49 protein-coding genes (1 of these 49 cut by a window edge) are annotated in these 57671 nt (G+C 64.7%); 24 read left to right on the top strand and 25 right to left on the bottom strand.

All coding sequences use genetic code 11. The annotated features are described in order from the left end of the window. The 4 genes from pyrR to WT53_RS07040 form a co-directional block, all read left to right on the top strand. Positions 1 to 293 carry the 3' portion of a bifunctional pyr operon transcriptional regulator/uracil phosphoribosyltransferase PyrR gene (pyrR, locus tag WT53_RS07055; RefSeq protein ID WP_060259004.1) on the top strand. 220 nt of this gene lie to the left of the window's left edge, so the window shows 293 of its 513 coding nt (coding positions 221–513); the start codon falls outside the window, past its left edge; the stop codon is at positions 291 to 293. A 73-nt stretch (positions 294 to 366) separates the two neighbouring features. Continuing rightward, a complete protein-coding gene (locus WT53_RS07050; protein ID WP_006476735.1) occupies positions 367 to 1398 on the top strand; it encodes an aspartate carbamoyltransferase catalytic subunit in 1032 nt (343 codons plus the stop codon). Positions 1399 to 1459: 61 nt separating this feature from the next. Beyond that, on the top strand, positions 1460 to 2746 hold the full coding sequence (locus WT53_RS07045; RefSeq protein ID WP_034206573.1) for a dihydroorotase: 1287 nt from the start codon (positions 1460 to 1462) through the stop codon (positions 2744 to 2746). 19 nt (positions 2747 to 2765) lie between these two features. Further along, the gene (locus WT53_RS07040) at positions 2766 to 3623 is read left to right on the top strand and encodes a 1-acyl-sn-glycerol-3-phosphate acyltransferase (RefSeq protein WP_034206574.1); all 858 of its coding nucleotides are present in this window, start codon (positions 2766 to 2768) and stop codon (positions 3621 to 3623) included. Positions 3624 to 3655: 32 nt separating this feature from the next. Here the strand turns inward: WT53_RS07040 and WT53_RS07035 are convergent, their stop codons facing one another. Then, on the bottom strand, positions 3656 to 4495 hold the full coding sequence (locus tag WT53_RS07035) for a symmetrical bis(5'-nucleosyl)-tetraphosphatase (RefSeq protein WP_034206575.1): 840 nt from the start codon (positions 4493 to 4495) through the stop codon (positions 3656 to 3658). Positions 4496 to 4838: 343 nt separating this feature from the next. Between WT53_RS07035 and rfbB the strand changes: the two genes are divergently transcribed. The 10 genes from rfbB to gmd (WT53_RS06985) all read left to right on the top strand — a co-directional run bounded on the left by rfbB (position 4839) and on the right by gmd (WT53_RS06985) (position 15319). Further along, positions 4839 to 5900: a dTDP-glucose 4,6-dehydratase gene (rfbB, locus tag WT53_RS07030; protein WP_059824377.1), complete on the top strand. Its 1062-nt coding sequence runs from the start codon at positions 4839 to 4841 to the stop codon at positions 5898 to 5900. 11 nt (positions 5901 to 5911) lie between these two features. Further along, on the top strand, positions 5912 to 6805 hold the full coding sequence (rfbA, locus tag WT53_RS07025) for a glucose-1-phosphate thymidylyltransferase RfbA (RefSeq protein WP_034206577.1): 894 nt from the start codon (positions 5912 to 5914) through the stop codon (positions 6803 to 6805). Further along, on the top strand, positions 6790 to 7341 hold the full coding sequence (gene rfbC / locus WT53_RS07020; protein ID WP_034206578.1) for a dTDP-4-dehydrorhamnose 3,5-epimerase: 552 nt from the start codon (positions 6790 to 6792) through the stop codon (positions 7339 to 7341). The genes rfbA and rfbC overlap by 16 nt, the downstream gene beginning before the upstream one ends. Continuing rightward, positions 7334 to 8233 (top strand): dTDP-4-dehydrorhamnose reductase, encoded by a 900-nt coding sequence (gene rfbD / locus WT53_RS07015; protein WP_060259000.1) that lies wholly within the window; start codon positions 7334 to 7336, stop codon positions 8231 to 8233. The genes rfbC and rfbD overlap by 8 nt, the downstream gene beginning before the upstream one ends. 40 nt (positions 8234 to 8273) lie before the next feature. Next, on the top strand, positions 8274 to 9134 hold the full coding sequence (locus WT53_RS07010; protein WP_034207845.1) for a glycosyltransferase family 2 protein: 861 nt from the start codon (positions 8274 to 8276) through the stop codon (positions 9132 to 9134). Between the two features lie 47 nt (positions 9135 to 9181). Continuing rightward, positions 9182 to 9964, top strand: coding sequence for an ABC transporter permease (locus WT53_RS07005; RefSeq protein ID WP_060258997.1), 783 nt, complete (start codon positions 9182 to 9184; stop codon positions 9962 to 9964). Between the two features lie 10 nt (positions 9965 to 9974). Next, a complete protein-coding gene (locus tag WT53_RS07000) occupies positions 9975 to 10727 on the top strand; it encodes an ABC transporter ATP-binding protein (protein WP_006476725.1) in 753 nt (250 codons plus the stop codon). A gap of 70 nt (positions 10728 to 10797) precedes the next feature. Then, positions 10798 to 12633: a glycosyltransferase gene (locus WT53_RS06995; RefSeq protein ID WP_230624900.1), complete on the top strand. Its 1836-nt coding sequence runs from the start codon at positions 10798 to 10800 to the stop codon at positions 12631 to 12633. A 97-nt stretch (positions 12634 to 12730) separates the two neighbouring features. After that, complete coding sequence (locus WT53_RS06990; RefSeq protein WP_034206582.1) at positions 12731 to 14173, top strand: mannose-1-phosphate guanylyltransferase/mannose-6-phosphate isomerase; 1443 nt, start codon at positions 12731 to 12733, stop codon at positions 14171 to 14173. A gap of 111 nt (positions 14174 to 14284) precedes the next feature. After that, complete coding sequence (gmd, locus tag WT53_RS06985; protein WP_034206583.1) at positions 14285 to 15319, top strand: GDP-mannose 4,6-dehydratase; 1035 nt, start codon at positions 14285 to 14287, stop codon at positions 15317 to 15319. A 154-nt stretch (positions 15320 to 15473) separates the two neighbouring features. On the opposite strand, the gene WT53_RS06980 is transcribed toward gmd (WT53_RS06985), so the two are convergent. From WT53_RS06980 to WT53_RS06950, 7 genes are all read right to left on the bottom strand, one after another. Further along, positions 15474 to 18680, bottom strand: a complete 3207-nt coding sequence (locus tag WT53_RS06980) for a glycosyltransferase family 1 protein (protein ID WP_052100249.1) — start codon at positions 18678 to 18680, stop codon at positions 15474 to 15476. 48 nt (positions 18681 to 18728) lie between these two features. After that, positions 18729 to 20150, bottom strand: coding sequence for an FkbM family methyltransferase (locus WT53_RS06975; RefSeq protein ID WP_060258993.1), 1422 nt, complete (start codon positions 20148 to 20150; stop codon positions 18729 to 18731). Positions 20151 to 20198: 48 nt separating this feature from the next. Continuing rightward, positions 20199 to 21050: a GDP-mannose 4,6-dehydratase gene (locus WT53_RS06970; RefSeq protein WP_034206586.1), complete on the bottom strand. Its 852-nt coding sequence runs from the start codon at positions 21048 to 21050 to the stop codon at positions 20199 to 20201. After that, positions 21047 to 22102, bottom strand: coding sequence for a GDP-mannose 4,6-dehydratase (gene gmd / locus WT53_RS06965; protein ID WP_034206587.1), 1056 nt, complete (start codon positions 22100 to 22102; stop codon positions 21047 to 21049). Before gmd (WT53_RS06965) ends, WT53_RS06970 begins: the two co-directional genes overlap by 4 nt. A 44-nt stretch (positions 22103 to 22146) precedes the next feature. Continuing rightward, complete coding sequence (locus tag WT53_RS06960) at positions 22147 to 23571, bottom strand: glycosyltransferase family 2 protein (protein ID WP_080747737.1); 1425 nt, start codon at positions 23569 to 23571, stop codon at positions 22147 to 22149. A gap of 4 nt (positions 23572 to 23575) precedes the next feature. Next, complete coding sequence (locus tag WT53_RS06955) at positions 23576 to 26872, bottom strand: FkbM family methyltransferase (RefSeq protein ID WP_052100253.1); 3297 nt, start codon at positions 26870 to 26872, stop codon at positions 23576 to 23578. Positions 26873 to 26934: 62 nt separating this feature from the next. Next, a complete protein-coding gene (locus WT53_RS06950) occupies positions 26935 to 28359 on the bottom strand; it encodes a mannose-1-phosphate guanylyltransferase/mannose-6-phosphate isomerase (RefSeq protein WP_034206588.1) in 1425 nt (474 codons plus the stop codon). 728 nt (positions 28360 to 29087) lie between these two features. Here WT53_RS06950 and WT53_RS33380 point away from each other — a divergent pair. The 6 genes from WT53_RS33380 to WT53_RS06925 all read left to right on the top strand — a co-directional run bounded on the left by WT53_RS33380 (position 29088) and on the right by WT53_RS06925 (position 35231). Next, the gene (locus WT53_RS33380; RefSeq protein ID WP_155294421.1) at positions 29088 to 29327 is read left to right on the top strand and encodes a hypothetical protein; all 240 of its coding nucleotides are present in this window, start codon (positions 29088 to 29090) and stop codon (positions 29325 to 29327) included. A 99-nt stretch (positions 29328 to 29426) separates the two neighbouring features. After that, positions 29427 to 30251, top strand: coding sequence for a hypothetical protein (locus WT53_RS06945; RefSeq protein ID WP_155294422.1), 825 nt, complete (start codon positions 29427 to 29429; stop codon positions 30249 to 30251). A gap of 141 nt (positions 30252 to 30392) precedes the next feature. Beyond that, positions 30393 to 31349, top strand: coding sequence for a glycosyltransferase family 2 protein (locus WT53_RS06940; protein ID WP_230624901.1), 957 nt, complete (start codon positions 30393 to 30395; stop codon positions 31347 to 31349). Further along, positions 31346 to 32311, top strand: coding sequence for an SDR family oxidoreductase (locus tag WT53_RS06935; RefSeq protein WP_034206592.1), 966 nt, complete (start codon positions 31346 to 31348; stop codon positions 32309 to 32311). The genes WT53_RS06940 and WT53_RS06935 overlap by 4 nt, the downstream gene beginning before the upstream one ends. Positions 32312 to 32318: 7 nt before the next feature. Then, a complete protein-coding gene (locus tag WT53_RS06930) occupies positions 32319 to 33335 on the top strand; it encodes a glycosyltransferase family 4 protein (RefSeq protein ID WP_034206593.1) in 1017 nt (338 codons plus the stop codon). A 12-nt stretch (positions 33336 to 33347) separates the two neighbouring features. After that, a complete protein-coding gene (locus tag WT53_RS06925) occupies positions 33348 to 35231 on the top strand; it encodes a nucleoside-diphosphate sugar epimerase/dehydratase (RefSeq protein ID WP_034206594.1) in 1884 nt (627 codons plus the stop codon). A gap of 85 nt (positions 35232 to 35316) precedes the next feature. On the opposite strand, the gene WT53_RS06920 is transcribed toward WT53_RS06925, so the two are convergent. Genes WT53_RS06920 through WT53_RS06900 form a run of 5 tightly spaced genes read right to left on the bottom strand, consistent with a single transcriptional unit; the run spans position 35317 to position 40754 of the window. Beyond that, entirely contained in the window at positions 35317 to 36423 is a 1107-nt protein-coding gene (locus WT53_RS06920; RefSeq protein ID WP_034206595.1) for a glycosyltransferase, read from the bottom strand. Positions 36424 to 36450: 27 nt separating this feature from the next. Next, positions 36451 to 37473 (bottom strand): UDP-glucose 4-epimerase GalE, encoded by a 1023-nt coding sequence (gene galE / locus WT53_RS06915; protein WP_034206596.1) that lies wholly within the window; start codon positions 37471 to 37473, stop codon positions 36451 to 36453. Between the two features lie 15 nt (positions 37474 to 37488). Beyond that, positions 37489 to 38625 (bottom strand): glycosyltransferase family 4 protein, encoded by a 1137-nt coding sequence (locus WT53_RS06910; RefSeq protein ID WP_060258985.1) that lies wholly within the window; start codon positions 38623 to 38625, stop codon positions 37489 to 37491. Between the two features lie 51 nt (positions 38626 to 38676). Further along, complete coding sequence (locus WT53_RS06905; protein ID WP_060258982.1) at positions 38677 to 39501, bottom strand: glycosyltransferase; 825 nt, start codon at positions 39499 to 39501, stop codon at positions 38677 to 38679. Beyond that, positions 39498 to 40754 (bottom strand): lipopolysaccharide biosynthesis protein, encoded by a 1257-nt coding sequence (locus tag WT53_RS06900; RefSeq protein ID WP_034206599.1) that lies wholly within the window; start codon positions 40752 to 40754, stop codon positions 39498 to 39500. The genes WT53_RS06905 and WT53_RS06900 overlap by 4 nt, the downstream gene beginning before the upstream one ends. A gap of 244 nt (positions 40755 to 40998) precedes the next feature. Between WT53_RS06900 and WT53_RS06895 the strand changes: the two genes are divergently transcribed. The 4 genes from WT53_RS06895 to waaA all read left to right on the top strand — a co-directional run bounded on the left by WT53_RS06895 (position 40999) and on the right by waaA (position 45858). Beyond that, on the top strand, positions 40999 to 42393 hold the full coding sequence (locus tag WT53_RS06895; RefSeq protein ID WP_034206600.1) for a phosphomannomutase/phosphoglucomutase: 1395 nt from the start codon (positions 40999 to 41001) through the stop codon (positions 42391 to 42393). A gap of 171 nt (positions 42394 to 42564) precedes the next feature. Further along, positions 42565 to 43560 (top strand): lipopolysaccharide heptosyltransferase I, encoded by a 996-nt coding sequence (gene waaC, locus WT53_RS06890; protein WP_059824342.1) that lies wholly within the window; start codon positions 42565 to 42567, stop codon positions 43558 to 43560. 23 nt (positions 43561 to 43583) lie between these two features. Beyond that, positions 43584 to 44468, top strand: coding sequence for a Kdo hydroxylase family protein (locus WT53_RS06885; protein ID WP_034206601.1), 885 nt, complete (start codon positions 43584 to 43586; stop codon positions 44466 to 44468). Between the two features lie 37 nt (positions 44469 to 44505). Then, positions 44506 to 45858 carry a lipid IV(A) 3-deoxy-D-manno-octulosonic acid transferase gene (gene waaA, locus WT53_RS06880; RefSeq protein WP_059824341.1) on the top strand — a complete coding sequence of 451 codons (1353 nt, stop codon included), beginning with the start codon at positions 44506 to 44508 and terminating at the stop codon, positions 45856 to 45858. Between the two features lie 65 nt (positions 45859 to 45923). Here the strand turns inward: waaA and ureG are convergent, their stop codons facing one another. From ureG to urtA, 12 genes are all read right to left on the bottom strand, one after another. Then, positions 45924 to 46571, bottom strand: a complete 648-nt coding sequence (gene ureG, locus WT53_RS06875) for an urease accessory protein UreG (RefSeq protein ID WP_034206603.1) — start codon at positions 46569 to 46571, stop codon at positions 45924 to 45926. Positions 46572 to 46587: 16 nt separating this feature from the next. After that, positions 46588 to 47268: an urease accessory protein UreF gene (locus WT53_RS06870; RefSeq protein WP_060258979.1), complete on the bottom strand. Its 681-nt coding sequence runs from the start codon at positions 47266 to 47268 to the stop codon at positions 46588 to 46590. Next, positions 47255 to 47881: an urease accessory protein UreE gene (gene ureE, locus WT53_RS06865; RefSeq protein ID WP_060258975.1), complete on the bottom strand. Its 627-nt coding sequence runs from the start codon at positions 47879 to 47881 to the stop codon at positions 47255 to 47257. Before ureE ends, WT53_RS06870 begins: the two co-directional genes overlap by 14 nt. Positions 47882 to 47899: 18 nt before the next feature. Continuing rightward, complete coding sequence (gene ureC / locus WT53_RS06860; RefSeq protein WP_059836924.1) at positions 47900 to 49606, bottom strand: urease subunit alpha; 1707 nt, start codon at positions 49604 to 49606, stop codon at positions 47900 to 47902. Between the two features lie 28 nt (positions 49607 to 49634). Further along, positions 49635 to 49940, bottom strand: a complete 306-nt coding sequence (locus WT53_RS06855) for an urease subunit beta (protein WP_034206607.1) — start codon at positions 49938 to 49940, stop codon at positions 49635 to 49637. A gap of 8 nt (positions 49941 to 49948) precedes the next feature. Then, positions 49949 to 50251 carry an urease subunit gamma gene (gene ureA / locus WT53_RS06850; RefSeq protein WP_006406310.1) on the bottom strand — a complete coding sequence of 101 codons (303 nt, stop codon included), beginning with the start codon at positions 50249 to 50251 and terminating at the stop codon, positions 49949 to 49951. Positions 50252 to 50488: 237 nt separating this feature from the next. Beyond that, positions 50489 to 51364 carry an urease accessory protein UreD gene (locus WT53_RS06845; protein WP_034206608.1) on the bottom strand — a complete coding sequence of 292 codons (876 nt, stop codon included), beginning with the start codon at positions 51362 to 51364 and terminating at the stop codon, positions 50489 to 50491. 190 nt (positions 51365 to 51554) lie between these two features. Further along, positions 51555 to 52247 carry an urea ABC transporter ATP-binding subunit UrtE gene (gene urtE / locus WT53_RS06840; RefSeq protein WP_034206609.1) on the bottom strand — a complete coding sequence of 231 codons (693 nt, stop codon included), beginning with the start codon at positions 52245 to 52247 and terminating at the stop codon, positions 51555 to 51557. 4 nt (positions 52248 to 52251) lie between these two features. After that, complete coding sequence (urtD, locus tag WT53_RS06835; RefSeq protein WP_034206610.1) at positions 52252 to 53109, bottom strand: urea ABC transporter ATP-binding protein UrtD; 858 nt, start codon at positions 53107 to 53109, stop codon at positions 52252 to 52254. Further along, positions 53106 to 54293, bottom strand: a complete 1188-nt coding sequence (urtC, locus tag WT53_RS06830; protein ID WP_060258970.1) for an urea ABC transporter permease subunit UrtC — start codon at positions 54291 to 54293, stop codon at positions 53106 to 53108. The genes urtD and urtC overlap by 4 nt, the downstream gene beginning before the upstream one ends. Before the next feature lies 1 nt (position 54294). After that, positions 54295 to 55914: an urea ABC transporter permease subunit UrtB gene (gene urtB / locus WT53_RS06825; RefSeq protein WP_060258966.1), complete on the bottom strand. Its 1620-nt coding sequence runs from the start codon at positions 55912 to 55914 to the stop codon at positions 54295 to 54297. A gap of 177 nt (positions 55915 to 56091) precedes the next feature. Continuing rightward, complete coding sequence (gene urtA, locus WT53_RS06820; protein ID WP_034206613.1) at positions 56092 to 57399, bottom strand: urea ABC transporter substrate-binding protein; 1308 nt, start codon at positions 57397 to 57399, stop codon at positions 56092 to 56094. Positions 57400 to 57671 lie beyond the last annotated feature (272 nt).

Here is a 57671-nt window from a genome sequence, read left to right as displayed (position 1 = left end):
ACAGCCAGGCCAGCCCGACGTCGCTGCCGTTCGACGTCGACGGCGCGTGCATCGTGCTCGTCGACGACGTGCTGTACACCGGCCGCACCGTGCGCGCCGCGCTCAACGAGCTGTTCGACTACGGCCGTCCGGCCGCGGTCGAGCTCGCGGTGCTCGCCGATCGCGGCGGCCGCGAGCTGCCGGTCGCCGCGCGTTTCGCGGGCGGCACGCTCGACGTGCCGGCCGACGCGACGCTCGTGCTCGCGCGCGACGATACGCGGTTCACGCTGCACGCCGAGTCGCACGGCACCTGAACGACACGCGAACCGTATCCCGGGCCGCTGGTTTGCACCGCGGCCCGTTTGCATAGTTGGAATCACGCACACCATGACCACCGACACCACTGGCCGCACCGGCAATCCCGCGGCGGCCGCGAGCCCCGACCGGTTTCGCTACGGGTTCCTGAAGGGCAACCCGCAGCTCACGAAAAACGGCGAGCTGAAGCACCTGCTGTCGATCGAGGGCCTGCCGCGCTCGATCGTCAATCACATCCTCGATACGGCCGAGCAGTTCGTCAGCGTGACGGACCGCGAGGTGAAGAAGGTGCCGCTGCTGCGCGGCAAGTCCGTGTTCAACCTGTTCTTCGAGAACTCGACGCGCACGCGCACGACCTTCGAGATCGCCGCGACGCGCCTGTCGGCCGACGTGCTGAACCTGAACATCAATGCGTCGTCGACCAGCAAGGGCGAGTCGCTGCTCGACACGATCAACAACCTGTCGGCGATGCATGCCGACCTGTTCGTCGTGCGCCACGCGTCGAGCGGCGCGCCGTACCTGATCGCCGAGCATTGCGCGCCGCACGTGCACGTGATCAACGCCGGCGACGGCCGCCACGCGCACCCGACGCAGGGCCTGCTCGACATGTACACGATCCGTCACTACAAGCGCGACTTCACGAAGCTGCGCGTGGCGATCGTCGGCGACATCCTGCATTCGCGCGTCGCGCGCTCCGACATCCACGCGCTCACCACGCTCGGCGTGCCGGAAGTGCGTGCGATCGGCCCGCGCACGCTGCTGCCGGGCGGGCTCGAGCAGATGGGCGTGAAGGTGTTCCACAACCTCGACGAGGGGCTGAAGGGCGTCGACGTGATCATCATGCTGCGCCTGCAGAACGAACGGATGAGCGGCGCGCTGCTGCCGTCCGCGCAGGAGTACTTCAAGACGTGGGGCCTGACGCCCGAGCGCCTCGCGCTCGCCGCGCCCGACGCGATCGTGATGCATCCGGGCCCGATGAACCGCGGCGTCGAGATCGATTCGCAGGTCGCCGACGGTCCGCAGTCGGTGATCCTCAACCAGGTCACGTTCGGCATCGCCGTGCGGATGGCGGTGATGGGCATCGTCGCCGGCAACAGCGACTGAGCCCGCTTTCGCGCATCCCGATCCAGGCATTCAACGCAATCAACGCATTCACAGACAGCGCATGAAGATTCATATCAAAGGCGGCACGCTGATCGACCCGGTCGCCGGCACCGAAGGGCAGGCCGACGTATTCGTCGCGGACGGCAAGATCGCCGCGCTCGCCGCGGCCGGTTCGGCGCCGGCCGGTTTCAACGCGGACAGGACGATCGACGCGTCGGGCCTGATCGTCGCGCCCGGCCTCGTCGACCTGTGCGCGCGGCTGCGCGAGCCCGGCTACGAGCACAAGGCGACGCTCGCGTCCGAGATGGCCGCGGCCGTCGCGGGCGGCGTCACGACGCTCGTGTGCCCGCCGGATACCGACCCCGTGCTCGACGAGCCGGGCCTCGTCGAAATGCTCAAGTTCCGCGCGCGCAACCTGCGGCAGGCGAACGTGCATCCGCTCGGCGCGCTGACGGTCGGCCTCAAGGGCGAGGTGATCACCGAGATGGTCGCGCTGACCGAATCCGGCTGCGTCGGCTTCACGCACGCCAACGTGCCGGTGCGCGACACGCAGGTGCTGCTGCGCGCGCTGCAATACGCGAGCACCTACGGCTACACGACGTGGCTGCGTCCGCTCGACGCGTTCATCGGCCGCGGCGGTGTGGCCGCGAGCGGCGCGCTCGCGTCGCGGCTCGGGCTCTCCGGCGTGCCGGTCGCGGCCGAGACGATCGCACTGCACACCATTTTCGAACTAATGCGCGTGACGGGCGCGCGCGTGCACCTCGCGCGGCTGTCGTCGGCGGCCGGCCTCGCGCTCGTGCGTGCGGCGAAGGCGGAAGGGCTGCCCGTGACCTGCGACGTCGGCGCGAACCACGTTCACCTGATCGACGTCGACATCGGTTACTTCGATTCGCAGTTCCGGCTCGACCCGCCGCTGCGCGGCGAGCGCGACCGCGAAGCGATCCGCGTGGCGCTCGCCGACGGCACGATCGACGCGATCTGCTCGGATCACACGCCGGTCGACGACGACGAGAAGCTGCTGCCGTTCGGCGAAGCGACGCCGGGCGCGACGGGGCTCGAGCTGCTGCTGTCGCTGACGCTGAAGTGGGCGGACGAGACCCGCACGCCGCTCGCGCAGGCGCTGCGCCGCATCACCTCCGCGCCGGCCGACGTGCTGCAACTGCCGGCGGGTCGCCTCGCCGAAGGCGGCGCGGCCGACTTGTGCGTGTTCGATCCGCGCGCGCACTGGCGCGTCGAGCCGCGTGCGCTGAAGAGCCAGGGCCACAACTCGCCGTTCCTCGGCTACGAACTGCCGGCCACCGTGCGCACGACGCTCGTCGCCGGGCAGATCGCGTTCGAGCGCCACTGAACCCCGTCGGACCTTCGCCATGACCGCCATTCGCAAGCTGCGTCTCGTCTTTCACCTGTTGCGCGGCATGGCGATCGTCGCGCTGCGCTTTTCGCACGTCACGCCCGCGCACCGCGCCGAGCTGATACGCCGCTGGTCGCTCAAGATGCTGCGGATCTGCGGGATGCGCCTCGTCGTCCACAACGACGGCGCGCGGCTCGACGCGAGCGCGCTCGTCGTGGGCAATCACGTCTCGTGGCTGGACATCTATGCGGTCAACGCGTGGCGGCCGACGCCGTTCGTGTCGAAGGCCGAGGTGCGGCAGTGGCCGATCGTCGGCTGGCTCGCCGAGAAGCTCGACACCGTGTTCCTGCAGCGCGAGAAGCGTACCGAGGCGATGCGGATCATGCACGAGATGGCCGAGCGCCTGCGCAACGGCGGCGTGATGTGCGTGTTTCCGGAAGGGACGACGTCCGACGGCCAGGATCTGCTGCCGTTCCATGCGAACCTGTTCCAGGCCGCGGTATCGGCCGGCTGCGCGGTGCAGCCGATTTGCCTGATGTACGAGGACGCGCACGGGCGGCAGTCGGTCGCGCCGGCGTACACGGGCGACCTGTCGCTCGGCAAGTCGCTCGACATGGTGCTGCGCGGCGGCCCGCTCGTCGCGCATCTGTACGTGTGCGAACCGATCGCGCCGGGCGGCGACCGCCGCGCGACGTCCGCGGCGGCGCGCGACGCGATCGCCGCCGCACTGGCGACACTGCAGGAGAAGGTCGGCAAGCCGACGGCGGAGTCGCTTGCCGAGCTGCAGAAGCATGCGTATCCGGCGACCGAGCTCGGCGCCGATGCTGCGGGCGACGCGACGCCCGACGCGCCCGTGCCGGGGCGCGAGGGCTGACGCGCGACCGCGGCGCGTGAATCAGCGTGCCGTCACTCGCCGCCCGGCGAGCGGCACGCTTCGCACTGCACCTGCGTGACCGTGCGCTGCGCCGGATCGGCCGCGAGTCGCACGGCCGACAACTGGTTTCCCCATACGCAACCCGAATCGAGCGCGACGACGTTGTCGCGCAGCATCAGGCCGAGCGCGGCCCAGTGCCCGAACACGACCGTCACGTCCTCGGTGCGGCGCCCCGGCGCGTCGAACCACGGCAGGTAGCCGGGCGGCGCGCTGTCGGGGCCGCCGTTCGCCTTGAACTCCATCGCGCCGTCGGGCGTGCAGAAGCGCAGGCGCGTGAACGCATTGAATGCGACGCGCATCCGGTCGCGTTTCTTCAGGTTCGGACTCCACTGGTTCGGCTCGTTGCCGTACAGCCCTTGCAACGTGTCGCGCCAGTCGGGGGCACGCAGCGCGTGCTGCAGTTCGTCGGCGAGTTCGAGGGTAAGCGTGGTGTCCCATTGCGGCAGCACGCCGGCGTGCACGAGCAGTTTTCCGTCGTCGACATGCACGAACGGACGGTGGCGGACCCAGTCGAGCAGCGCGTCGGCGTCGGGCGCGTCGAGGATTTCGCCGATGGTGTCGCCGGGGCGCTCGGTGCGAATGCCGGCCGAGACGGCGAGCAAATGAAGGTCGTGGTTGCCGAGAACGACGGTCGCGCGCGGGCCGAGATCGACGATGGCGCGCAAGGCGGCGAGCGAGCCCGGGCCGCGGTTGACGACGTCGCCGGCGATCCAGAGCGGCGTGTCGGCGGGGACTGAAAGCTTGGCCAGCAGCGACTGGAAAGCGGAATGACAGCCTTGGATGTCGCCGATGGCGATGGGAGGGAGGATCATGGGGCGGCGGACTTTGCGAGTATCGAGAACGCGGGAAAAATTATCCAGTCAATGCGGTGCAGTGCAATTTCTGTTCCGCAACAGCGCGGCAATCTGGCAATAAATTTCGCGCGTGGAAAGGGTTCGAAGCGCTGTATCAAGTTGTTAGCGGCATGGCTTTTGCAGGGGGCGGCTCCCTATAATTGTCGCTTTCCCCAACAAAATTAGCATTTCATGACTTTGGAGGCCATGTCGACCGGTTAAAATTCCCGGTCTGACGTGGCAATCACAAGCTACTGGCATTTGCGAATCCGATGTGGCCGGCGCCTGACGGCGCCTGTCACACACTATTTGAGGGAGCCTCATGATCCTGGTTACGGGCGGCGCGGGTTTTATCGGTGCCAATTTTGTACTCGACTGGCTGCGCGCATCCGACGAAGCCGTGCTCAACGTTGACAAGCTGACGTACGCAGGGAACCTGCGCACGCTGCAGTCGCTTGACGGGAACCCGAAGCACGTGTTTGCCCGCGTCGACATCTGCGACCGTGCTGCACTCGACGCACTCCTGGCCGAGCACAAGCCCCGCGCGGTGCTGCACTTCGCCGCGGAAAGCCACGTCGATCGTTCGATCCACGGCCCCGCGGACTTCGTGCAGACCAACGTCGTCGGCACGTTCACGCTGCTCGAGGCGACCCGCCAGTACTGGAACGGCCTGAACGACGCCGACAAGGCCGCGTTCCGCTTCCTGCACGTGTCGACCGACGAGGTGTTCGGTTCGTTGTCGGCCACCGACCCGCAATTCTCCGAGACGACGCCGTACGCGCCGAACAGCCCGTATTCGGCGACGAAGGCGGGTTCCGACCACTTGGTGCGCGCGTACCACCATACGTACGGTCTGCCGGTACTGACGACCAACTGTTCGAACAACTACGGCCCGTACCAGTTCCCGGAAAAGCTGATCCCGTTGATGATCGCGAATGCGCTCGCGGGCAAGCCGCTGCCGGTGTATGGCGACGGCCAGAACGTGCGCGACTGGCTGTATGTCGGCGATCACTGCAGCGCGATCCGCGAAGTGCTCGCGCGCGGCGTGCCGGGCGAGACGTACAACGTCGGCGGCTGGAACGAGAAGAAGAACCTCGAAGTCGTGCATACGCTGTGCGACCTGCTCGACAAGGCGCGCCCGAAGGCAGCCGGGTCGTACCGCGACCAGATCACCTATGTGACCGACCGCCCGGGCCATGATCGCCGCTACGCGATCGATGCACGCAAGCTCGAACGCGAGCTCGGCTGGAAGCCGGCGGAAACGTTCGAGACGGGCCTGGCGAAGACGGTCGACTGGTACCTCGACAACCAGGCTTGGGCCGACGAGGTCGCATCGGGCGAGTACCGCAAGTGGGTCGAGACGAACTACGCGAAACGCACCTGAGGAGAGAAGCGATGGCACGTAAAGGCATCATTCTCGCCGGCGGTTCCGGTACCCGGCTGTATCCGATCACGCACGTCGTATCGAAGCAGCTCCTGCCGGTGTACGACAAGCCGATGATCTACTACCCGCTGTCGACGCTGATGATCGCGGGTATTCGCGATGTGCTGATCATCTCGACGCCGCAGGACACGCCGCGCTTCGAGTCGATGCTCGGCGACGGCAGCCAGTGGGGGATGAACATCCAGTACGCGGTGCAGCCGTCGCCCGACGGCCTCGCGCAGGCGTTCATCATCGGCAAGGAGTTCGTCGGCAACGATCCGTCGGCGCTGATCCTCGGCGACAACATCTTCTACGGGCACGATCTCGCGAAGCAGCTCGAGCGTGCGCATGCGCAGGAAAGCGGCGCGACCGTGTTCGCGTATCACGTGCACGACCCGGAGCGATATGGTGTCGTCGAATTCGACAAGTCGTTCCGCGCGCTGTCGATCGAGGAAAAGCCGGCCAAGCCGCGTTCGAACTACGCGGTGACGGGCCTGTATTTCTACGACAACCGCGTATGCGACATCGCGGCCGACATCAAGCCGTCGCCCCGCGGCGAGCTGGAAATCACCGACGTCAACTCGCGCTACCTCGATAGCGGCGCGCTGAATGTCGAGATCATGGGGCGCGGCTACGCGTGGCTCGATACCGGTACGCACGATTCGCTGATCGAGGCGGCCAGTTTCATCGCGACGCTGCAGAAGCGACAGGGGCTCGTGGTCGCGTGTCCGGAAGAAATCGCGTATCGCCGCAACTGGATCGACGCGGAGCAAGTGTTGAAGCTGGCCCAGCCGCTCGCGAAGAACGCATACGGTCAGTACCTGAAGAACATTCTCACGGATCAAGTCGCATGGCCATCCAAGTAACGGCAACGGCGCTGCCCGAAGTCAAGATCATCGAGCCGAAGGTGTTCGGCGACGCGCGCGGATTCTTCTACGAGAGCTTCAACGGGAAGGAATTCGCCGAGCACGTCGCGCCCGGCGTCGAATTCGTGCAGGACAACCATTCGCGCTCGTCGAAGGGCGTGCTGCGCGGGCTGCACTATCAGATCCAGCACGCGCAGGGCAAGCTCGTTCGCGTGGTCGAAGGCGAAGTGTTCGACGTGGCCGTCGACATTCGCAAGGATTCGCCGAACTTCGGCAAGTGGGTGGGCGTGGTGCTGTCGAACGACAACCACCGGCAACTGTGGGTGCCGCCCGGTTTCGCGCACGGTTTCGTCGTGCTGTCGGAGGCCGCGCAGTTCCTCTACAAGACGACCGACTACTGGTTTCCGGAACACGAGCGCAGCATCGTGTGGAACGATCCGGAGATCGGGATCGAATGGCCGATCGATTTCGAGCCGCTGCTGGCGGCGAAGGATGCGGCCGGCAAGCGGTTGAGCGAAGCCGAAGTTTATGCGTGAGGTGGGTGTGACTCCTGAACCGACGATCCTCGTGACGGGTGTGAATGGCCAGGTCGGGTTCGAACTGCTGCGTTCGCTGCAAGGCCTCGGTCGTGTGGTGGCATGCGACCGTTCGATGCTCGACTTGTCCGATCTCGATCGGGTGCGCAGCGTCGTGCGCGAGTTGAAGCCGTCGATCATCGTGAATCCTGCTGCGTACACGGCCGTCGACAAGGCGGAGACGGACGTCGACGCCGCGCGCCGGCTGAATGCCGACGTGCCGCGTGCTTTTGCGGAGGAGGCTGCGCGCCTCGGCGCAGCGCTGGTTCATTACTCGACCGACTATGTGTTCGACGGGACCAAAGAGGGCGCCTATGTCGAAACGGACGCGACCAACCCGCAGAACGTGTACGGGCTGACCAAGCTCGAGGGCGAGCAGGCCATCGCGGCGACGGGATGCGCACACCTGGTCCTGCGAACGAGCTGGGTGTACGGCCGGCGCGGCAAGAACTTCCTGCTGACGATGTTGAAGCTCGGGAGCGAGCGTCCGGAGTTGCGTGTCGTCGCGGATCAGGTCGGTGCGCCGACGTGGTCGAAGACGATCGCCACCGCGACCGCGCACATCGTCGCGCAGGCGTTGGCGGCCGACGATGCAGACTGGTGGGCGCAGCGTTCCGGCGTCTATCACTTCACGTCGGCCGGCGCGACGTCGTGGCACGGGTTTGCCGAAGCAATCTTCACCCACGCGATGGGCGAGCGTGCGCCGAAAGTGCTGCCGATTCCGGCGAGCGACTACCCGGTTCCGGCCAAGCGCCCGTCCAATTCGCGACTGTCGCACGACAAGCTGACCGAAGCATTCGGGTTGCGGTTGCCGGACTGGGCCGATGCGCTGAAGCTGTGCCTGAGTGAGTAACTTGGATCAGAATTCCGCGGTTCAGGAGCGGGTCGGTGTCGTGATCGTGTTCTACCGACCGGATAGCGGTTGCGTGACTCGTGCAAACCGGCTCGCCAAAGTATGGCCGTGCGTGGTGGTGGATAACACGGAGACCGTGTCGACGCCAGAGGCGCTTGGCCTCGACCGGCGAGTCGGCTATGTCGCCAATGGTGCGAACCTCGGCATTGCGACGGCGCTCAACCAGGGGGTCGAGCGCCTGATCGCGGCCGGCTGTACGGCAGCGTTGTTGTTCGATCAGGATAGCGAGCCGTCGGACGAATTGCTGATCGAGCTGCCTCGGACGATGGCGGCCGAACGCATGCGCAATCGTCGCGTAGCGCTCATCGGCCCCGCGTACGAGGATGCACGATTGGGCGGCGTCGCGCCGTTCGTCCGCTTCGGGTACGTGAAGCTGCGCCGGATTCGGCCGGACGGTGTGCAGCCGGTCGAGGTCGACTTTCTGATCACGTCGGGGTCGTGCGTGAATCTCGCCGTATGGCGCGACATCGGCCCGATGGACGACTCGCTGTTCATCGACTTCGTCGATCTCGAATGGTGTGTCCGCGCGCGCTCGAAGGGGTACGCGGTGCTCGGCGCGCCGGCGCTGCGGTTGAAGCACGAACTGGGCGGCGAGCCGGTGAAGGTGTTCGGGCGGAGCTACCCGGGGCATAGTGCGGTTCGGCATTACTATCTGTTCCGCAATGCGATCGCGCTGATCCGGCGCGCCTATGTGCCGTGGAGCTGGAAATCGACGGAACTCGTCAAGATGCCGGTCCGGCTTGCGATCTATGCGTTGTTCATGCAGCCGCGAATGGCGCATCTGCGGTTGTCGATGCTCGGGATCTGGCACGGACTGACCGGTCGTACCGGCGCGCTGTGACGCGCCGGCCCCCCATTTTTTCAATCTCATTCAACGAGAAAGCTCGCATGCTGACTCTTTCACTTGCTGACCTCAAACAGAGCATTGCTTCGTGGCGGTTATGGACATTGCTCGGCTGGCTCGAAATCCGGCAGCGCTACGCTCGCTCGCGGGTCGGGCCGTTCTGGCTCACGATCAGCATGGGCGTGATGATTACTTCGCTCGGTGTAGTTTATGGCACGTTGTTCGGGCAGAAGATGACCGACTATCTGCCGTTCCTTGCGTCGAGCATTGTGCTGTGGACGCTTTTCTCGCAAATGATTCTGGAGGGAAGCACCGCCTATATCAATAGCGCTCCGTACATACGGCAGGTTCCGTCGCCGAAGCTGATCTTCATTCTGCAGGTCGTATGGCGGAATCTGATCGTTCTGGCACACAACTTCGTCATCGTCATCGGCCTTTTGGTTGTCTTCGGCGTCAAGAGCTGGGAATCACTGCCGATGTTTATCCCGGGACTGCTGGTGTACGTGTTGAACGCTATGTGGATTGCAATGCTGGCAGGCTTGTTGTCCGCACGCTTTCGCGACTTGCCGCAAATCATTGCGGCGCTGATTCAGATCGCATTCTATGTCACGCCCATTATTTTCCGCCCCGAGGCACTGAACCGCTTTTCGTTCATCGTCGAATGGAATCCGCTCGCCTATCTGATCGACGTCGTACGCGGACCGTTGATCGGGCAGATGCCCAGCGCCCTGACATGGGAAGTGACTGTCGGCATGGCAGTCATCGGTTGGCCCATTGCATTGCTGATGACGGGCCGTTATCTGAAACGTCTTCCGTACTGGATTTGAAGAGAGCGACATGGCGTACATTGAACTGAAGAACGTGACGTTGGATCTTCCGATCTACGACGTGCAGGGTCGCTCACTGAAGAAGCAAGTGCTCCGAATGGGGCGACGCAACCGTATTGCGGAGGGGAACGATGGCGTCATCGTCGTCCGCGCACTTGACGACCTGACGTTCCGCTTTGAGCGTGGGGATCGCGTGGGGCTCATCGGGCACAATGGCGCGGGGAAGTCGACGTTGCTCCGCGCTATGGCCGGTATCTATCCTCCGACCGCCGGTACGTTGTCGCGAGAAGGCAAGGTCGTCCCGCTGCTGGACATCAGTCACGGTATGGACGAGAACTCGACGGGCATGCAGAACATCCGGCTGCGCGGCCTACTGCTCGGCATGACGGACGCCGAGGTTCGCGAGAAGCAGCGCGAAATCGCAGAGTTCAGCGAATTGGGTGACTATCTGGATCTTCCGCTCCGCACTTACTCCAGCGGGATGCGGGTTCGGCTTGCGTTCGCAGTGTCGACCGCTGTCGATGCAGAAATCCTGCTGCTCGACGAGGTCATGGGGGTTGGCGACGCTTCGTTCATGCACAAAGCGGAGGCGCGTCTCGAGCAACTGCATGGCCGTGCCGAGATCGTTGTGCTGGCGATGCACTCGAACAAGGAAATCCGCAAGGTATGCAACAAGGCGCTGTGGATGGAACGAGGGCGCGTGCGTGCGTTCGGCGACGTCGAAGAAGTCGTGTCGCAGTATGCGGCCGCAGTCGGGGGCTGAACACTGTGAAGGAGCAGTACGGAAAGGGCAGGGTGCCGAAACGATGAAGTTTCGCAGAACACGTGCGTTCATGAGTCGGCTGGCTGGCAGCGGTGGACTCCGGGTGGCGGCACGCAAGGCATATGGGGTTTTTCGTCGTGAAGGTCTTACGGGCGTGAGGAACCGGATTACATGGTTGCGCGCGGGAGCGCCGGGTGGTGTCGATCCGATGCTCTATGCCGAATGGATTGACCGCTACGATCGGATCGACGACGCGGCTCGGGCGGCCGTCCGCGAGCGTATTGCCGGCTTCCAGAATCGACCACTGATTTCTGTGGTGATGCCCGTCTACAATCCGAATCCCGTTTGGCTTGTGGAAGCGATCGAATCGATTCGCAATCAGCTCTATTCGCATTGGGAACTGTGCATCGCAGACGACGTGTCGACCGATCCCGCCATTCGCCCGCTGCTTGAACGTTACGCGTCTGAAGACCCCCGGATCAAGGTTGCATTCCGCGAGAAAAACGGTCATATCTCCGCTGCATCGAATACAGCGCTGGCTCTCGTGACTGGTACATGGGTTGCACTGTTCGATCACGACGATCTGCTGCCCGAGCATGCGCTTTATTGCGTTGCGGACGCAGCTGACCGCAATCCCTCTATTCGTCTGATTTATTCGGACGAGGACAAGATCGACGAATCGGGGGTACGGCGCGAACCGTACTTCAAATGTGACTGGAACCCCGACTTGTTCCTTTCGCAGAACATGTTCAGCCATCTGGGCGTATTTCAAAAGGCATTGCTGGACGAAGTGGGCGGATTCCGTGAGGGCTACGAAGGTTCGCAGGACTACGATCTTGCACTTCGCTGCATCGAGCGAACCGGCACCGCTGCGATCCATCATATTCCCCGGGTGTTGTATCACTGGAGGGTGCACGCGGAAAGCACCGCATCAGGGACCGATGCCAAGCCATACGCAGTCGTGGCAGGTGAGCGCGCCCTCGGCGATCACTTCGCCAGAATGGGAATTCGCGGGTCGATCGAGTATGCGGGAAACGGTTACCGCGCGCGCTACGCGCTACCGGACCCGGTGCCGCTTGTCAGCCTGATCATTCCGGCTCGAAACGAATGCGTGCTGATCCAGAGGTGTATCGAGAGCATTGTCGGCAAGACGAGGTACGCGAATTACGAAATTCTGATTCTCGACAACGGATCGGACGACCGTGCAACGCTGGACTATCTCGCATCTCTTCAGGCCGATGGGCGGATCCGGGTATTGCGCAACGAACGGCCGTTGAGCTTTTCCGCGTCGTGCAATGCAGGCGTCGAGGCCGCGAACGGTGAGATTGTCGGGTTGCTCGACAGTGGCGCCGAAGTGATCTCGCCTCAATGGTTGGCTGAAATGGTCGGTGTCGCGCTGCAGCCAGGTGTTGGGGCTGTCGGCGCGAAGTTGCTCTATCCGAACGGCGCCGTACAGCACGCGGGTATTGTGCTGGGCCTTGGTGGCGTGGCCGGGCATGTTCATCGCAATGTCCCTCGCACATCGTTCGGATACGGGGGGCGAGCCAGTTTGATTGGCGCGTTTTCGGCGGTGACGGCAGCGTGCATGATCGTGCGCAAGTCAGTTTATCGACACGTGGCCGGGTTCAACGAGAAGGACCTTGGCGTGGCATTTGGCGATATCGACTTTTGTCTTCGCTTGCGTGACGCTGGTTATCGCAATGTCTGGACACCTTATGCAGAGCTCTATCGCCATGAGCCGCAAACGCAAAGTGATGAGCAACAACCGGTAGAACCGGCCGTCCGGTATATGCGGAGCCGCTGGGCTGCATTATTGCACGCCGACCCTTTCTACAGCCCGAACCTGACGTTGGACGATGAGGATATCAATCTGGCGTGGCCGCCGCGAGTCAAAGTGCTCGCCTGAGGACGCATGCCGGACCGGTTAGCGGCTCGTCGCCGCAATCAATGAGTGGTACTGATCGGTGGTAGGAAGCTTGAAGGTAAATTGTAACGGAGCGTGCGTGAACATCTTCCCTGTAGTCCTGTGCGGTGGTAGCGGCACCCGTCTCTGGCCGTTGTCTCGAGGCGGTTATCCAAAGCAGTACCTGAAGCTGGCCGGAGATCACACCCTGGTTCAGCAGACCGTACTGCGTCTGCAGGGCGTGCCCGGTGTCGACGCACCGATCATGATCACGAATGCCGACCAGCGTTTCATCGTGGCCGATCAGTTGCGCAGCATCGACATCGGTGCGTCGGCTGTCGTTCTTGAGCCAGTGGGGCGCAACACTGCGCCGGCCGTCGCAGCGGCGGCACTGCTTGCAATGGAGCAAACGCCCGATGCGTTGCTGCTGGTGCTGCCGTCCGACCATGTCATCTTCGACGATGCCGTATTCGCGGAACTTGCAGAGAAAGCCCGGGATATCGCAAGTGCAGGCCATCTCGTCACGTTCGGCATCAAGCCGACGAAACCGCATACCGGTTACGGCTATATCCGCAGCGGCAGCGCGCTCACGATGCACGACGGCGCGTTCAAGGTCGACGCATTCGTGGAGAAGCCGGATGCCGATACAGCGGCGCGTTTCGTGGCGGAAGGCGGCTATTACTGGAACAGCGGCATGTTCATGCTGAAGGCATCCGTCTATCTCGACGAGCTGAAGCGATTCGAGCCCGCCGTGCTCGAGCAGGTTGCGCTGTCGGTGAAGCGAGCGAAACGCGACGAGGATTTCGTGCGGCTGGATGCCGATGCATTCGAGCAAAGCCCGAGCATTTCGATCGACTACGCCGTGATGGAGAAAACCGATCACGCGGTGATGGTCACTGCAGCCGGACTGAACTGGAGCGACATCGGGTCGTGGGCTGCGCTCGCAGAAATTTCGGATACCGACGAATCTGGCAATACGGTGTCGGGCGATGTGCTGACCGACGACGTGTTGGACAGCTATATCCGTGCCGACCATCGAATGGTCACGGCGATCGGCATCAAGGATCTGATCATCGTCGAGACGGCGGATGCGGTACTCGTCACGCATCGCGACCAGTCCGAACGCGTGAAGAAGATCGTCGAGCGTCTCAGCGCATCGGGACGCCACGAATCCGTGACGCATCGCAAGGTCATCCGGCCGTGGGGTTCGTACGAAAGCATCGACCGAGGCGAGCGCTTTCAGGTCAAGCGCATCATCGTCAATCCGGGTTCGTCGCTCAGCCTCCAGATGCACCATCATCGCGCCGAACACTGGATTGTCGTACGCGGGACGGCGCGGGTCTTCAACGGCGATCAGGTCATTCTGCTGAGTGAGAACCAGTCGACCTATATTCCGCTTGGTGCCACGCACCGCCTGCAGAATCCGGGGAAGATTCCACTGGAACTGATCGAGGTGCAGTCGGGCTCCTATCTGGGCGAGGACGACATCGTTCGTATTGACGACAACTATGGCCGGGATGTCGAGCCGGCGACCAGCAAGTAACTGAATTGCGAATCCGGCAGGGTCTCGGTTGGCGTGCGTCGCGCCGATTGCGTATCCGCGCAGCCGAACGGGGCCCGCAATTTAAATACACTGAATCAACTGGAAAGAAACATGACTGTTGCAATCATTACTGGCATTACGGGGCAGGACGGTGCGTATCTTGCGGAGCTTCTGCTCGAGAAGGGCTACACAGTCTATGGAACCTATCGGCGCACCAGCTCGGTCAACTTCTGGCGGATCGACGAACTCGGCGTCAGCAACCATCCGAATCTTCACCTCGTCGAATATGATCTGACGGACCTCGGCTCCAGCATCCGTTTGCTTCAGATGACACAGGCGACGGAGGTCTATAACCTGGCCGCACAAAGCTTCGTCGGCGTGTCGTTCGACCAGCCCGCGATGACTGCGGAGATCACCGGGATCGGCGTGCTCAATCTTCTCGAGGCGATTCGCACGGTCAATCCCGCGGTCCGTTTCTACCAGGCGAGCACGTCGGAAATGTTCGGTAAGGTACAGGCAATTCCGCAGGTCGAGAGCACGCCTTTCTATCCGCGCAGCCCGTACGGTGTCGCAAAGCTCTACGCGCACTGGATGACGATCAACTATCGTGAGAGCTACAACATCTTCGGGTGCAGTGGGATCTTGTTCAACCACGAGTCGCCGCTGCGCGGCCGCGAGTTCGTGACGCGGAAGATCACCGACAGCCTCGCGAAGATTCGTCTCGGCAAGCTGGACGTGCTGGAACTTGGCAATCTCGATGCGAAGCGCGACTGGGGTTTTGCGAAGGAATACGTCGAAGGCATGTGGCGCATGCTGCAGGCAGAGCGTCCCGATACCTACGTGCTGGCGACGAACCGTACGGAAACGGTGCGGGATTTCGTGTCGATGGCCGCGCAGGCCGCCGGCTTCGAACTCGCGTGGGAAGGTGTGGGCGAGAACGAGGCGGGTATCGATACCGGTACCGGCAAGGTGGTGGTCAAGGTGAGCCCGAAGTTCTACCGGCCAGCTGAAGTCGACCTGCTGATCGGTAATCCGGAGAAGGCAGCCAAGGAACTTGGCTGGGTGCCGAAAACCACGCTGGAGCAGCTGTGCCAGATGATGGTCGAGGCGGATATTCGCCGGAACGAGGCTGGGTTCTCGTTCTGAAGCGGCGGCACGCGCTGCTGTAATCGACCTGAATGGATCGACGTCCGCCAACTGGCGGACGCGTCGATTTGTTCAGGCCTGGACGATCGCCAACTCGACTGTCAGTCGGCAGAGCGGTATCGGTCGCATCGACCGGACGCTGATCAGCAATTGGCTACGCGTCGTTGGTTTTGGGTTGCCACGTGGCGTACCAATCGTTTCCAAAAATGGCGGCGCACATCTTCTGGTAGCAGTTGTCCCAGGTGAACTCGGACCCGGAGCGCGGACGCGGCGTAAAGCCATTGGCCGCCCAATCTCGCAGTGTGGCTGCGAGTCCGTGAGGATCGGTTCCGGAGAAGTAACGCGCTTGGTCGCCTGCAACCTCGCGGAATACCGGGATGTCGCGGGCCAGAACTGGCAAGCCGGCCTGAAATGCCTCGACGATGGGAAGGCCGAAGCCCTCATTGTGAGAGGCCATGATAAGACCCGAGCTTGCGCTATAAAGGGCACGCACCTCGGCATCACTGCAGCCGTGCAACCAGTGCAGCCGCTTGCCGAGTTCCGGAGAGCGCCGTATTTGATCGGCGAACTCATCCATCTTCCAGCCCTGCTTGCCGATGATGATCAGCTTGAGATCCACATTGGCTTTCCACAGTTCTTCGAACGCCGCGAGGACTTGCGGATAGCCCTTGCGCGGTTCGATCGTCCCCACCATGATGATGCTCGATCCCTCTCGCGCACCGTCAAGTGCGGCCTGCGTTGCCGCAGGCCCTGGGCCCGGTAGCGCTTCCTTGCGGAAATCGTTTTGGAAATCGGCACCGAGATGTGCGAAGCCGATCGGGAGCGGCCGATTTCGCAGTTTAGGCGCTTCATCGAGCCATGCGATCACATCATCGGCGACTGCCCGGGAAATACAAATGGCCGCGTCGGCGATGCCCAGCATCCTGCCGTACCAGTCGTCGGTAATCGTCGTATTGTCGGGAAACAATTCGGGGTATCGGTGGGGCAACAGGTCATACACGAGCAGCACGATGCGAAGACCGTTCAGTCTCAACCGCCGCAGTTCCTCGAGTTCTGCCGGAGTCATGATCGGATTGACGTCCGCGCACAGCAACACATCGCCAGTACGGACGTCCATCGGGGACTCCGGAAGGTTCAAGTGGCGCAGATTCAGTAGCGATAGCGGCCTGTCGTAAGTGTGGCGCAACTGCCCGTCCCGGATACGGACCGCTTCTCCTCGCCGGCCTTGCGGTGGCCGTTCCAGAACGCGGCGCGTGATCTCGCGTACAACGCGCTGGATGCCGGATCCGGAATCGATACGCGCCAATTCGGAAATGTCGATCAGGAAGCGATTGTGTCCGGCACCCCGCCATGGTGATGGGAAGCTGCGAACGATACCGCGTGATGCGGCAGGTACGCCGTCCGGGAATGCGGCGACGAACTGAATATCCTTTCGCATAGTACGTGCAACGACGGCTGCGCCGGGCGTCGAGTAGGCATGCTCGATCGCATCGACATAGTGCGCCGCAACGGTTTCGGGGCGAAGCGATCCGGACTCCATTCCTTGAGGCGGGATCACGGAGATGTCTCGCGTTGTATCGTCACCGAAATGCTCGCGCAACACGCCGGCATCGCGCTCCGAATGCAGGATGACGCCGACCGCGTTTTGCAGCACAGGCAGCGTACAAGGGTATTTCGCCAACGCAGCGTCGAGCCCGCGTTGCTCCATGAACTGCAATGCCGGATAGCCATGTGAGTTCAACAAGACTTCCTGGAACTGATCGGGACAGCCACGCTCATCGGCTGACGTACGCATCAATTCGGACAGGAACGCATCATGCAATACGACCACGCCCGGGCAGCGTGGTAGCAGGTCCTCGACCTGATAGCGGTGATCGGCAGAATTACCGATCTGATAGACGACGTGATCGAACTGTCCTGCTTGCAAGACAAAATCGGCCAAACTGATGCGTGGAAATCCCCACAGGAGGCGATCAGTGGTTTCTTCCGGGCTCACCAGCGTGACGTCGTAGTGGCGAGCGAGGTTAGGCAGCAACGCCGACGAATACTCGCTAATGCGAGTCGCTTGCGGCGGCAAGGGCGACACGAACGCAAGGCTTGGACGCTTCTGCAGCACGCCGGTCACAGAGGTCTTACCTTGCTGCTTTCTCCGGTCGTGGATTTCCTCGAGCGCGTCCCAGCTACGTGTCGCCGACGCCTGCCACGTAAAGCGGCTAGCCTGAACCGGGCCATATTCCGTCAACTCCTGGCGAAAAGCGGGGTTCTCCAGCACCTTTCGCATGCAGGCTGCGATGGAGTCGGGGTTCTTGGGATCGAAGGTTGCGTCGGTCCGCCCGATGACTTCCGGAAGACTTGTCGTATTGCTGGCGATAGCCGGGGCGCCACAAGCCATCGCTTCCCCAAGAGGCAGCCCGAAGCCTTCATGGAGGGACGGGAACACAAACAGCCCGCAAGCAGTATAGAGCGCCCGCAAATCGTTTTCTTCGACATAGTGGGCGTAAACGAGATTCTCAAGCGGCACACCGAGCTGCGCAGCGGTTTGATAGAGCTTCTCCCGATCGCGGCGTCCGGCGATAAAAAGCTGGTGACGCTCTTGCAAGGCGGACGGCAGGCGCGCATACGCTGCCAGCAATCCCGCTTCATTCTTGTTCGGGGTGTCGGCGGCAAGAAACATGATGAACGAGTCGCGCAACCCATAGCGTTGCAGCAGCGCGGCGCGCTCGTTGGCTGATAGAGGTGTGGGATGAAACTGCGGGCCAATGCCGGCGCGTATGTTGAAAATTCGCTCCGACGGAAAACCGAGATGATCGATTGCCTCGCTGCGGCTTGATTCCGATATGGCCAGCAACCCCTCGCATGCCGATATTTCCTGGACACAGCGGTAGTACCAACGCGCAAATGGCGATGGCAGTTCCGATGAGCCGAAGAATTCGGTATGACGGAGCAGGGGAATAAGGTCGTAGAAAGTCGCAACGACCGGCAAGCGGTGCAGTCGCCATGGCTGGCAGGTGACCACGTTGTCGTCTTCGACCACGCTGCAGACGTGCACGAGGTCCGGCTTGAGCGATGCGAGGAACTGCGCGCGGAGGGTTTCAGCGAAGGCAAGGCGCGGTGCATCGTGAAGCAACGGTGCGGCTCCGCGCGGCGGATTCCATACCTGGATGTTGCTGCGGGGCAAGACGGAGGAGAACGTCGCGAGGACCTCCTCGGCTGTCTCGATGTAAGCGGCACTGACGGTAACGATGATTTCGTGCTGTCGTGGGCTCCGTACCATGGCCAGCGCTAGTTCGCGCGAATACCGGCCAATGCCCCGGACGCTACTGCTCCCTTGGGCAGCCTGTAAATCGATCACAAGACGCATAGTGTCAGTCGTAAAAGGACTTTGAAAAAAATAACGAAGGTCGATCGATCAAACCGATGACTCACCGACGAACTGTGTCGTGATCAATTGTTGATACAGGAGGGCTTCTTCGGGGCTGAGATCGGCGGCGTTTAATGGAGGCGCGGGGGCGATGTCGGTCACCGGTACATGGTGTTGTGTCGCAGCGGTTTGTTCATACACACGATAACGGCGAGCCAGCCATTCGACCGGCCTTGGAGCGACGGTACGAATAAAGTGCGCGCCGCGGCGGCCTCCAGGCAATGCGAGCATGAACCGGACGCTACGATGAAATATCTGGCGAGCCAGTTGTTTGCTCGGTACCATGCGCCGCACCATACGAAGCGGCGCGGTTACACGCCACGACGTGCTGTCGAGCATCGCTGCGACCTGCTCGTTTGCTATTCGTGCGGCATGCTGGGCAGCGCACGAAGCACGCTGCGCGTCCTCGGCGCGCCGCGTCTGTTCGGCGAGAGCAGCCTGGGTTTGCCGGATCGTATCGTTCAGCGTACGCGCGACGTGCTCCATCTGCTTCATCGCTTGCGCGGAACGGCGATTCGCCGTATCAGCGATACGAGCGAACTGCTCGACAGCTTCCGTGGCCCGGCGGCTCGTGGCGTCTGCTTCGCGCAGCGCATCGGCCGCCTGCTCCTGAATATGCCGGGTCTGTTGTGCGGCCTGCTCACTGGCCTGCTGCAATTCGTGTGCGGCTTGCTCGCGCGACCGCTGCAATTCTTGTTCCGCCTGCTCAGCACGACGTAGCAAATGCACGGGCGCCTGAAATTCGTCGAAAACATTGGGCGGGGTGAGGAAATGCTTGGCCAACTCATCCCTCATTTCGTCCGCGACATAGAAACGGTTCAAGCCGTCGAACCAGACGAAGCTGTAGCCTTGTGACGTGAGTGTTGGCTCCCAGGCATGGGACTGTTCCTGCGACAAGGGCAGGGTTGCTTCGACCAGCACGATCCACGGTCGGAAGCGACGGAAATCGGCGCCGGCGAGCACATCGCCTTCTGCGCCTTCCACATCGATTTTCAGGAAATGGATGGGACCGTTTGGACGATATCGTTGGCAGATTTCGGCCAGCGGCAGTGCTTCGACGTTCTCTTCCACGACGGTCCAGCCGTTCGCGCGATGGCGGGCTGCGATCTCGGCGTCGAAAGTCGAGAGACCGGTGCCGTCGATCCGGTGAAATACGTGTGAAGCCGCTTCGCGGCCGGCGGCGAGCTGCAGATTGATGTCGTGGGGCCGAGCCTCCGTCAGCATCGTGAAATAGGCTGATTGCGGCTCGAGATTGATGCCGTGCCAGCCATGATCGTAGAAAAGCTTGGTTACCGACAGGTCGACCGGGTCTGCCGCTCCGACATCGATATAGAACCCGTTGCGAACGTGCCGGAGCGCACGCCAAAGCATGACGTCTTCCTGGTTCTGGGCGAAGGAAATCAATGCCATGAATGGTCAGACCATGATGATGGTGGTGCTGTGAAACATCTCTGATCCTCAGAGCATGCGCGTCAAGGTCGCGCGCAGCGTCGGGATGTCGAGCGTGACGCCGCTGGCGCGAAGTACGGTATTGAGCTTGTCGGGGTCGCCGCAGAGCCGATGCACCTCGTTCTTGCGAACGAAGGCCGGATTGACTTCGATGGTCATCCGGTGGCCGGTGATCGCCTCGAACGTGTCGATGATCTCGCGCAGCGTGTAGGGCTGGCCCGAACAGACGTTGTAGATTTCGCCAGGCTCGCCGTGCGACAACAGCGCCACATACGCGTTGCAAACAAGCTGGACGTCGTTGAACTCCCGCTCTACGTCCAGATTGCCGAGTGCGACGGACGCAGCGCGCTCGGCAAAATGCTTCGCGAGCTTGGGAATGACGAAATTGACGTTCTGGCCCGGCCCCGTGTAGTTGAACGGACGCGTGATCACGATGTTCAACCGGTCGGCATAGGTTCTGGACATGTACTCCATTGCCAGCTTGCTCATCGCGTAATGATTCACGGGAGCGGGCGGATACGTTTCAGCCAGAGGAGACCGGTCGCTGTTTCCGTACACGTTGGCGCTGCTGGCGATCAGCACGCGATGCGGCGCGACAGGCAATTGCGCAAGCGCATCGAGCAGGTGCGTCGTTCCGACCACGTTGACGGTATAGAACGCATCGAGGTCGGCATGTCCGACGAAGCTGATGGCCGCTAGATGGACGACTGCATCCGGCGCAACCTGCTTCACTTCATCGTGCAGCGCATCCTTGTCGGTCAGATTGGCTTGCAGCGCAACGACGTTGTGACCAGCCGCCGAAGCTCGCGCGGTGAAGTGGCGTCCGGTGAAGCCGTTGGCCCCGGTGACGAGGATCTTCAAAACGAGAACCCCTCGGCGTTGCGGCGCAGATCGGCCTCGACCATCATCTGGCACAGCTGCTCGAGCGTGGTCTGCGGAGCCCATCCAAGCTTGTTCTTTGCCTTCGCCGGATCGCCGATCAGCAGGTCGACCTCGGCCGGACGGTAAAATTTCGAGTTAATGTGCATCACCGTCTTGCCGGTGGCGGTGTCCACGGCCGATTCCTGCTCACCGACACCGTTGAACTCCACCGTGATGCCGGCACCCTTGAACGCCATACGGACGAAATCGCGCACGGTCTCGGTCCGATTGGTGGCCAGCACGAACGTGTCGGGTTCGTCGGCTTGCAGCATACGCCACATGCCTTCAACGTATTCCTTGGCGAACCCCCAGTCGCGCTTCGCATCCAGATTACCCAGCTCCAGCACATCCAGTTTGCCCAGCTTGATCTTCGCGACGGAATCCGTGATCTTGCGGGTCACGAATTCGCGTCCGCGCAGCGGGCTTTCGTGGTTGAACAGAATGCCGCTGGAGCCGAAGATGCCGTAGCTCTCGCGATAATTCACCGTCATCCAGTGTGCGTACAGCTTGGCCACACCGTACGGGCTGCGCGGATAGAACGGCGTATCTTCTACTTGCGGGATCGCCTGTACCTTGCCGAACATCTCGGAGGTGGACGCCTGGTAATAGCGAATCTTCGGATCGGTGAGTCGAATTGCTTCCAGCAGATTCAGTGCGCCGATGCCGGTGATTTGCGCAGTGGTCGTCGGCTGGTCGAAGCTGACGCCGACAAAGCTCTGCGCAGCGAGGTTGTAGACCTCGTGGGGCTGTGCCTTGTTCAGCAGCGCGATCGAGCTGCCCAGGTCAGTCAGGTCGTATTCGACGAGGTGCAGGTCCGCGTTGCGCTGGATGCCCAGTTCCTCGATACGCCAGAAATTGACCGAGCTGGTGCGGCGATAAGTGCCGTAAACGCGGTATCCCTTGCTCAGGAGCAGTTCAGCCAGATAGGCGCCGTCCTGTCCGGTGATTCCGGTGACCACTGCGCATTTCTTGGAGATCTGAGGACTATTCATGACTGTGGATTAGCCGTAATGGATTTATTGGGGGACGCTGGCGCTCAGGCGGAGGCGAGCGGGCGCAACGAAAGGGAGCGGCGATCCAGTCCGGGATGGAACATTGGATCGTTGTATAGATATTGTTCCCATCGCTTGAGAAAGCGATTCAAGTCGGTACCAGGAGGAACGGTTTCGCCGCGCGAGGCTTTTTCATGGTGAACCAGCTCGGCGTGCGGCGTATAGACGATCCTGTAACCCAACATCTTCAGTCGCAGACACATGTCCACGTCGTTGAATTCGAGCGTGAAGATCTCGTCAAAGCCGTTGATCTCCTCCAGGATCGCACGCCGGGTCGCAAAGACGGCTCCCGTGACCATCGACCACTCTCGATGGACAACGGCCCAGTCCTGGTAGGTCGGCACATCGGCAGGGCAACCGAGCCAGGTATGGGCGCACGTGCTGATCAATCCGCCCGCCATTCCCGCGTGCTGAAGCGTTCCGTTCGGATAGAGCAATCGTGCGCCGGCACCGCCAACGTCCTCCAGCATCGAGAAGGTCAGTAACGCCTGTAGCCAGTCGGTCGAATCGCTGGTGATGTCATCGTTCATCAGCACGATCTGCTCGGTCCGGCTCAAGCGCCAAAGCCGGTTCATCTTTTTTGCATAGTTGAACGGTTCGCCGGGCGCACGGGGGGTGACGACGCGTGTCAGTTCGAACGGCCAGGGTTTGTCGGCATAAGCGGAGCCATCGGTGAGGTCATCCCCCACAATTACCCGCAAACGGTCCATCGGGTAATCTAGGCGCGCGATGGTATCGAGCAATCCGGTGATGAACGGTCGGCTCTCCTTTGCCGCGTCATCGCTCGGAGCACGCCCCTGACGGGTCGGGATGCAGAGTGTGACCGGAGGCAGCTCTTCGATGCGACGCAACTGCAACGCGTATGACGGAATGCCGGGCTTGAGTTCGAAGCGGACGTGATCCTGGCCCAGCCAGTCGTTGATGACGCGCTGCCGGTTTTCCCGCGGAACTTGCGGGTAGCGCTTTTCGCGCGTTGCCAGAAGCTGAGCGATCCGGCCAATAGGGATGCCGGCCCGCACCGCCTGTAGCAATAGTGCATAACTAAAGGCCGCCCCATGGAGTCTCGCATCGGCATGTAGCTTGGCCAGAACATTAGCGTGAACGGCAATCGGCAGGCCGATATAGTCGTACGCGAGGAGCATCGTCAAATCGAATTCGGGGCGCAGATCCGGCACCTCGCCGCTGCGAAAACGATGATCCACGTAGAAAATGCCAATGTCTGGTCTGCTTGCCGCTTCCCGTTGCAGGACAGCCTCGAACTCGCCGGAAAGTTCCGTGCCGGCGTCACTGAGCACATACCAATGCGTGCCGCTCTGGATTTGCGGCGTGCGGCCTTTCAGGCCCCGCAATTCGCCGGTGGCGGTTACTGTTAGGGGAACCAGAAAAGGATGTGATATTAGGTTGTGCATGGAATCAGGCCCGTCGCCAGGGTGCGAGAAGTTGCTCGATACTGTGCTGAATCAGTGCGCCGACCCGCTCGGCCGACAAGTCCGTTGCAATGCGCGCGCGTGCGGCTTCACCGATTGCATGATCGTCCTTCTCGACGAGCGCGGCCGCTTTCTCAAGCGACTCGGCGAGGTGATCTTCGTCGACCTGTGCCCAGACGTTGCCCGTGGTGTACGCGCCATGGTCGTCCTGCAGCGCGGCCACGGTATAGCGAACGGGAAAACCGCAGCGCTCGTCGAGGAAATCGCACGTGCCGCTGTAGTCAGTGGCAACCACGATCTTGCCCATTGCCATCGCTTCGGCGACTGTCAGACCGAACCCTTCCGCGCAATGCGGCGACGCATAAATGTCAGCCATCGCCATCAGGTTGCGCATGGTGTCCAGGTCGAGCGGCCTGTTGATCAGGACCACGCCTTCCGCGGCATCGCACAGCTGTTGCAGCTGTTCGCCTTGCTGCGGCATGTCGAACAGGTGCTTGGTTTTCAGCACAAGCTTCCAGCCGGAGCGCGCGAGGCGCGTTCGCGCAAAGGCGCGTACCAGCGCGAATGGATTCTTGCGAACCAGGTAACTGGAGCCGTCGAATGCGTACAGAATCACGCGCTCATTCGCTTCGAGACCAATTTCCACCTTTGTTCTTCGGATCTTTTCTTCAGGCGGAAGGCTTGGCGGTACCGTTACCACGTATGGAATCACATGAACGGGCGCATCGGTGCTCGCGGCAAACGCCTTCTGGCAATAGCGGCTGGGTGCCCAGATCGCATCGACCGAGCCGAAAGTCGGATGCCAGTAGTTCGGAATATTTTCGGTTTCCCAGACAAAAAGCCCCAGTTTCAGCCGGGCGCGCTGGATTGCTTGCTGTTGCTCGTCGATCAACAGTGCGGGCCATGCCTCCGGATTCAAGTGGATGGCGGCCACGTCGGCCGGGCCGGAGAAGTCGTTGATATCCAGTGGCACGGCCATGCGCCGATGAATATGGAACGGGCGCTTGACCGGTGCGATGTTGAGCGCGTATGGCGTGCGTCGCAGCGCCGACAGGTAGGATCGGCTTGCGACGCCCAGGCCGTTCGCATAGTTCCATGGGCCGATGAACTGGATGGCCGGCTGAAGCGTTGTGCCGGGCAAGTGCCGCAGAAGTGTCGACTGTTTCGGCACGCGCGACTGTGCGGGATTGCTTTCGGCGCGATCCGGAATTGCCGTCGGTGCCCGTAGCACGGGCTCGGCCAAAGTTACGTCGTAACCTTGCATCTTCAGCACGTTGCGCCAGTCGCTCGTGTCCACCCCGTCGATCTTGTCGCGTAGCGCCATGACCTTGACGAACGGGAAACCGTCGTCGATCAGGTTCTTCCAATCGAACAGCGTGCGGTTGTTGCGATTCGCGGATGGGAACAACACGGCATGGGATATCCCGCCGTCACGCAGCGTCGGGGCGAGCGTGATTTCATATCGCTGGATGACGTCATCCTTCGTGGGCAGGATTACCACGTTGCTGAAGAAGCCCTGCAGGATGGGGGACGCGAGTGCGCGACGTCGAAGCGCAAGGAAAAAGCTCTGGACGTGCCATTGATGTTCCCAGCTCTCCGTCAGGCCGACCATGTCTGCCGGCTCCGAGCGCAGACGAGCCAGCATCTTCTCGAAGGACGCGTCGTTGATAGGACCGATCAAGCTGTCGTTGAGCAGGTAGAGCGCTTCGGCATCGAACAATTCCGGCTCAAGTTGCATCACATGCGCCCACGCGGCAAAGTCAAGCCCGAGGTTCTCCCGCACCACCAGCGTATCGATCTCGTCTAGTGGCAACGCGTCCGAATCGAACCATGCCGAATCGGCGGCTACGATCAGCGTGACGTCGATGCCCAGACGACGCAGCGCCGCGATGTAGGGACGCACATGCGGTTTGAGCTTGCCGTCCGGGGAGTGCGTCACGAATAAGGCGACTTCGCGGCCATGGCGCGTCGCTTTGCGATACTCGATGATCGCGTCGGTTACTGGCCGGCCCTGCGGGGCATCAAGTACTCCCGGCGCATGCACGGCCGCCGTGCTGGCTTGAACCAGCGCCTGTTGGCGTCGTGCGCGCAAAAAGGCGATGCGCGCGGGCATCCGATGGGGCGTCGCTGCCCACCACAGCGCCTTGGCCCCGCGGCGTAGCGTAGAACGAACAGAATTCGGAATACGGACCACCGCTGCGCGCAGCGGCGCCGTCATGCGCCATGACGTGCTGTTCAGCATCGCGGCCACACGCTCGTCGGACTGCTGCGCAGCGCGGCGCACTGCGTCGTTGCGCCGCGCCTGTTCGGCCAGCGCCGCATCGGACTGCCGCGTAATCTCGTCGAGGGTCTGCGTCATCTGCTGCACGGCTTCTTCCGCGCGGCGGCTTGCGGCGTCCGCGTCCCGCGCGGACTGTTCGACTGCAAGAATCGCGTTTCGGTTGAGTGCGTTGGCTTCGCGCAGTGTCTCGGCGGCCCGGTCGCGAACCTGCTGCATTTCCTGCGCGGCCTGCTCGCGAGCCTGACGAATCTCATTGGCCGCCTGATCGCGCACGCGCTGCAGCTCCTGTTCCGCATGTTCAGCGCGTTGCGCAAGTTGCGCGGAAACCATGAAGCCGTCGAAAACATTGGGCGGGGTGAGGAAATGCTTGGCCAACTCATTCCTCATTTCGTCCGCGACATAGAAACGGTTCAAGCCGTCGAACCAGACGAAGCTGTAGCCTTGTGACGTGAGTGTTGGTTCCCAGGCATGGGACTGTTCCTGCGACAAGGGCAGGGTTGCTTCGACCAGCACGATCCACGGTCGGAAGCGACGGAAATCGGCGCCGGCGAGCACATCGCCTTCTGCGCCTTCCACATCGATTTTCAGGAAATGGATGGGACCGTTGGGACGATATCGTTGGCAGATTTCGGCCAGCGGAAGTGCTTCGACGTTCTCTTCCACGACGGTCCAGCCGTTCGCGCGATGGCGGGCTGCGATCTCGGCGTCGAAAGTCGAGAGGCCGGTGCCGTCGATCCGGTGAAATACGTGTGAAGTCGCTTCGCGGCCGGCGGCGAGCTGCAGATTGATGTCGTGGGGCCGAGCCGCCGTCAGCATCGTGAAATAGGCTGATTGCGGCTCCAGATTGATGCCGTGCCAGCCATGATCGTAGAAGAGCTTGGTTACCGACAGGTCGACCGGGTCTGCCGCTCCGACATCGATATAGAACCCGTTGCGGACGTGCCCGAGCGCGCGCCAAAGCATGACGTCTTCTTGGTTCTGTGCGAAGGAAATCAATGTCATGAATGGTCAGGCCGCGATGGGGGGTGTGCAGAGCGAGCGGTACAAGCGAAGCGTGTTCACTATCAGACGCGTCCGTAGTTGTCCTGGAAGCGCACGATGTCGTCTTCACCGAGATATTCCCCGCTTTGCACTTCGATCATCACGAGATCCAGTACGCCCGGATTTTCGAGACGGTGCTTGTGACCGGCGGGAATGTACGTGGACTCGTTGGTGCTGACGAACAGCTCGTGCTCGCCGTTGACGACCTTGGCCATGCCGCTCACGACGATCCAGTGCTCGCTGCGATGGTGGTGCATTTGCAAGCTCAGGCTGCAGCCCGGCTTGACCTCGATCCGCTTGATCTTGAAGCGCGTGCCTTCCTCCAGGACGGTATAGGTGCCCCACGGGCGGCTAACCGTGCGGTGCAGCTTGTACGCGTCGTGGTCCTGCTTCTTGAGCCGGGCCACAACCTTCTTCACCTCCTGAGCCTTGTCAGGATGAGCGACCAGCAGCGCGTCCGGCGTGTCGATGATCATCAGGTTCTCAACGCCTACCGCAGCGACCATTCGATCGCGGCCATGCACGTAAGTATTGTGGCTGTCGACGAAGATCGCGTCACCCGTCGCGCGGTTGTTGTCAGCATCGGGAGCGGATAGCTCGCGGACGGCTACCCACGAACCGATGTCGCTCCAGCCGAAGTCGGCCGGTACGACTGCGACCTTGTCGGAGTGTTCCATCACGGCGTAGTCGATGGAGATGTCGGGAACCAGCGAGAAGGATTCCGAAGGGATTTCGAGCATTGCGCCGTCGTGCGACATGGATTCCCAACAGGCTTCGACGGCCTTTGCAACGTCGGGTGCATATCGCGCCATCTCGTCGAGAATTGTGCCGGCCTTGAAACAGAACATCCCCGAGTTCCAATAGAAGTTGCCTGCCTGCAGATATTCGCTGGCCGTGTTCAGGTCGGGCTTCTCGACGAAGCGTAATGCGCGTTTGCCTTGACCGAGTGTCGTGCCGGCTTCGATATAGCCGAAGCCGGTTTCCGGCGCGGTCGGCACGATGCCGAACGTGGCGAGATAACCTTGTCCGGCCAGGCTGACGGCAGCGTTGACGGCCTGCACGAAGCTATGCTGATCTTGGATAAGATGGTCGGCCGACAGCACCAGCATCAATGCGTCGCGGCCATGTTTGGCTGCAACACTGTGCGCAGCAAGCGCGACGGCGGGTGCCGTGTTGCGCCCGGCCGGCTCGAGCAGGAAACTACTGCGCCGGTCCACCTTGGCCAGCGTCAGTTCATCCTTGCTCATGAAGTAGTAGTCGCGATTGGTGACTGTCAGGATTTCTGCATTTTCGCTCGCGTTGCCGGCCGCAGCGGCGGCCCGGCGGTATGTCTTGAGCAGCAGACTCTCCCCGTCCGCCAGCTTCATGAAAGGTTTGGGGCAACCCTCGCGGGAAACCGGCCACAGTCGCGTGCCGGCACCGCCGGACAGAATGACGGGGATCAACATTGCTCTGGTCATCAACTTGCTTGAGGTAGGACACGGCATCGCGGCATTGTAACCCCGGGCAATGCAGCAAAAAAGGGTGGGGCCCGGGGCGCCTGACCTTGTTTGACGTACGAGTCCGTGGCCGCGGCGACCGGCTCGCAGGCGATGGCCCGATTTTGCGCTCTTCAGCGCATGTAAGCGCGGGGCGCGGGCAAATCGTCTGAAAGGAGTGACCGGTTAGAGCGCAATAGGGCCGGGACGCCGACCGCACATATCAGATAAATCAGGCAAATTTTTCGCCGAGGAGATAGCATTTCGGTCCGAAATGTGGGCGTTCTAGCCGCCATCGACCTATGTCGCATGTCTGGCGGATCCGCGTTCGTGGCTACCGCGAAGCGACCAACCCGTTCCCTTCGACTGGTTCCCGGAAGTTGTCTTGAGCGGCAAGCTTTATTTCAAATTGTTGCAATTTAGTGCATTGTCTGCATGTGCGACAGAATCTTCCGTCGATTTGCCGACCCTATTTGCGCGTCGCCCCAATCTGTTGCATCGCGCAGCAAGCGACGGTTGTCTGATTGAGCGGGCCTTGCTGGATCTATGTATTTCCGGTGTCAGCGCCATCGCAAAATCATCTCCCCCCCTTCATGGAATTGAACCCTTGAAAATAATCTGTCGCATGCGACCACGCTCGTCGTCGTATTGGGCATGCACGAAGCGGTACGAGCGTCATCACTCGCGCAATGGAGGTCATGGACGCCGAGTTCGGCCACAACCTTATGCCGGCGGTGTCAGGCGTCAACGACAAACGATTCTTCGAGGATCTCAACGTCTATGCAATCGATCAGGAGATCCTGGCGCTGGCAGGCGCCGATTGGCATAGTCTTGCTCTGATCGAATTCGAAGGATCGACGAAGCGAGCCTTCGGTCGATTCGCGAGCGGGCGAGCGAACTTCTCGCGACTAAGTGCGAGAACAAGATTTTCGCGATGAAGAATCCATGCATCTCGCGATTGTTGTCTTTTGGGAAACCCGTGTCCGATAGTTTCGGCGTACGCGTCGTCTATGTGCCGGCGATTCGGAATCCGATGAGTGTGGGGCGGGCGCGGCGAAGCGGAACGAATTCCCGTCGAGAAGTTGTTTCTGCTTTGGCTGCTCCATACCACTCCTCCATTCGGCACAACAAAAGGCGCGTGGTGCGTGCTCGTCAATTACGACAAGCTGATGGAGGATTCGCGTGCCGAGCTGGAACGCATGTCGACGCATCTCGGACTGCCACGCGATGAGGCGCCGGTGCTGGCATTCGAACGGGACTTTCTGGGCGGCGGTCCGCAGCACACGCGTTTCGAGTCCGGCGACCTTTCGAATGCAAATGCAATCGAGCGGCACGTAAGCGCGATGTTCGGTGTTCTGGAATCCGCAGTGCAGATAAACGACCAGGCATTCGAGCGACGCGCACAGCCGGTCATCGCGCAGGCGCAGGCAGATCTCGACGATATCGCTCTGTTTTTGCGGCTCGAGTGCCAGCTTGAACAGGGCATAGCAGTGCTGACCACCGAGGCGGCCGCGCATCCCGGCGAAATCGAGACGCGGCAACAGTGCATCGACACGCAGCAACAGCATATCGACGTGCTGGCGAGCGAAGTGCGTGATTGGCAGGCGCGTGCGGAGTTGGCCGCCGCTGCTGAAGCAGAGCTCCGTGCCGAACTCGTGATCGCGAACGACGCACAGTGCGTATCAGCAGAGTCGGTCGAATCGCGGGATCGCATCATCGCGGTCTACGAGGCGGAGTCGGCCGAGCGACGCATGGCGCTGGAGCGGGCCGAGAGTACGGTGCGCGAGATTCTTCGATCGAAGTCGTGGCGGATCACGAAACCACTGCGTTTTCTCGTCCGGCTGGCTTCGGCGCGCAAGTAACGGCGCCGGTCGTTTCGCTCGCGCGTGGGCGTGATCGCCGTGTGAGCGCGTGGTGGCGTTGATGGTGTGCGATACGGAGTTTCACGCCGCCAACCGCGCGGCCGCAAGTTCGCTCCGTTTGCGACGCATGCGCATCGATATATGCGAGTGGGGGCGTCGGGTAGCGGACGACGAGTGTGGCACACTTCGCCATGTGCATCCGTCATTGGTTTCGTTATAAATAACGTGGTCTCTCATTCTTCACCCTCCGCTGCGCGCGGAGTGCTCGAACCGATCGGCAAGCGGCGCCTGTCGATATCGATCGTGACGTTTCGTCCCGACCGCGCGCTGCTGACTCGGACCTTGTCCAGCGTCCAGACCGCCCGACGGGCACTCGGGCATTTATCTCCTCAATGCGCTGTCGACGCATTCCTTGTCGACAACGGAGGGGAGGCGACGGCGCTCGCCGAGATCCGGAGCGGCCTCGGCACGGCGGAGATCGACTACAAAACGCTCACGGGACACGGCAACGTCGGTTACGGACGAGGCCACAACCTTGCCATCGACGCGACCGACAGTACTTACCATCTGATTCTCAATCCCGATATCGACATCGAGCGAGACGCGCTGGTCCGCGCGCTCGATTTCCTCGACGCGCATCCGGAGGTCGGTTTGCTGACGCCTTGGATCGGTGACGATCGCGGTCACGCGCAGTATCTTTGCCGGCGCTTTCCGGCGTTGTTCGACCTGCTGGTCCGAGGCTTTCTCCCGGCGCGCATGCGCCGCTGGTTCGCCAACCGCCTCGCCCGCTACGAAATGCGCGACGTGATCAACGACCGCGACGTCGTGTGGGATCCCCCCATCGTCAGCGGCTGCTTCATGCTGTTCCGCACTGAAGTCCTGAAGAAACTCGGCGGTTTCGACCCGCGCTATTTCCTGTACTTCGAAGACTACGACCTCAGCCTGCGCACCCACGACGTCGCCCGCGTCGCCTACGTCCCGTCGGTGCGCGTGATCCATCACGGCGGCGGCGCATCGCGCAAGGGCTTCGCGCATATCCGCATGTTCGCGGCATCGGCCTTCAAGTTCTACAACCGCTTCGGCTGGAGGCTCTGGTGAGTCACCTCGTCGTCACCGGCGCGAACGGCTTCGTCGGCCGGGCCGTTTGCCGACTCGCGTTGCAAGCCGGGAACACCGTAACCGCGTTGATTCGACGTCCGGGCGGCTGCATCGACGGCGTGCGCGAATGGATCCACGACACCGCCGATTTCGCGGGTGTGGATGAAGCGTGGCCTGCCGACGTGGCCGCCGATTGCGTGATCCATCTCGCCGCCCGCGTGCACGTCATGCGTGACGAATCCCCCGATCCCGACGCTGCGTTCGATGCCACCAACGTCGCCGGCACGTTGCGTCTCGCCGACGCCGCGCGCCATCACGGTGTGCGTCGCATCGTGTTCGCGAGCAGCATCAAGGCAGTCGGCGAGGGCGACGGCGGAGTACCACTGTCGGAAGCGTTCGACCCCGACCCGCAGGATGCATACGGCCGTTCGAAGCTGCGTGCGGAACGGCAACTCGCGCAATTCGGCGCGTCGGTCGGGCTCGACGTCGTCGTCGTGCGTCCGCCGCTTGTCTACGGCCCAACTGTCCGGGCCAACTTCCTGCGAATGATGGATGCCGTCGCACGTGGAGTCCCGCTGCCGCTCGGCGCGGTTTCAGCGCGCCGCAGCATCGTCTACGTCGACAATCTCGCCGACGCTTTGCTGCGTTGCGCAATCGACCCGCGCGCCGCCGGCGAGTGCTTTCATGTCGCCGACGACGATGCGCCGACGGTCGCGGATCTGCTGCGTCTCGTCGGCGGCGCGCTCGGCAAGCCAGCGCGGCTGATCGCGGTGCCGCCGGCGCTGTTGCGTGCGCTCGGAAAGCTGACCGGTCGCAGTGCGGCCATCGACCGCCTGACCGGTAGCCTCCAGCTCGACACCGGCCGGATCAAGCGCGTGCTCGACTGGCATCCACCCTATACGACCCGCCAGGGCCTCGAAGCGACCGCCGCATGGTATCGTTCGCGCGATACACGAAAATAAAAGCCACATGCTTCTCGCGAATCCCACTTGGCTCACCACGGCCGCGGTGGCTCTGGCCGCCGCATTCGCCTCGACGACGATTCTCCGCGTACTGCTCGCTACCGGATTGGCCTGGCGTCTTGCCACCGACATCCCGAACGATCGTTCGCTCCATACGCTGCCGACACCGCGAGTCGGCGGATGGGGCATCGTGCCGGTTTGTGTCGTTGCGCTGCTCACGCTGGCGCCGCGACTGTGGCTGATCGCGATCGCCGCTGCCGGGCTGGCTGCGATGTCGCAGATCGACGACCGGCGCGGGCTGCCGGCCCGTGTGCGGTTCTCGGCGCACCTCGTGGCAGTCGTCGCGCTGATCGTCGTGTTCCCGGCCGATGCGCCCTGGTGGCTGCTCGCCGGCGTGGGTTTCGCAATGGTCTGGCTGACGAACCTGTACAACTTCATGGATGGCGCCGACGGCCTCGCGGGCGGCATGGCGCTGTTCGGCTTCGGCGGGTACGCGGTCGCGGCGCTTAGCGGCGCACAGGCGTCGCCCGATCTCGTTGTTTCCGGGGCGACGGTCGCCGGCGCGGCGCTGGGCTTTCTTCTGCTCAATTTCCACCCGGCGAGGCTGTTTCTCGGCGACGCCGGCTCGATTCCGCTCGGCTTCCTGGCCGGCGCGCTGGGCTACTGGGGCTGGCGTACCGATGTCTGGCCGATCTGGTTCCCCGCGATGGTATTCGCGCCCTTTATTGCTGACGCATCTGTAACACTTTTGAGACGTCTGTTACGTGGCGAAAAGTTCTGGCAAGCACACCGTGAGCACTATTATCAAAGGATGGTCCGATCGGGCATAGGTCACGGTCGGACCGCGCTTTATTGGTACCTCATCATGCTCGCGGGCATAATTCTGGCCGTATGGGCAAAGGGCCGCCCCGAACTGCAGCAATGGCTGTCGTTCCTCGCGTGGTATGGCGTCCTGGCGTGGTTCGGATGGTTGATCGACAGACGCTGGCACCGGTTTCAAGCGGCCGCCGAAAACAATTCTTGAGGTTTCCCGCCGATGTTGCGATCCAGAGCATCTTGGCTGTCCCTGAGTGCTTTCCTGTTCGACCTGACGGCCGTTGTTGCCGCCTGGTTGTTTGCTTATCTCGTGCGATTCAACGGCAGCGTTCCGCATGATTTCCTGAGCGGCGCGATGATGGCGTTGACGTGGGTGCTGCCCGTCTACGCACTGATGTTTCACGGGTTCGGCCTGTACCGCGGGCTGTGGGTGTTCGCGAGCCTGCCCGACTTGATGCGCATTGCGAAGGCCGTAGTCGGCGGCGGCGTGATCGTGATGATCGGCGCCGTGATGTTCCAGCCGCAGCCGATCATTCCGCGCTCGGTGCTGCTCGTGTCGCCGCTGATGCTGTTCCTGGCGATGGGCGGCGCACGCGCGCTGTATCGCGCGACCAAGGAGTACTACCTGTACGGCGGGCTCGTCGGCAAGGGCAAGCCGGTGCTGGTGCTCGGCGCCGGCACGGCCGGCGCGAGCCTTGCGCGCGAACTGTCGCGCTCCGGCGAATGGCGCCTCGTCGGCCTGCTCGACGACGACGTCACGAAGCAGGGCCGCGAAATCTACGGCTACAAGGTGCTCGGCTCGTTCAACGATCTCAAGCACTGGACCGATGCGATGAAGGTCGAATACGCGATCATCGCGATTCCGTCGGCGTCGGTCGAAACCCAGCGTCGCGTCGCGACGCTGTGCGTGCGCGCCGGCGTCAAGGCGATGGTGCTGCCTTCGCTGACCGCACTGATGCCGGGGCAGGGCTTCCTGTCGCAGGTGCGGAACATCGATCTCGAGGATCTGCTCGGCCGCGATGCCGTGACGATCGACACGCCGCACGTCGAGGCGCTGCTGCGCGGCCGCGTCGTGATGGTGACGGGCGCGGGCGGCTCGATCGGCTCCGAGCTGTGCCGGCAGATCCTGCGCTTCGCGCCGGCGCAGCTCGTCGCGTTCGACCTGTCCGAATACGCGATGTATCGGCTGACGGAGGAGCTGCGCGAGCGCTTCCCGGATCTTCCGGTCCTGCCGATCATCGGCGATGCGAAGGATTCGCTGCTGCTCGACCAGGTGATGTCGCGCCATGCGCCGCACATCGTGTTCCATGCGGCCGCCTACAAGCACGTGCCGCTGATGGAAGAGCACAACGCGTGGCAGGCGCTGCGCAACAACGTGCTCGGCACCTATCGCGTGGCGCGCGCGGCGATTCGCCACGACGTGCGTCATTTCGTGCTGATCTCGACCGACAAGGCCGTCAATCCGACCAACGTGATGGGCGCGAGCAAGCGCCTCGCCGAAATGGCGTGCCAGGCGTTGCAGCAGACGAGCGGGCGCACGCAGTTCGAGACGGTGCGATTCGGCAACGTGCTCGGCAGCGCGGGCAGCGTGATCCCGAAGTTCCAGCAGCAGATCGCGAAGGGTGGCCCGGTGACGGTCACGCATCCGGAAATCACGCGTTTCTTCATGACGATTCCGGAAGCGTCGCAGCTCGTGCTGCAGGCGTCGAGCATGGGGCAGGGCGGCGAGATCTTCATTCTCGACATGGGCGAGCCGGTGAAGATCGTCGATCTCGCGTGCGACCTGATCCGCCTGTACGGCTTCTCGGAAGAGCAGATCCGCATCGAGTTCACCGGGCTGCGGCCGGGCGAGAAGCTGTACGAGGAACTGCTGGCGGACGATGAGGCGACGACGCGTACGCCGCACCCGAAACTGCGGATCGCGCGCGCGCGCGAAGTACCGGACAACCTGCTCGATGAATTGCTGCCGTGGTTGATGCAGCATCGCGTGTTGTCCGACGACGAAGTGCGGCGCGATCTGCGGCGCTGGGTGCCGGAATACCAGACGGCCGTTGCCCCCGTGTTGCAGAGCGTGCCGTCGGTGCGCGTCGCATCGAACGGGTGATGCGATCAGTCTGCGAGTCGCACGTTGCGACGAATAAAAAAAGCGCCCGGCAGGGCGCTTTTTTTGTCTGGAAGCGGCGTATCGCTCACCGGCTCCGTCGGTGCTTGCGCACGACCATCCATCTGGGCGCCCTGAACCGCACGATACTGAGATAAAGCCAGACATAAGTGAGCGCGAACAGCACGACGAACACGAACAGATGCACCGTATGCCGCCAGAACAGCGTCGCCGGAATCACCGCGACGAGGCACAGCAGCCACAGATAAGGTGAAGTCAGCGAATTGCGTCGCGTCAGATCGTGCGCATGCTTCGTCCCCACGGCCCACCGCATCAGCCGCTTGTACACGAGCATATGCAGGTGCACGCCGTCCGGAATCCCCGGCGACATCCCGCGAATGAACTTCTTCCGGTAGATCGAGAAGCAGGTCTCGAAGATCGGATACATGAACAGCAGCACCGGGTACCACGCGGACACTTCGCGATTGCGCATCACGAGCATGATCGCGAGCTCCGCGAGCATGAACCCGATGAAATACGCGCCGCCGTCGCCGAGGAAGATCAGCCCGGCCGGGAAATTCCACAGGAAGAAGCCGAGCACGGCGCCCATCATGATGATCGACGCGGACATCACGACCGGGTCGTTGACGTGGAACGCGACGTACGCGAGCGACGCGAACATCATGAAGCTGACCATCGACGCGAGCCCGTTGAAGCCGTCGATGATGTTGATCGCATTCGCGAGCGCGGCGACCGCGAGCACCGTGATGAACGCCGAGATGGCGACATACCCGAGCAGGAAATCGAGCGGCGGCACGCTGATGCGCTTGACCGCGATGCCCATCAGCCAGAACGCCAGCGCGGCCGCGCCCATCGTGCAGAGCAGCCGCGCGCGCGGCGACACGCGCTTGGTCAGGTCCTCGACGAGGCCGGACAGGAACGCCGGCAACCCGCAGGCCGCGATCCCGAGAATGCTGCCGGCGATCGTCGGATAGCGCCGCGATACGAGTAGCCCGGCCACGACGACGCCGGCGAGGATCCCGATGCCCCCCACCCGCGGCACCGGCCGCACGTGGAATTTCTGCACGCCGGCCAGATCGCTGTCGATCGAGAATTTCTCGTGAAGGTGCGCGTAGCGCACGATGAACAGCGTGACGAGCAAGGAGACGATGAAGCCGGACGCGAAGCTGAGCATGGGATCGCTCGAAAAATGGACAGCGGATTATACAAAACCGCGCGGGTTCGCCTCCTGCCATCGCCAGTGGTCGGCGCACATTTCCTCGATGCCGAGCGTCGCACGCCAGCCGATGATGTCGGCCGCGGCCTGCGGGTTCGCATAGCACTCGGCGATGTCGCCCGGGCGGCGCGCGACGAGTTCGTACGGCACCGGGCGGCCCGACGCCTTCTCGAACGCACGCACGACTTCCAGCACGCTGTAGCCCTGGCCGGTGCCGAGGTTCACGACGAAGCTCGCGTCGCGCCTGGCGAGCGCGTCGAGCGCGGCGATGTGCCCCTTCGCGAGATCGACGACGTGGATGTAGTCGCGCACGCCGGTGCCGTCCGGCGTCGGGTAGTCGGAGCCGAACACGCGCAGCTTCTCCAGCTTGCCGACCGCGACCTGCGCGACGTACGGCATCAGGTTGTTCGGAATGCCGGCCGGATCCTCGCCGATCAGCCCGCTCGCATGCGCGCCGACGGGGTTGAAGTAGCGCAGCGTCGCGATGCGCCACGACGGATCGGACACCTCGAGATCGCGCAGGATCTGCTCGGCGATCAGCTTCGACTGGCCGTACGGGTTGGTCGCGGACAGCGGGAACGATTCGTCGATCGGCGAGCGCTCGGGCACGCCGTACACGGTCGCGGACGAACTGAACACGAACTGCCTGACGTTGCGCTCGCGCATGACCTTGAGCACGGCGAGCAGGCCGCCGATGTTGTTCTGGTAGTACTCGAGCGGCTTCGCGACCGATTCGCCGACGGCCTTGAGCGCCGCGAAGTGAATCGTGCCGGTGATCGGGTGCGCGTCGAACACCTTCGCGAGCGCGGCTTCGTCGCACACGTCGACCTGGTGGAACGCGGGCGTCTTGCCCGTGATCTGCTCGATCCGGCGCACGGACTCGGCCTTGCTGTTGACGAGGTTGTCGACGATCACGACGTCGTAGCCGTTGTCGAGCAGTTCGACGGCCGTGTGCGAGCCGATATAGCCGGCGCCGCCGGTGACGAGGATGGTGCCTTTAGCGGTCATTGCTGATGCGCTCCTTCAGAGTGTGAATCCTGTCAACGAATGGATGGTCTCCCGGTAACGTTCGACGACCTGCTGTTCGTCGAATTCCGCCGCGACCTTGTGCCGGCCGCGTGCGCCCATCGCCGCACGGCCTTGCGGCCCGAGCGCGATCATGCGATTCAGTTGCTCCGCGAGGCTCCCGCTGTCGCGCACGCGGCACAGGAAGCCCGTTTCGCCGTCGGCGACGACGTCGCGGCAGCCCGGCACGTCGGTCGCGACGATCGGCCGGCCCATCGCCGATGCCTCCATCAGCGTGCGCGGCACGCCTTCGCGGTACGACGGCAGCACGACGCAATCGGCCGCCGCGATGTGCGGGCGCACGTCGTGCGCTTCGCCGAGATACTCGACGACGCCTTCGGCGACCCACGCGTCGACATCCGCGCGACCGATCGCGCTCGGATTGTCGACGCCGAGCGGCCCGAGCAATTGGAAGCGCGCGTTCGGGTAGCGCTCGCGCACGCGGCGCGCGGCGTCGACGTATTCGCGCACGCCCTTGTCCCACAGCAGCCGGCCGATCAGGATGAAGACGGGCGCGTCGCCGGCGGGCAGCGGCACGGGCGCGAACTGCTCGAGATCGACGCCTTCGCCGTGCAGCAGCCGCGCGCGCTCGGGATGCGCGAGCAGCCGTTCGTCGGCGAAGGTCGCGAGATCGTCGCGGTTCAGGAACCAGACTTCGCGGGGGAAGCGGAACGCGAACCGGTAGAGGCGTTTCGCGACGCTCGCCGCGCGGCTCTTCTGGATGAATACGTAACCGAGCCCCGTCGTCACCGCGATCGACGGCACGCGCGCGAGCCACGCGGCCACCGAGCCGTAGATGTTCGGCTTGATCGTGTAATGGAACACGAGATCGGGCCGCAGCGCGCGGTAGTGGCGCACCAGCGCGGCGAGCGTGCCGAGATCCTCGCGCGGGCTCGTGCCTTTCGACGCGACCGCGAGCGCCACGTAGCGGCAGCCCATCTGCTCGAGCAGCGGCACCGTACGGTCGTGCGGCGCGATCACGACGACCTCGGCGCCGCGCGCGACGAGCGCGCGGATCAGCCCGTGGCGGTACGTATGGATCGCCCAGGCCGTGTTGCAGACGAGCGCGATGCGCAGCGGGGAGGTGGCGGACATGAAAAAAAGAAAAAATAAAGCGTCGAAATTGCCGAACGGGCCGGATACGCGTCAGGCGGATGGCCGCGCGGCGAACAGCGTCTGCTTGATCCGCTGCAGCGTACGGTACGGCGTCACGAAATGCAGCAGGTTCTTGGCGAGGCCGGCCCAGTCGTACGGGTTCAGCACGTTGAAGTGGCGCAGCAGCAGCGTGAGCGTCGACACCAGCTGGCGCCGACGTTTGGTCGCACTGATCCCGCCCTCGTTGAGCTCGTAATACAGGCCGAGTTCCGGCAGGTTCGCGCAATCGTAGCGTTGCATTAACCGTAAAAAAAGATCGAGATCCTCGGCCGCGCGGTACTTCGCGCGATAGTTGCCCACTTCGCGCACGGCGTCGATGCGCAACATGACCGACGGATGCACGAGCGGCGAGCGCAGGAAGCGGGTGCGGCGCAGCGTGCGCGGATCGGCGGGCGGTGTCAGCATGAAGCGCGGCTCGCCGGCGCGCGACACGACCTGCGTCCACATGCCGACGCAGGCCACGCGCGGGTGGGCGCCGAGATAGGCGCGTTCTTTCGCGAGGCGCTGCGGCGCGGCGAGATCGCCCGCGTCGATGCGGGCCGCGTAGCGGAAGCCGCGCGCCGCGAGCGCATCGATGCCGGCCGCCAGCGCGCGTTCGATGCCGCCGTTGCGCGGCATGCGCAGCACGTCGATCGACAGGCCCGGCAAGTCGGGCGCGGCGATCGGCGGCGTGCTGCCGTCGTCGACGATCAGCACGTGCACGGGCGCATCCTCGCGAAACGACGCGAGGGTGCGGGCGACGTCGTCGTGCCCGTTGTAGGCCGGCATCAGCACGGCCACGTCGTCGAGCGGGGGCGGGCAATCGGGGGACGTCATGTTCGCAGCTTGAAACGGATGTAATAGAAGTTGACGGCGGCGGCGGCCAGATAGCCGGCCGCCAGCCCGACGAGCGCGCCGTACAGGCCGAGCCGCGGGATCGCGAACAGGTTGACGAGCGCGGCGATCGCCAGCGCGAGCAGCCATTTCGTCAGCAACACGAATTTTGCTTGATATTTGAGAACGATAAGATTGCCTATCGCCTCGATGCCGGCCGGCACGGACAGCCAGACGGCCCAGCGGAAGATGTCGACCGACGCCTCGTAGCCGCGGCCGAACACCTTGCCGACGATCAGCGGGGCGGCCGCGTCGAGCACGAGCGCGCCGGCGGTCATCAGGCCGGCCGTCATCGCGATCAGCCGGACGATGTTGCGGCGCAGCCGGGCGACGTCCTGCACGCGGTAGACGAAGGCGGGCGCGATCGTCTGCGCGAGCATCAGCGCGAGCGTGATCCAGTTCTCGTTGAGCTGCTGCGCGGCCGAATAGCGGCCGAGGTCGGCGAACGACACGTGGCGCTCGAGCATCAGGCGGTCGAGCTTCAGGAACAGGTACATGCAGATGAGACCGAGCCAGAACACGGTGCCGGCCGTCGCAAAGTGCCGGAACAGCGGGGTATCGAACGTCCAGCCGAGCGCACCGCCGTTACGGTGACGGTAGTACAGCAGCAGCGCGAAGCCGATCGCGGCGGCTTCCAGCGCCCACAGCCACGCGAAGCGGGCGGGGCCGGCGGCCGCGCGCACCAGCAGCCAGACGAGCAGCGCCTTGGCGAGCGCGGTGACCATGCTGGTGACGAGCTGCGGCTTGCTGTAGGTCATGCTCTGCAGCCACGCGTTGATCACGCCGACGAACGGCTCGCGGAACACCATCGTGACCGCCAGGCCCGCGAGCATCGCGCCGACCAGCGGGTCGAAGGCGCCCGCGGCGATCGCGATCCAGGTCGCGACGAGCGCGGCGGCCGACACGGCGATGCGCAGCACGAACGCGCTGCCGAGCACCGCGCCGAGCTGGGCGGGCGGGCGCTGGACGATGGTCGGGACGAGGATTTCCGCGCCGCACACCCAGGTGAGCGGCGCCAGTACCAGGAGAAGCGTATTCGCATACTGCCATTTGCCGAACACATCTGGCCCGAAATAACGGGCCAGCAGGCCGCTGATCGCGATCGCGACGCCGATCTGCGTGAGCCGTTCGAGCCCCAGCCAGACGAGGTTCGCGACGGCCTTCGCGACGTCCGGGTTGCCGAAGCGCTTCAGCATGCGCGGCAGCGGCGGCGCGCGCGGCGGGCGGCCGGAAACGGCGGGTGGGCGGCGGCGGGACGGCTAGGCATTAAAATGGGCGACATGCGCGTCATCAAAACCCGCGATTATAAGTGGGATCGCGGCTGCTCCAGCCGTTGCTCGCCGTGTCGTGCCGGCAGCCACGTATCATGTGCGGCACCCGCGAGCGGCGGCCGCGCAAGCCAGACAATTTTCCATGCACGCAACCGAGAGAAGAGAATCGATGATTTCCCAATCCATCTTCAAGGCATATGACATTCGTGGCGTGGTCGGCAAGACACTCGACGTCGACACCGCGCGCGGCATCGGCCGGGCATTCGGCAGCGAAGTGCGTGCGCAGGGCGGCGATGCGGTCGTCGTCGCGCGCGACGGCCGCCTGTCCGGGCCGGAGCTGGTCGGCGCGCTGGCCGACGGCCTGCGTGCGGCCGGGGTCGACGTCGTGGACGTCGGCATGGTGCCGACGCCGGTCGGTTATTTCGCGGCGAACGTGCCGCTGGCGCTGAAGGGCGGCGAGCGCCGCGTCGATTCGTGCATCGTCGTCACGGGCAGTCACAACCCGCCCGACTACAACGGCTTCAAGATGGTGCTGCGCGGCGCCGCGATTTACGGCGAGCAGATCCAGGCGCTGTACCGTCGCATCGTCGACGAGCGGTTCGAGACGGGCAGCGGCACGTATGAAGCGATCGACGTCGCGGACCAATACATCGCACGCATCGTGGGCGACGTGAAGCTCGCCCGGCCGCTGAAGCTCGTGGTCGACGCCGGCAACGGCGTCGCGGGCCCGCTCGCGACGCGCCTGTTCAAGGCGCTCGGCTGCGAACTCGTCGAGCGCTTCACCGACATCGACGGCACGTTCCCGAACCACCACCCCGATCCCGCCCACCCGGAAAACCTGCAGGACGTGATCCAGGCGCTGAAGGACACCGATGCGGAGCTCGGCTTCGCGTTCGACGGCGACGGCGACCGCCTGGGCGTCGTCACGAAGGACGGCCAGATCATCTATCCGGACCGCCAGCTGATGCTGTTCGCGGAAGAGGTGCTGTCGCGCAACCCGGGCGCCCAGATCATCTACGACGTGAAGTGCACGCGCCACCTCGCGCAGTGGGTGAAGTCGAAGGGCGGCGAGCCGCTGATGTGGAAGACGGGCCACTCGCTCGTGAAGGCGAAGCTGCGCGAGACGGGTGCGCCGCTCGCCGGCGAAATGAGCGGCCACGTGTTCTTCAAGGATCGCTGGTACGGCTTCGACGACGGGCTGTACACGGGCGCACGGCTGCTCGAGATCCTCGCGAAGACGGCCGATCCGAGCGCGCTGCTCAACGGCCTGCCGGACGCGATGAGCACGCCCGAACTGCAGCTCTGGCTCGACGAAGGCGAGAATTTCCGCCTGATCGACAAGCTGCAGAAAGAGGCGAAGTTCGACGGCGCCGAGGAAGTCGTGACGATCGACGGCCTGCGCGTCGAGTACCCGGACGGCTTCGGTCTCGCGCGTTCGTCGAACACGACGCCGGTCGTCGTGATGCGTTTCGAGGCCGAGACGCAGGAAGGGCTCAAGCGTATCCAGGAAGACTTCCGCCGCGTGCTGACGGCCGCGAAGCCGGACGTCAAGCTGCCGTTCTGAGCGCCGGCGGCCGGCGGGCCGCCCGTACGACGGCCGTTCGTCGGCCGTGCATATCCCGAAAAGCGGCGCGCGCCCCGGGCGCGCGGCCGCTTTTTGTCTATCCGGCCCTTCGGCCGGGATAAAATCCCCCCTTTATGTCCGTCGCCGGCTGCCAGCCGGCGTTTTTTCAGCGTGCAAAAGATCCTGATCGTGCGCGTGTCGTCGCTGGGCGACGTCGTGCACAACATGCCGGTGATCGCCGATATCCGGCGCCGTCACCCCGATGCGCAGATCGACTGGCTCGTCGAGGAAAGCTTCGTCGACCTCGTGCGGCTCGTCGACGGCGTGCGCAACGTGCTGCCGTTCTCGCTGCGCCGCTGGCGTAAGAAGCCGTTCTCGGGCGCGACGTGGCGCGAGATCCGCGCCTTCCGCCGGCGGCTCGCCGCCGAGCAGTACGACCTCGTGATCGACTGCCAGGGCCTCATCAAGACGGCGTGGGTCGCGAGCTGGGCGCGCGGCCCGCTCGTCGGGCTCGGCAACCGCACCGACGGCGCCGGCTACGAATGGCCGGTGCGTTTCTTCTACCGCAAGCGCGTGCCGATCGCGCCGCGCACGCACGTGGTCGAGCGCTCGCGCCAGCTCGTCGCGGCCGCGCTGAACGACCCGGCGCCGACCCCGACCGATCCGGTCGAATTCGGCCTCGACACGCGCGCGGCGGCGCTCGCGGTGGCCGCGCTCGGCCTGAACCTGCCGGTGCCGTACGTCGTGTTCGTCCATGCGACGTCGCGCGCCGACAAGCAGTGGCCGGACGCCGCATGGATCGAGCTCGGCCAGGCGCTCGTGCGGCGCGGCGCGTCGCTCGTGCTGCCGTGGGGCAACGATGCGGAGCGGGCGACCAGCGAGCGGCTCGCGAAGGAATTCGGCGCGGCGGCGATCGTGCCGCCGAAGCTGTCGCTGCCGGCCGTGGTCGGGCTGATCGACGGTGCGGCCGCGACGGTCGGGGTTGACACAGGTCTGGTTCACATCGCGGCCGCGCTGAAGCGTCCGACGATCGAACTGTACAATTTCGCGACGGCCTGGCGGACCGGCGGCTACTGGTCGCCGAACGTCGTCAATCTCGGCACGGCGGGGCAGCCCCCGTCGATCGCGCAGGTGAAGTCGGCGCTCGCGGGCTTCGGTCTCCTGTAACGCTGTCCACACGCGAACCGATCATGAGCGAATCCCAGATCATCGAAGTCCCGTCCGCCGACTGGAGCGGACACAACCTGTCGGCGCCGCGCGAGCAGTTGCTGGCCGCGGTCGAGGAAGGCAAGGTGCTGTATTTCCCGCACTTGCGCTTCGCGATCGAAGGCGGCGAGGAAGCGCTGCTCGATCCGGCGCTCGCCGATCCGAAACGCAAGAACATCAGCCTCGCGCCGAACGGCGGCGCGCTCGCCGGCGTGCTGGGCGACAGCGTCACGCAATCGGCCGTGCGCGCGCTCGTCGCGCGCTTCCAGCAGCAGGCCGGCACGCTCGTCGACGGCCTCTTTCCCGAATACCGCGGCAAGCTGCGCGTCGCGCCGACGAGCCTGCGGCTGATGCAGGTCGAGACGCGCCAGACGTCGTGGCGCAAGGACGACAGCCGGCTGCACGTCGACGCGTTCCCGTCGCGGCCGAACTACGGCGAGCGCATCCTGCGCGTGTTCACGAACGTGAATCCGGCCGGCGTGCCGCGCGTGTGGCGGGTCGGCGAGCCGTTCGAGGACGTCGCGAAGCGCTTCCTGCCGACGATCCGGCCGCAACTCCCGGGCTCGGCGTGGCTGCTGAACCTGCTGCACGTGACGAAATCGCCGCGCAGCGCGTACGACCATCTGATGCTGAACCTGCACGACGGGATGAAGGCCGATCTCGACTACCAGAAGACGTGTCCGCAGCAAACGATGCCGTTTCCGCCGGGCAGCGTGTGGATATGTTTCTCGGATCAGACTTCGCACGCTGTGATGTCCGGCCAGTTCATGCTCGAGCAGACTTTTTTCCTGCCGGTCGATGCGATGGTCCGCCGCGAGTGCGCGCCGCTCGGCATTCTCGAACGCCTGACGGGCAGGGCGCTGGTTTGAGCGCGCACCTGCTTCGGCGCCACACCCGGGCGGCCGCATGCTGAGGGCGATCTATCGCGCGCTGTGGTGGCTCGTCGCGCCGGCCGCGGTCATCCGGCTCTACGTGCGCTCGCGCAAGGAGCGCGGCTATCGCGAGCATATCGGCGAGCGCTTCGGCCACGTCGCGGGCCGCTCGCGCGACGATCGCGCGCCGCTGATCTGGGTGCATGCGGTGTCGGTCGGCGAGACGCGCGCGGCGCAGCCGTTGATCGACGCGCTGCTGCGCGCGCGCCCCGATGCACGCGTCCTGCTCACGCACATGACGCCGAGCGGCCGCGCGACCGGCGAACAGATCTTCGGCGATCGCGTGCTGCGCTGCTACCTGCCGTACGACATGCCGGGCGCGGTGCGGCGCTTCCTGCACGCATGGCGGCCGACGCTCGGCCTCGTGATGGAAACCGAGGTGTGGCCGACGCTGATCGACGAGTGCCGCCGCGCGGACGTGCCGCTCGTGCTGACCAATGCGCGGATGTCCGCGCGTTCGTTCCGGCGCGCGGCGAAGTTCGGCGCGGCGACGCGCGACGTGTTCGGCGGCTTCTCGCGCGTGCTCGCGCAGAGCCCGGCCGACGCGGAGCGGCTGACGTCGCTCGGCGCACGCAACGTGACCGTGCTCGGCAACCTGAAGTTCGACATGACGACGCCGCCGGAACTCGCGGCGCGCGGCCATGCATGGCGCGACGCGATCGGTGCGCGGCCGGTGTGGGTCGCCGCCAGCACGCGCGAGAACGAAGAAGCGCTGGTGCTGCAGGCGTTCGCGGAAATGCGCACGCCCGGCGCGCTGCTGGTGCTCGTGCCGCGTCATCCGCAGCGCTTCGCCGAAGTCGAGGCGCTCGTCGCGCGCAGCGGGCTCAAATGCGTGCGGCGCTCGGTCTGGGCCGCCGATGCGGCCGCGCTCGCGGCGGGCCGTCCGGCCGCCGAACCGCTGCCGGACGACGTGACGGTGCTGCTCGGCGATTCGATGGGCGAGCTCGGCGCGTATTACGCGGCGGCCGACATCGCGTTCATCGGCGGCAGCCTGCTGCCGCTCGGCGGGCAGAACCTGATCGAAGCGTGCGCGGTCGGCGTGCCGGTGCTGATCGGGCCACACGTGTTCAACTTCACGCAGGCGACCGCCGATGCGGTCGCGGCAGGTGCGGCGATGCAGGTCGAGGATCCGCTCGATCTCGCACACGTGCTCGACGCGCTGTTCGCCGACAAGGCGCGGCGCATCGCGATGGGCGCGGCCGGCGCGGCCTTCGCGTCGCGTCACCGCGGCGCGACCGCGCGCACGGTCGACGTGCTCGCCGCGCTGCTGCCGCCCGCCGAAGCCGGCGCGCGCGCGTTGCCGGACGCCGCCGACGACGACGCATAGACGGGACGGGCGGCACGATGCCGCCCGGACACGCGCGGCGGCGTCGCCGCGCGCCGCCACGCGGCTCACACCGTCAGCAAGCCCTTCTTCTCGATGAACGCGATCACGTCCGCGACGCCGTCGAGCGCCTTCAGGTTCGTCATCACGTACGGCCGCTCGCCGCGCATCTTCTTCGTGTCGGACGCCATCACGTCGAGGTTCGCGCCGACCAGCGGCGCGAGGTCGGTCTTGTTGATCACGAGCAGGTCGGACTTCGTGATGCCGGGGCCGCCCTTGCGCGGAATCTTCTCGCCGCCGGCGACGTCGATCACGTAGATCGTCAGGTCCGACAGCTCGGGGCTGAAGGTTGCCGCGAGATTGTCGCCGCCCGACTCGATGAACACGATGTCGGCATCGGGAAAGCGCGCGAGCATCCGGTCGACGGCTTCGAGGTTGATCGACGCATCTTCCCGGATCGCCGTGTGCGGGCAGCCGCCCGTCTCGACACCCATGATGCGTTCCTCGGGCAGCGCGCCCGCGACCGTCAGCAGCCGCTGGTCTTCCTTCGTGTAGATGTCGTTCGTGATCGCGACGAGGTCGTAGCGCTCGCGCATCGCCTTGCACAGCATTTCGAGCAGCGTGGTCTTGCCGGAGCCGACGGGGCCGCCGATGCCGACGCGCAGCGGCGGCAGTTTCTTCGTGCGGCGAGCGGAGGAGGGGGCAGGTGCGTTCATGGTCGGGCGATGAGGTTCAGGAGCGGAACAACCGCGAATACTGGGTTTCGTGCCGCGCGGACAGGATGCCGAGCTGCGGCGCGAACGTGTTGACGGCGTCGGGCGGCGTCGCGAGCGCGCGGCGCACGGCCGCGTCGATCGCGCCGCGCAGCGCGACGACGATGCGTTGCCCGGCGAGCTGGCCGAGCGGCACGGCCTTCAGCGCGGCGGACGTCTGGTTCTCGACCCAGCCGAACGCATACGCGGCGAGCGCCGCGTCGGCGCTGGCGTCGTGGGCGGCGGCCGCATACGCGAATGCGGTCGGCAGCGCGACCGGCGACAGCGATGCGAGCGTCGCGCGGCGTGCGGCGTCGCCCCATTCGAGCGACGCGCACAGCTGCGCGAGCGACCAGCCCATCTGCTCGGTTTCGCGGCGCAGTTCGGCCGATTCCCGGCTCGCGACGAACCAGGCGTTTTCGGCGGCGAGCGCGTGCGTGTCGTGCGTCTGCCAGCGCGCGAGCTGATGTGCGAGGAACGGCAATTCGCCGTGCGCGAGCACGTCGGTCAGGCCGCTGGCGATCCAGTCGCGCGCGGAATCGGCGTCGCGGATCAGGTTCGCGTCGAGCGCGGCTTCGAGGCCCTGCGAGTAGCTGTACGCGCCGATCGGCAACGCGGGCGACGCGAGGTGCAGCAGCGCGACGAGTTCAGTGGTGGTCATGACCGTGGTGGCCGTGCGTGCAGCCGGGGCCATGCTGATGATCGTGATCGTGATCGTGATCGTGATCGTGATCGTGATCGTGATCGTGCGAATGCCCGTGGTGTTCGCCGAACACCTGCTGCGCGAGCGCGTAATCCTCGGCGAACGTCGCGTCGTGTCCGTGCTTGTGGCCGCCGCCGTACGCGCCGGCTTCCGGCTGGAACGGTGCATGCGTGGATTCGACCTGCGTGCCGAGCCGGCGCAGCATGTCCGCGAGCACCGGATCGGCCTCGAGCTTCAGGTAGCCTTCGCCGATCTCGACCGGCGTATGGCGGTTACCGAGATGGTACGCGGCGCGCATCAGCGTGAGCGGGTCGGCCGCGCGCACGAGCAGCACGGTTTCGGGCGCCGCGGCGATGCACACGAGCGCGCCGTCGTCGGCGACGAGCACGTCGCCGTCGCGCAGCACGGTGCCGCGCGGCAGCAGGACCGCGACGTCCTCGCCGGTGTCGAGCGTCGCCGCGAGGCGGCTCTTGCAGCGGGCGTCATAGGCGAGCGTGAGCGTCGGCGCGCGTGCGACGAGCGACGCGGCGAGCTTCACGTTCGGGGCAATGCGTTTGTCGAGGGTGCGCATGAAACCAAGGATTCCGAATCAGAACAGGAAGTAGCGCTGCGCCATCGGCAGCACCGTTGCCGGTTCGCAGGTGAGCAACTGACCGTCGGCGATCACGTCGTAGGTTTCCGGATCGACGCTGATCGACGGGCGCCATGCGTTGTGGATCATGTCGGCCTTCGTGACGGTGCGGCAGTTGCGCACCGGCACGATCCGTTTCGCGAGGCCATAGCGCTGCGCGATGCCCGCATCGGCCGCCATCTGCGACACGAAGGTCAGCGACGTGCGCGCGAGCGCACCGCCGCGCGTCGCGAACATCTCGCGATAGTGGACCGGTTGCGGCGTCGGGATCGACGCGTTCGGGTCGCCCATCTGCGCGACGGCGATCATCCCGCCCTTCAGGATCATCGACGGCTTGATCCCGAAGAACGCCGGTTCCCACAGCACGAGGTCGGCCCACTTGCCGGGCTCGATCGAGCCGACTTCGTGCGCGATGCCGTGCGTGAGCGCCGGGTTGATCGTGTACTTCGCGACGTAGCGCTTCGCGCGGAAGTTGTCGTTGCGCGCGCCGTCTTCCGGCAGCGCGCCGCGCTGCACCTTCATCTTGTGCGCGGTCTGCCACGTGCGGATGATCACTTCGCCGACGCGGCCCATCGCCTGCGAATCGGACGACAGCATCGACAGCGCGCCGAGATCGTGCAGGATGTCCTCGGCCGCGATCGTCTCGCGGCGAATCCGCGATTCGGCGAACGCGAGATCCTCGGCGATCGACGGATCGAGGTGATGGCACACCATCAGCATGTCGAGATGCTCGTCGAGCGTGTTGATCGTGTACGGGCGCGTCGGATTGGTCGACGACGGCAGCACGTTCGCCTCGCCGCACACCTTCAGGATGTCGGGCGCATGGCCGCCGCCCGCGCCTTCGGTGTGATACGTATGGATCGTGCGGCCCTTGAACGCCGCGACCGTCGATTCGACGAAGCCGGCTTCGTTCAGCGTGTCGGTATGGATCGCGACCTGCGTGTCGGTGTCGTCGGCAACCGACAGGCAGTTGTCGATCGCGGCGGGCGTCGTGCCCCAGTCCTCGTGGAGCTTCAGGCCGATCGCACCGGCCGCGATCTGCTCGACGAGCGGCTGCGGCAGGCTTGCATTGCCCTTGCCGAGAAAGCCGAGATTGATCGGCCAGCCGTCGGCGGCCTGCAGCATCCGTTCCATGTGCCACGGGCCCGGCGTGCAGGTCGTCGCGTTGGTGCCGGTGGCCGGCCCCGTGCCGCCGCCGAGCATCGTCGTGACGCCCGATGCGAGCGCCTCGTCGATCTGTTGCGGGCTGATGAAGTGGATGTGCGTGTCGATGCCGCCCGCGGTGACGATCAGCCCTTCGCCGGCGATCACTTCGGTGGCCGCGCCGATCGCGATCGTCACGCCCGGTTGAATGTCGGGGTTGCCGGCCTTGCCGATTGCGGCGATGCGGCCGTGCTTGATCGCGATGTCGGCCTTCACGATGCCCCAGTGATCGAGGATCACCGCGTTCGTGACGACCGTGTCGGGCACGTCGGCTGCCACGCGCTGCGACTGGCCCATCCCGTCGCGAATCACTTTCCCGCCGCCGAATTTCACTTCCTCGCCGTAGGTCGTGAAATCGCGCTCGATCTCGATCAGCAGTTCGGTATCGGCGAGCCGGACGCGGTCGCCCGTCGTCGGCCCGAACATTTCCGCGTACGCGCGGCGGCTCAAGCGTAATGTCATGTGCTGTTCCTGAAGAGCGGGGCGCGGCTTACAGCGGCCCCATCACCTTGCCCTGAAAACCGTAGACGGCGCGCTCGCCCGCAAGCGCGACGAGCTCGACGGTGCGCGTCTGGCCCGGTTCGAAGCGCACGGCCGTGCCGGCCGCGATGTTGAGCCGGAAGCCGCGCGCGGCCGCGCGGTCGAACGACAAAGCGTCGTTGACTTCGAAGAAGTGGTAGTGCGAGCCGACCTGCACCGGGCGATCGCCGGTGTTCGCGACGACGAGCGTCAGCGTTTCGCGGCCCGCGTTCAGTTCGTGCTCGCCGTCGTCGGTGAGGATTTCGCCGGGGATCATGCGGTGCCTCACGGAATCGGGTGGTGGACGGTCACGAGCTTCGTGCCGTCGGGGAAGGTCGCTTCGACCTGGATGTCGGGAATCATTTCCGGCACGCCGTCCATCACGTCGTCGCGCGTGAGCAGCGTCGTGCCGTAGTGCATCACCTCGGCGACCGTCTTGCCGTCGCGCGCGGCTTCCATCAGCGCGGCGGTGATGAACGCGACCGCCTCCGGATAGTTGAGCTTCAGGCCGCGCGCGCGGCGGCGTTCGGCAAGCAGCGCCGCCGTGAAGATCAGCAGCTTGTCCTTTTCGCGGGGAGTCAGTTTCATGAAGGCAAACGTTCAGTAAAACGTAATTTTTTGTCGGTGCACCCGTCACCGGACGGATGCACGAGGCATCGTAGCACCGCGCTGTTCGGTGCGCGCCGTGTATCGGTTATGTAAGCAGCAAGGCGCGTGCCATGTGCATGGAATGCAGCGCGATGCACGTTGGCGGTGCGCGATGCATGGAGAGCGTGCAGTGCCCAATGTGGAGTGCGCCGAAACGGTGCGTGACGCGAGGCGCGCTCAGGTTTGCCAGAGACGCAGCGGTCGCGCGTCGACGCCGTGCACGATCGGCCGCAACTGCAGCCAGCAGTCGGCGAAGTGGCGCTGCAGCGCTTCCATCGACGTCGCGAGCGCACGCACCAGCACGACGCCGGGCGTCACGCAGGTGGCGCCCGCACGTAGCGTGTCGTCGAACGGCATGCGCGCGGCAAGCGATTCGGCGAGCGCGGCGTCGCACGCGGCACCCGCGGCCCACAGCGTGCCGTAGACGGGAAAGCCGGCGAGGCCCTGCGGCGCGCCGCGCAGCGGGTCGCGCGCGTCGAGCAGCGCGCGCTCGGTCCACAGCGGCCGGCCGTCGGCATCGACGAGCGCCGAGGTCGACGCGAGGCGTCCCGCCGACCAGGTTTCGCCGGCCGCCTGCCGGCCGAGCTGCGTCGCGTCCCAGCCGATCGCGCTCGCGCCGGCGCCGAGCGTTACCGTGAAGTCGAGTGACGCGTGCGCGGCGTCGAAGAACAGGTTGTTCTGCGGCAGCCAGTCGAGCTTCGCGTGCTCGCCGACGGTCACGCCGATGCGCTGCGTCGCATCGAGCCCGTTCGACTTGTACCACTTGGTCGCGCCGGGCGTCGTCAGTACCGCGTGCGTGCCGTCGCCGAGCGCGACGTCGATGTCGAGCCGGTCGCCGCCCGCGACGCCGCCCGGCGGATGGACGATCACCGCGTGGCAGATCGCGTCGCCTTCCGGGTACAGCGGCCGCTGCACGCGCAACGGGCCGTCGTGCAGCCGGTGCGCGAGCGTCGTGCGCGCGCCGTGCCGCTCGAAGCCGAGTTCGAGGCGGCCGCGCCACGACTTGGCGACGGCAGGGCGGGACAGCGAGGCATGCGAATCGGGGGCGGACATCGGCGGCGAACGGGAAACGAAGGAAACGGGCGTGAAGAACGTGGATGCTACCGGAACAATAATGCAGATGCCGCGTTCGCCGAAAGCGCCGCGTGCGGACGCTTCACGAGCCGGCCGCCCGTGTCGCCTGCGTTGTCGCGCGCGGTGCCTGCCGCCGTGCCTACCGCGGTGCCTACCGCCGTGCCGCGCGTCACACCGCGATCAGCTCGCGCACGCCGTTCGTCTCCATGTCGCGCGCATCGCCCCCCGCGACGATCTCGCCGCGGCTCATCACCCAGTAGCGATCGGCGATCGATCGCGCGAAATCGTAATACTGTTCGACGAGCAGCACGGTCATCTTCGATTCGTCGACGAGCTGGCGCAGCGTGCGACCGATGTCCTGGATGATCGACGGCTGGATGCCCTCGGTCGGCTCGTCGAGGATCAGCAACTGCGGCTCGCTCATCAGCGCGCGGCCGATCGCGAGCTGTTGCTGCTGGCCGCCCGACAGGTCGCCGCCGCGCCGTGCGCGCATGTCCTTCAGCACCGGGAACAGGTCGTAGATGCGATCGGGCACCTTCGAGGGCGCCTTGCGGCTCGCCGCGCCGACGAGCAGGTTCTCCTCGACGGTGAGCCGCGGAAAGATGTCGCGGCCCTGCGGCACGTACGCGAGCCCGGCCGCGACGCGGGCATACGGCGGCAGCGCGCCGAGCGCGGTGCCGCGCCACGACACGCTGCCGCTCTTCGCGGCGACCACGCCCATCAGGCAGCGCAGCAACGTGCTCTTGCCGACGCCGTTGCGGCCGAGCAGCACGGTGAGCTTGCCGTCGTCGGCGGCGAGGTTCACGTTGCGCAGGATATGGCTGCCGCCGTAGTACTGGTTCAGCGCTTCGATTTTCAGCATCGCATCATCGTCCGAGGTAAGACTCGATCACCGCGTCGTCGCGTTTGACCTGGTCGAGCGTGCCGTGCGCGAGCACCGCGCCTTCGGCCATCACCGTCACGCGCCCCGTGTCGCCCGCGAGCGCCGCGACGAATTCCATGTCGTGCTCGACGACCATCATCGAGCAGGTGCCGCGCAGCGTGTTCAGCAGCTCGGCGAGCTCCATCGTCTCGTGGTCGGTCATCCCCGCCGCCGGCTCGTCGAGCAGCAGCAGCGCGGGGCGCTGCATCAGCAGCATGCCGATTTCGAGCCGCTGCTTCTGCCCGTGCGACAGTTCGCCGGCCGCGCGATACGCGTGGCTTTCGAGGCCGATCAGCGCGAGCGTCTCCTCGATCTTCGCCTGCGCGGTGCGGTCGAGCCGCGCGCGCAGCGACGCGAGCCAGCCCTTGTCGGTCTGCATCGCGAGTTCGAGGTTTTCCCACACCGGATGCTGTTCGAACACGGTCGGCTTCTGAAATTTGCGGCCGATGCCCGCACGCGCGATCTCGGGCTCGTTCATCCGTGCGAGATCGATCGTCTGGCCGAGAAACACCTTGCCCGCATCGGGCCGCGTCTTGCCGGTGATCACGTCCATCATCGTCGTCTTGCCCGCGCCGTTCGGGCCGATCACGCAGCGCAGCTCGCCCGCGTCGATCGCGAGCGACAGCTTCTTCAGCGCGCGAAAGCCGTCGAAGCTCACCTCGATATCCTCGAGATACAGGATCGTGCCGTGCGACGTGTCGATGCCGGGCGGCACGACGCGCCCCATCGACGCGCTGCCGCTGACGGCGAGCAGTTCGTCTTCGGGCGGCGGCGTGAACTGGTAGAGCGCCGTTCCGTTCATGCGCGTTTCCCCTTTGCGAGCACGGTTTCGACGAGGCCCATGATGCCGCGCGGCAGCAACAGCGGCACGAGCACGAAGATCAGGCCGAGGAAGAACAGCCAGTATTCGGCGAAGTACGCGGTGAAGAAACTCTTCGCGCCGTTCACCGCGAACGCGCCGACGATCGGCCCGATCAGCGTGCCGCGCCCGCCCACCGCGACCCAGATCGCCATTTCGATCGAGTTGCCCGGCGACATCTCGCCGGGATTGATGATGCCGACCTGCGGCACGTACAGCGCGCCGGCGACGCCGCACAGCACGGCCGACACGGTCCACACGAACAGCTTGTACGCGAGCGGACTGTAGCCGAGGAACATCAGCCGCGTCTCGCCGTCGCGCACGGCCGTCACCACGCGCCCGAGCTTGCTCGTGACGATCGCGCGCGCGGCGACGAACGCGAGCACGAGCGTCGCGAACGTCAGCAGCAGCAGCACCGTGCGCGTGCCCGGCGACGTGATCGCGAAGCCGGCGATGCGCTTGAAATCGGTGAAGCCGTTGTTGCCGCCGAAGCCCGTCTCGTTGCGATAGAACAGCAGCATCGCGGCGAACGTCAGCGCCTGCGTGATGATCGACAGGTACACGCCTTTCACGCGCGAGCGGAACGTGAAGAAGCCGAACACCCACGCGAGCACGGCCGGCACGAGCACGACGAGCGCGAGCGCCCACGCGAGATGCTGTGTGCCGCTCCAGTACCACGGCAACTGGTGCCAGTCGAGAAACACCATGAAGTCGGGCAGGTCGCTGCCGTACTTGCCGTCGCGGCCGATCTCGCGCATCAGGTACATGCCGATCGCATAGCCGCCCAGCGCGAAGAACAACCCGTGGCCGAGGCTCAGGATCCCGCAGTAGCCCCACACGAGATCGAGCGCGAGCGCGGCGATCGCGTAGCACATCAGCTTGCCGGCGAGCGTCATCGTGTACGCGGACAGATGCAGCGCGCTGGTTTCCGGCACGACGAGTGCGGCGAGCGGCACGCCGATGCCGATCGCCACGCACAGCGCGACGAGCGCGAGCCACGCGCGGCGCGACAGCAGCGCCGGGCGGGGCGGCAGGCCGAGCGCGAAGCCGTCCGCCGCGCGCGCGCCGGCGGCGCGCTTCGACGTATCGGCGACCGGGTTCGGCATCGAATCGGTGAATGAAGTCACGTCAAGCCTCCGCGCTGCGGCCCTTCGGGGCGAACATGCCCTGCGGGCGTTTCTGGATGAACAGCACGATCATCGCGAGCACCGCGATCTTCGCGAGCACGGCGCCCCAGAACGGTTCGATCGCCTTGCTCGCGAGCCCGAGCCCGAAGCCGCCGAGCACGGTGCCGGCGATCTGCCCGACGCCGCCGAGCACGACGGCCATGAACGAATCGATGATGTAGTTCTGGCCGAGATCGGGGCCCACGTTGCCGATCTGCGACAGCGCGCAGCCGCCGAGGCCCGCGATGCCCGCGCCGAATGCGAACGCATACGCGTCGACGCGTGCGGTCTTCACGCCGACGCAGGCGGCCATCCGGCGGTTCTGCGTGACCGCGCGCACGAACAGCCCGAGCCGCGTCTTCGTCAGCACGGTCCACGCAACGAACACCACCGCGAGCGCGAACGCGAGGATCGCGAGCCGGTTGTACGGCAGGATCAGGTTCTGCATCACCGTCACGCCGCCGCTCATCCACGACGGGTTCACGACTTGCACGTTCTGCGCGCCGAACAGCATGCGCGTCGCCTGGATCAGGATCAGGCTCACGCCGAAGGTCGCGAGCAGCGTTTCGAGCGGGCGGCCGTACAGGTGCCGCAGCACGAGCCGCTCGAGCACGATGCCGACGAGCGCGGCCGCCGCGAACGACACGGGCACGGCGACGAGCGGATACCAGTCGAATGCGCCGGGCGCGTAGCGCTGGATCAGCGTCTGCACGACATAGGTTGCGTACGCACCGATCATCAGGAATTCGCCGTGCGCCATGTTGATCACGCCGATCAGCCCGTACGTGATCGCGAGACCGAGCGCGGCGAGCAGCAGCACGCTGCCGAGCGACAGGCCGGCGAACAGCGTGCCGGCGATTTCGCCGCGGCGCTGCAGCGCGTGGAGCGCGTCGAGTCCCTGTTGCGCCGCGGCGCGGACCTGTGCATCGGGTTCGGCGTAGCTGCCGTCGGCGTTCTTCGCGACCAGCGGGCGCAGTTGTTCGATCATGTCGAGATCGCTGCGCGCGGCCACCACCTGCACGGCTTCGAGACGCTTGGCCGGATCGGTGTCGTGCAGCGCGGCGATCGCCCACAGCGCGTCGAGACGACGTTTCAATGCCGGATCGGTTTCCTTTGCACGGGCGCGGTCGATCATCGGCTTGAGCGCCGGGTCGGGCGATTTCAGCAGCGCGTCGATCGCGTCGCGGCGCGCGGCGACGTCGGGCGACGCGAGCGCGAGGCCCGACAGCGCGCCGGCGATCTTCGTGCGCAGCAGGTTGTTCAGCATCACCGGCTGCGCGTCGCCGGCCGGCGTCGCGGCCTGCGTGAGCGCGTCGTGCGCGATGTCGCCGGCCTGGATCAGCAGGCGGCCGTCGCCGGTCGCGAGCGCATCGCCGCTCGACAGCGCGTTGAGCACCGCAACGGCGCGCGGATCGGTGTCGGCGGCGAGCCGTTCGATCGCGGCCGTTTTGGCATCGAAGTCGTCGCCGGCGAGCGCGGCGGTATCGGCGGCCGTCAGTGCGCACGCGGCGCGTGGCAGCGCGCAGAGGAGCGCTGCGCCCGCGACGATCGCAACGACGGTCCGGTGAAAGCGTATCGGCATCGGAATTCCTGTCAGGCTTGGAGAAGCGCTCTCACGCAGTGGCATGACGGCGGCGGCTTCGGCACTGGCGACGGCGCTTCATGCCGCCGCACCGGCTCGCCGGTTTCGGCGCGTTGCGGCCGCGCGAGCCGCGCGCGGCCGGGACGCTGCATGTGCACGCAGCGCCCGCGCACCGCATCAGGCCAGCGCCGCGCGTTGCCGACGCAGGAACGCCGGAATCGAGCTGACGACGTCCGGCTTGCCCTGGTTGCCCGCGATGAACGGGCTCCACGGCTGCGCGCGCACGGCCGTCTTCGTCTTCCACACGACGTTGAACTGCCCGTCGCCGCGGATCTCGCCGATCATCACCGGCTTGTGCAGGTGATGGTTGCCGTCCATCGCGAGCGTGAAGCCCGACGGCGCGGCCACCGTCTGGCCGATCATCGCGACGCGCACCTTGTCGACGTCGGTGCTCTTCGCTTTCTCGACGGCCTGCTTCCACATATGGATGCCGACGTAGGTGGCTTCCATCGGATCGTTGGTCACGCGCTTCGCGCCGCCCGGCAGGTTGTTCGCCTTCACCCACGCGGCGAACTGGTCCTTGAACTTCGTGTTGGTCGGGTTCTTCACCGACATGAAGTAGTTCCATGCGGCGAGGTGGCCGACGAGCGGTTTCGTGTCGATCCCGCGCAGCTCTTCCTCGCCGACCGAGAACGCGACGACCGGCACGTCGGTCGCCTTGATCCCCTGGTTGCCCAGCTCCTTGTAGAACGGCACGTTCGAGTCGCCGTTGATCGTCGAGACCACGGTCGTCTTGCCGCCTTGCGAGAAAGTCTTGATGTTCGCGACGATGGTCTGGTAATCGCTGTGGCCGAACGGCGTGTAGACCTCCTGAATGTCGGCGTCCTTCACACCCTTCGATTTCAGGAACGCGCGCAGGATCTTGTTGGTCGTGCGCGGATACACGTAGTCGGTGCCGAGCAGGAAGAAGCGCTTCGCGCCGCCGCCTTCCGCGCTCATCAGGTACTCGACGGCCGGAATGGCCTGCTGGTTCGGCGCGGCGCCCGTGTAGAACACGTTGCGCGACATTTCCTCGCCTTCGTACTGCACCGGGTAATAGAGCAGCCCGTTCAGTTCCTCGAACACCGGCAGCACGGACTTGCGCGATACCGACGTCCAGCAGCCGAACACGCACGCGACCTTGTCCTGCGTGAGCAGCTGGCGCGCCTTCTCGGCGAACAGCGGCCAGTTCGACGCGGGATCGACCACCACCGGTTCGAGCTTGCGGCCCATCACGCCGCCGCTCTTGTTGATGTCGGCGATCGTCATCAACGCGGTGTCCTTCAGCGACGTCTCCGAGATCGCCATCGTGCCCGACAGCGAATGCAGGATGCCGACCTTGATCGGGCCGGTGCCCGCATCGGCCGCGTGCGCGAACGGGCTCTTGCCCGCCAGCGCGAGTGCGCCGGCCATCGAACCGAACTTCAACAGACTGCGACGTTTCATCGGGATCCCCTTGTCGTGTTGGATGTGCGTGCGCCGTGGCGGCGCCGGCCATCGTGTAACGCAAGGCATGTGCCAGTCGTGCGGATGCACGCCTGGCGTGCCTGCGCGGGGTGCGGGCGAGCATCGGGACGGTGCGGATGACGCGCCGTGCAGCATGCGCGGTCCGTTGCGGTGCAGACGCACGGGCGCAAATGGTGCACGGCGGTGCTGCGGCGTCGCAACGCAGGAAACGCAGGAGCGGAAAAGAGAAACGGGCGCGCAGTGCGCGCCCG

Source organism: Burkholderia sp. MSMB2157WGS (assembly GCF_001532755.1).
Taxonomy (GTDB): Bacteria; Pseudomonadota; Gammaproteobacteria; order Burkholderiales; family Burkholderiaceae; genus Burkholderia.
Note: the sequence above shows the minus strand (reverse complement) of the source record. Positions and strands in the feature narration are given on the sequence as shown.

Bases quoted from the DNA above. Each gene is read 5' to 3' on its own strand.
- rfbB (WP_059824377.1), top strand. From the start codon at position 4,839: ATGATCCTGGTTACGGGCGGCGCGGGTTTTATCGGTGCCAATTTTGTA.
- urtD (WP_034206610.1), bottom strand. From the start codon at position 53,109: ATGAACGGAACGGCGCTCTACCAGTTCACGCCGCCGCCCGAAGACGAA.
- urtA (WP_034206613.1), bottom strand. From the start codon at position 57,399: ATGAAACGTCGCAGTCTGTTGAAGTTCGGTTCGATGGCCGGCGCACTC.
- rfbA (WP_034206577.1), top strand. From the start codon at position 5,912: ATGGCACGTAAAGGCATCATTCTCGCCGGCGGTTCCGGTACCCGGCTG.
- WT53_RS06960 (WP_080747737.1), bottom strand. From the start codon at position 23,571: ATGCACAACCTAATATCACATCCTTTTCTGGTTCCCCTAACAGTAACC.
- ureG (WP_034206603.1), bottom strand. From the start codon at position 46,571: ATGAACGCACCTGCCCCCTCCTCCGCTCGCCGCACGAAGAAACTGCCG.
- gmd (WP_034206583.1), top strand. From the start codon at position 14,285: ATGACTGTTGCAATCATTACTGGCATTACGGGGCAGGACGGTGCGTAT.
- ureA (WP_006406310.1), bottom strand. From the start codon at position 50,251: ATGAAACTGACTCCCCGCGAAAAGGACAAGCTGCTGATCTTCACGGCG.
- WT53_RS06995 (WP_230624900.1), top strand. From the start codon at position 10,798: ATGAGTCGGCTGGCTGGCAGCGGTGGACTCCGGGTGGCGGCACGCAAG.
- urtE (WP_034206609.1), bottom strand. From the start codon at position 52,247: ATGCTGAAAATCGAAGCGCTGAACCAGTACTACGGCGGCAGCCATATC.
- WT53_RS07000 (WP_006476725.1), top strand. From the start codon at position 9,975: ATGGCGTACATTGAACTGAAGAACGTGACGTTGGATCTTCCGATCTAC.
- rfbC (WP_034206578.1), top strand. From the start codon at position 6,790: ATGGCCATCCAAGTAACGGCAACGGCGCTGCCCGAAGTCAAGATCATC.
- galE (WP_034206596.1), bottom strand. From the start codon at position 37,473: ATGACCGCTAAAGGCACCATCCTCGTCACCGGCGGCGCCGGCTATATC.
- WT53_RS07005 (WP_060258997.1), top strand. From the start codon at position 9,182: ATGCTGACTCTTTCACTTGCTGACCTCAAACAGAGCATTGCTTCGTGG.
- WT53_RS33380 (WP_155294421.1), top strand. From the start codon at position 29,088: ATGGACGCCGAGTTCGGCCACAACCTTATGCCGGCGGTGTCAGGCGTC.
- ureE (WP_060258975.1), bottom strand. From the start codon at position 47,881: ATGCGCACCCTCGACAAACGCATTGCCCCGAACGTGAAGCTCGCCGCG.
- rfbD (WP_060259000.1), top strand. From the start codon at position 7,334: ATGCGTGAGGTGGGTGTGACTCCTGAACCGACGATCCTCGTGACGGGT.
- urtB (WP_060258966.1), bottom strand. From the start codon at position 55,914: ATGCCGATACGCTTTCACCGGACCGTCGTTGCGATCGTCGCGGGCGCA.
- WT53_RS07035 (WP_034206575.1), bottom strand. From the start codon at position 4,495: ATGATCCTCCCTCCCATCGCCATCGGCGACATCCAAGGCTGTCATTCC.
- WT53_RS06900 (WP_034206599.1), bottom strand. From the start codon at position 40,754: ATGCTGAAGCGCTTCGGCAACCCGGACGTCGCGAAGGCCGTCGCGAAC.
- WT53_RS06885 (WP_034206601.1), top strand. From the start codon at position 43,584: ATGAGCGAATCCCAGATCATCGAAGTCCCGTCCGCCGACTGGAGCGGA.
- WT53_RS07040 (WP_034206574.1), top strand. From the start codon at position 2,766: ATGACCGCCATTCGCAAGCTGCGTCTCGTCTTTCACCTGTTGCGCGGC.
- gmd (WP_034206587.1), bottom strand. From the start codon at position 22,102: ATGAATAGTCCTCAGATCTCCAAGAAATGCGCAGTGGTCACCGGAATC.
- waaA (WP_059824341.1), top strand. From the start codon at position 44,506: ATGCTGAGGGCGATCTATCGCGCGCTGTGGTGGCTCGTCGCGCCGGCC.
- WT53_RS06920 (WP_034206595.1), bottom strand. From the start codon at position 36,423: ATGCTCAGCTTCGCGTCCGGCTTCATCGTCTCCTTGCTCGTCACGCTG.
- WT53_RS06870 (WP_060258979.1), bottom strand. From the start codon at position 47,268: ATGACCACCACTGAACTCGTCGCGCTGCTGCACCTCGCGTCGCCCGCG.
- WT53_RS06925 (WP_034206594.1), top strand. From the start codon at position 33,348: ATGTTGCGATCCAGAGCATCTTGGCTGTCCCTGAGTGCTTTCCTGTTC.
- WT53_RS06940 (WP_230624901.1), top strand. From the start codon at position 30,393: ATGCGAGTGGGGGCGTCGGGTAGCGGACGACGAGTGTGGCACACTTCG.
- WT53_RS06855 (WP_034206607.1), bottom strand. From the start codon at position 49,940: ATGATCCCCGGCGAAATCCTCACCGACGACGGCGAGCACGAACTGAAC.
- WT53_RS06910 (WP_060258985.1), bottom strand. From the start codon at position 38,625: ATGTCCGCCACCTCCCCGCTGCGCATCGCGCTCGTCTGCAACACGGCC.
- WT53_RS06980 (WP_052100249.1), bottom strand. From the start codon at position 18,680: ATGCGTCTTGTGATCGATTTACAGGCTGCCCAAGGGAGCAGTAGCGTC.
- WT53_RS06895 (WP_034206600.1), top strand. From the start codon at position 40,999: ATGATTTCCCAATCCATCTTCAAGGCATATGACATTCGTGGCGTGGTC.
- ureC (WP_059836924.1), bottom strand. From the start codon at position 49,606: ATGACATTACGCTTGAGCCGCCGCGCGTACGCGGAAATGTTCGGGCCG.
- WT53_RS06930 (WP_034206593.1), top strand. From the start codon at position 32,319: ATGCTTCTCGCGAATCCCACTTGGCTCACCACGGCCGCGGTGGCTCTG.
- WT53_RS06955 (WP_052100253.1), bottom strand. From the start codon at position 26,872: ATGACATTGATTTCCTTCGCACAGAACCAAGAAGACGTCATGCTTTGG.
- WT53_RS07045 (WP_034206573.1), top strand. From the start codon at position 1,460: ATGAAGATTCATATCAAAGGCGGCACGCTGATCGACCCGGTCGCCGGC.
- WT53_RS06950 (WP_034206588.1), bottom strand. From the start codon at position 28,359: ATGTTGATCCCCGTCATTCTGTCCGGCGGTGCCGGCACGCGACTGTGG.
- WT53_RS06975 (WP_060258993.1), bottom strand. From the start codon at position 20,150: ATGGCATTGATTTCCTTCGCCCAGAACCAGGAAGACGTCATGCTTTGG.
- WT53_RS07050 (WP_006476735.1), top strand. From the start codon at position 367: ATGACCACCGACACCACTGGCCGCACCGGCAATCCCGCGGCGGCCGCG.
- WT53_RS06905 (WP_060258982.1), bottom strand. From the start codon at position 39,501: ATGACGTCCCCCGATTGCCCGCCCCCGCTCGACGACGTGGCCGTGCTG.
- WT53_RS06845 (WP_034206608.1), bottom strand. From the start codon at position 51,364: ATGTCCGCCCCCGATTCGCATGCCTCGCTGTCCCGCCCTGCCGTCGCC.